This window comes from Tenacibaculum sp., assembly GCF_048269885.1.
Taxonomy (GTDB): domain Bacteria; phylum Bacteroidota; class Bacteroidia; order Flavobacteriales; family Flavobacteriaceae; genus Polaribacter.
The window spans coordinates 1-57,671 of sequence record NZ_JBLWTZ010000005.1; the positions used below are offsets into that span (position 1 = coordinate 1).

Consider the following 57,671-nt stretch of genomic DNA (forward strand, 5'->3'; position numbering starts at 1 on the left):
GCGCAATTCTTTGCCAATGGTGTTGACACCAAAACTCAAGGATTAGATATTGTTCTAAACTATAAAAAATCTTTTGAAGATCATAGAATAGATGTAGGATTGGTAGGAAACTTTAACGATACTAAAATTGAAAAAATAAAAAATGGAAGCCTAAACAGGTTTACTTTTTTCAGTCCTTTTTCTGAAGCTTATTTAAAAGCTGCTGCTCCAGATCATAAATTCGGTTTAAACCTTGGATATGGATACAAAAAACTAGATGTTGCTTTAAACTTTACAAAGTTTAGTGAAGTCCAATTACAAGATTTTCAGTGGGTAGATTCACCTGCTACCACACAAGCAGAAGCAGATGCATTATACGCTGTTGCAACCGACACTTATGAAAGTAAAATTACCACAGACCTAAGCTTGAGCTATGCTTTTACCGATAAAATAACCTTTACCATTGGAGGAAATAATATTTTTAATGTATACCCTACTCCGCAATTTGATGGATGGACAGACCAAGGTGGGTTAGCAGATTCTGTGCAAATGGGATCAGACGGTGCTTATTTCTTTACTAGATTAGGATTTAAACTTTAATACTGGTTATTTGTAAAACAAAAAATCCTGAGAATACAATACTCTCAGGATTTTTTTATTTCTTTACTCTAACTCTAGCTAGAGAAGCTAAGATTTTATTAATCATTATGCATAAAACGTTGTTTTGCCAATAACTCCTCTTCTGTTTCTACATTATCTTCATCAGGAACACAACAATCAACAGGACAAACAGCAGCACATTGTGGCTCTTCATGAAAACCTTTACATTCTGTACACTTGTCTACAACAATGTAATAAATTTCATCTGAAATTGGCTCTTGATCTTCGTCTGCATTGGCAGATTTACCATTTGGTAAAACGATATTACCTGTTAAATCAGTTCCATCAGCATATTTCCAGTCATCTGCACCTTCATAAATAGCTGTATTAGGACATTCAGGTTCACAAGCCCCACAGTTTATACATTCATCAGTTATTATAATTGCCATAATTAATCTCTTTCAGTTTTGTAACTTTGCATTCGCAAAAATAGTTCCAATTTAATTTAGAACCAAATAAATGGATGGTATAAAAAGTAGAATTAACGCTTTTCATAAACTAGGGGAATTTTTAAGCCAATTTTCTCAAGAAAAAATAGAAAAAAAAGAACCTGTAGAATATAATGAGTTATTTTTTGATGGATTTAAACACCAATTAAAAATAGCGGGAGAAAACAACACCTGGTTTACCAGAGAAAACATATTATTCTCTATAGAAAATTGGGCAAAAGCACTCACCTCAGAAAACTTAACTCAATGGGTAGCTACCGAAAAACTAGGCAACAACAACCCTAAATTAGTAGCCGTTATTATGGCTGGAAATATCCCTTTAGTAGGCTTTCACGACTTTTTATCGGTACTAATTTCTGGACACTCCGTATTGGTTAAGCAATCGTCTAACGATAAACATTTATTGCCTTTTTTAACAAAATACTTAGAATATGTTTCCCCTGAATTAAAAGGAAAAATCACGTTTACTGAAGAAAAATTAACAGGTTTCGATGCCGTAATTGCCACGGGCAGTAACAATACAGCCCGTTATTTTGAATATTATTTTAAAGATAAACCTAGTATCATCAGAAAAAACAGAAATTCTGTTGCTGTATTAACAGGTAACGAATCTGAAGCACAATTGCAAAACTTAAGCGAAGATGTTTTTCGTTATTTCGGGTTAGGTTGTCGTTCTGTTTCTAAAGTGTTCATTCCGAAAGGCTATAATTTTGATGCTTTTTTCAACGGTATGTACAAGCAACACGAAATTATCAATAATATCAAGTACGCTAATAACTACGATTATAACAAAGCGGTGTACTTAATGAGTGAGTTTGACATCTTAGAAAACGGCTTTTTAATGATTAAAGAAGATCAGAGCTATGCTTCTCCTATTGCTTCTGTTTTTTACGAGTATTACGACAATACAGACGATTTAAAAATTAAATTATGGGAAGACCGAGCGCAAATTCAGTGTATCGTAGCCAGTAATTTTGTTGAAAATGAAATAGCATTCGGGCAAACACAACACCCAAAGTTATGGGACTATGCCGATGGTGTAAATACTCTAGATTTTTTAGCTAAAATTTAAAAGAGTCTCTATATAAATTTGCACCTTTGTGTAGCAAAACACAACAACACAAATGAAAAAACATAACTTTAGTGCAGGACCTTGTATTTTACCTGAAGAGGTACTTAAAAAAGCCTCAGAAGCAATCATTAACTTTAATAATGACAACTTATCATTAATCGAAATATCACACAGAAGCCAGCCTTTTGTAGAGGTAATTGAAAAAGCGAGAAGTTTAGCCTTAGAATTATTAGGGTTGGAAAACAAAGGTTATAAAGCATTGTTTTTACAAGGTGGAGCTAGCATGCAGTTTTTAATGGTTGCGTACAATTTGCTAAATAAAAAAGCTGCTTATTTAAATACAGGAACTTGGAGTGATAAAGCCATAAAAGAAGCTAAATTATTTGGTGATTTGGTAGAAGTTGCTTCTTCAAAAGATCAAAATTTCAACTACATCCCCAAATCTTATACTATTCCAACAGATGTAGATTATTTTCACTGTACTAGTAACAATACTATTTACGGAACACAAATGAAAAGTTTTCCTGAAACTTCAGTTCCTATGGTATGCGATATGAGTTCTGATATTTTTTCTCGTCAATTGGATTTTTCAAAATTTGATTTGATTTATGCAGGAGCTCAAAAAAACATGGGACCAGCCGGTACTACACTTGTGGTGATTAAAGAAGCTATTTTAGGTAAAGTAGAGCGTCAAATTCCTTCAATGTTAAATTATCAAGTATGTATCAACAAGGATAGTATGTTTAATACACCACCTGTATTTGCAGTATATACTTCCATGTTAACCTTAGAGTGGTTGAAAGATTTAGGAGGAATCGAATTTATCGAAAAAGTGAATGAGAAAAAATCGAATTTACTATACAGTGAAATAGACAGAAACCCTTTGTTTAATGGTGTCGCTGCTATAGAAGATCGCAGCCATATGAATGCAACTTTTAACCTCGTTGATCAAAACTTGCAAACTAAGTTTGATCAAATGTGGCAAGAAGCCAATATTAATGGATTGAGTGGCCATAGAAGTGTGGGTGGTTATCGTGCAAGCATGTATAACGCTTTGCCTCTATATAGCGTACAGGCTTTAGTAGATGTAATGCAAGAATTAGAAAGAATAAGTTAGATACAACGTCATTTTTTACAATGACATTTTAATATAAAAATAAGGATGAAGATATTAGTGAATGATGGAATTTCCACTAGCGGAAAACAAGCTTTAGAAAACAAAGGCTTTGAAGTTTTAATTACAAAAGTGGCGCAAGAGCAACTAGAAAATTATATAAACGATCATGCTATTGATGCTATTGTAGTGGGAAATACTACTCAAGTACAACAAGAATTAATAGATGCTTGTCCAAGTATTAAACTTATTGCTTACTTAGGAACCGAAATGGATAACATTGATGTTGATTATGCAATTAACAACGGAGTTCATGTTGTGAATAGTGAAGAGGCTTCGGCAACTTCAATTGCAGAATTGGTCTTTGCACATTTATTCGGAATGGTTCGTTTTTTACATCAATCAAATCGTGAAATGCCTTTAGAAGGAGATATGCGCTTTAATGCCTTAAAAAAGCAGTACTCGCAAGGAACGGAGCTAAGAGGTAAAACATTAGGTATTATTGGGTTTGATAGCGTAGGTCAAGAAGTTGCAAAAACTGCACTGGCTTTAGGTATGGAAGTAATAACAACTGATGCAGAAATAGATAATGCAACCATCACAATTCCTTTTTTTGATGGTCAATCGGTAGATTTCTTTATTGAAACTGAAACAATCGATAATGTACTGTCTAAATCAGATTTTATAACCCTACACCTTCCTGCACAAGAAGAATATATAATAGACGCCTCTTTGTTTGATAAAATGAAAACTGGGGTAGGAATTATAAACACTTCTCATGGAAGTGTTTTAAATGAGGTAGCTTTAATTAAGGCTATTGAAAGTGGAAAGGTTAAATATGCAGGATTAGATGTTTTTGAAAATCAACCAAGACCTGAAATTCAACTATTAATGAACCCAGAGATATCAATGACTCCTCATATTGGTGCTTCTACCATTGAAACACAAGAAAGAGCTGGTATTGAGCTTGCCAATAAAATTATTGAATTATTAAGCTAATTACCTATGGCAATTGTAAAACCGTTTAAAGCTGTTAGAGCTACCCGCGATAAAGTTGCTTTAGTATCTTCTAAATCGTACGAAATTTATACCCCTGCGGAAATCGGAGCCAAACTCGATTTTAATCCGTACACTTTTTTACATGTAATTAATCCTGGGTATAAATATCACAAACAAGATGTAACAGGAGAACAACGTTTTAAATTGGTACACAATCGCTACTTGGAATTTAAAGAGAATGAAGTCTTTAAACAAGATGAAATCCCTGCCTATTACATATATCAAAAAATAACTCCAAACGATCATTTCTGCGGAATTATTGCAGCCACTTCTGTAGAAGATTATCATAATGAAGTAATTAAAAAACACGAAGACACGTTAAAGGAACGTGAATTGCTATTTGAAAACTACTTAAAAAATACAGGTTTTAATGCAGAACCAGTACTACTCACCTACCCTGACAATGATGTAATTAATGCTATTGTAAAAAAATATCAGAAAGAAAGAGCCGAATACGAGTTTTCTACATCTGATAGAGATTTACATTTTTTATGGGTTATAAAAGAGACGAAAGATGTAGAGCAAATAGCAGAAGCTTTCAAAAAAGTTCACACGCTATATATTGCTGATGGACATCATCGTTCAACATCTTCATGCTTATTAGCACAAAACTTAGCAGAAAATAACCCTAAGCATACAGGAAAAGAAGAGTATAATTTTTTTATGAGTTACTTATTACCTGAAAGTCAGGTAAAAATTTATGAATTCAATAGATTTATCAGAGACTTAAACGGATTGACTCCTGAAGAACTTTTAATAGAATTGGATACTCATTTCAGAATTGAGAATCGAGGTCAGGAGTTGTACAGACCTAAAGAGAAACACCATTTTAGCATGTATTTGAATGGTGAATTTTATGCCTTGTATTTACGTAAGTCAGCTTATGCGTTTTCCGACTGTTTAAGTGAATTAGATGCTTATATTTTATACACAACCGTTTTAGAACCTATATTAGGAATTGAAGATATTAGAAATGCTTCTAAGATTGTATATTCTCAAGATAAATCTGACGGATTAGAATTAAAAACAAAGGTTGATAGTGGTGAGTTTAAGGTTTCTTTTGGAATGTTACCTACCAATATTCAAGAACTAAAAACTATTGTTGATGCTGGTTTAATGATGCCTCCAAAAACAACCTATATAGAACCTAAATTAAGAAGTGCTTTAACTATTTACGAGTTTTAGTGTAAGGTCCGATAAACAATTATTATGATTACAGGAATTAAAGAAAATCTTCAAAAAATAAAATCAACACTACCAGAAAATGTAACCTTAGTTGCAGTCTCTAAAACCAAACCTATTGCCGACCTACAAGAAGCTTACGATGCTGGTCAGCGAGTATTTGGTGAGAATAAGATACAAGAAATGGTAGCTAAGTATGATGAATTACCCAAAGACATAAAATGGCATATGATTGGTCATTTACAACGTAATAAGGTAAAATACATGGCTCACTTTGTTGATTTAATTCATGGTGTAGATAGTTTTAAAACATTAAAAGAAATAAACAAACAGGCTAAAAAGCATAATAGAGTTATCAATTGTTTGTTACAAGCTAGGATAGCCAAAGAAGATACCAAGTTTGGACTACCTTTTGAAGATATTGAAAATATTTTAGCTTCAGAAGAATTAAAAGAACTTGAAAATATAAAAATTGTAGGTTTAATGGGGATGGCAACTTTTACAGATAACCAAGAGCAATTACAAGAGGAATTTTCATCACTAGCTAATTTCTTTAATAAGAATAAAGCAAGCTATCCTAATTTAGAAACACTATCTATGGGAATGAGTGGTGATTATGAAGTAGCCATAAAAAATGGCAGTACCATGGTACGAATAGGAAGCTCTATTTTTGGAGTTAGAAATTATATTGCTTAGATTTACATAGACCAGCTTAAAAAAGGGAGAGATTTGTACGCTATTTTAGACATTGAAACTACTGGAGGAAAATATAACGAAGAAGGAATTACAGAAATTGCCATCTATAAATATGACGGACATCAAATTATAGATCAATTCATTAGCCTAATAAACCCAGAAAGAGAAATTCAGGAGTTTGTTGTAAAACTTACTGGAATTAATAATAAAATGCTGCGAAATGCACCAAAGTTTTATGAAGTAGCAAAAAGAATTGTTGAAATAACTCAAGATTGCTTTATCGTAGCACACAATGCTAATTTTGACTATCGCATTCTTCGTACCGAATTTGATCGATTAGGATATCAGTACAAACGTAACACACTCTGTACAGTTACTTTAAGTAAAAAACTCATCCCCGAATCTCCTTCTCATAGCCTTGGGAAACTCTGTAAATTTTTAGGAATTCCTATGTCTGATCGTCATAGAGCAACAGGTGACGCATTGGCCACGGTACAATTATTCAAGCTATTGATAGATAAGGATGTTGAAAAAGGTATTATCCAACAATCTATAAAGTATTTTGATAACAGACATGAAAAATTTCGCATCCAACGAATATTAGATAGTTTGCCTGAAAAAGAAGGTCTTTTTTATGTCCATAATCACGAAGGAACAATCATTTTTGTAGGCAGAGGTAAAAACATAAAACAAGAAACCAACAAGCTCTTTTTAAAAGAAACTAGAAAAGCGCTAAAAGTAATTAAAAGAGTTAGTAAGGTTTCTTATGAAGAAACCGGAAATATGCTTTTTACCCGTTTAAAATACCATTTAGAACTTGAAAAACTAAAACCTAAGTACAATATTATAAGAAAAAGAAAACTCACAGACAAAAACTTTAATCACGACAATATGCTTGTTATTGATAAAGGTAGAATTCCAGAAGAGCACGCCGTAATTTTAATTGAAAAAAATGAAGTTATAGGTTATACTTACACCAATCTTGCTTTTCAAGAACATCAGTTGTCTATTCTAAAATCAATGCTCACTCCTATCGAACATAAAGAGCTTGCGAAAACCATCATTAAAAACTATTTACTAAAAAACAAGGTGTTTAAAATAGTGCGATTACAAGTTGAAAATAATTTGTAATATTGCTATAAAGCATTCAAAAAACTAATCTTTTGGGTAATCAAGCACTTAATTGGAGAGAAAAATTACACGAAGTAATCTATGAAGCAGATACCCCTGCGGGTCGATTATTTGACATCATCTTGTTATTTGCAATCTTAGCAAGTATTATACTGGTTATGCTTGAAAGTATTGAAAGTTTTGATAACAAACATCATAACTTCTTATACGTTTCTGAATGGATAATTACCATTTTTTTTTCTATTGAATATATTCTGAGAATTATTTCAATAAAAAAACCTACAAAGTATATTTTCAGCTTTTATGGTATGATAGATTTGCTGTCTACCATTCCTATGTACCTAACCTTCTTTTTTGTGGGCACACATAGTAGTTTAATTGCTTTAAGAGCATTGCGTTTGTTACGAGTTTTTAGAATTTTAAAAGTCTCAAGATATATTGGAGAGTCTAATCAGTTAATAAAAGCTTTAAATGCTAGTAAAGCTAAAATTGGAGTCTTTCTTTATTTTGTGTTGATTATCTGTATTATTTTAGGATCCGTAATGTATTTCATTGAAGGAGCTGAAAACGGTTTTACAAGTATTCCGAGAAGCATTTATTGGTCAATAGTAACACTTACAACTGTTGGTTATGGAGATATTGCTCCCCAAACCGCTTTAGGACAGTTTATTGCAAGTATTACGGTAATTATTGGGTACGCTATTATTGCAATACCTACGGGAATTGTAAGTTCTGAAATGACTAAAAAGAACGTACACCTTAACACTCAATCTTGCCCTAATTGTTCTTATGATGGCCATAAAGATGACGCAGATTTTTGTTATCATTGCGGAACAAAATTGAACTAAATGTCACAAAAAAACACCTTAATTACCATTGTTGGGGCTACGGCTATTGGTAAAACAGCGCTAAGTATTCAACTAGCTCAACATTTTAATTGTGATATTATTTCGTGTGATTCACGTCAATTTTATAAAGAAATGACCATAGGAACAGCCGTTCCAGATCTTGAAGAACTAGCTGCTGCTCCACACCACTTCATCCAAAACAGAAGTATTTTTGAAGATTATTCTGTAGGGCAGTTTGAAAAAGAGGCATTAAAAACCTTGGACCAATTGTTTGCCAAAAGTTCAATTCAAATTATGGTGGGCGGAAGTGGCTTGTATGTAGATGCTGTTTTAAAAGGCTTGGATTATTTTCCTGATGTAGACACACAAATAAGAATAGATTTAACGACTGAGTTAGAAAACAAAGGAATAATACACCTTCAAAACAAATTAAAAGAGCTTGATATTGAAGCTTATAATACCATTGCTATTGATAATCCACATCGATTAATCCGCGCCTTGGAGATTTGTATTGGCACAGGAAAAACATATAGTTCTTTTAAAAACAAACCAAAAACTCCTCGTAATTTTCAATCTATAAAAATTGGATTGGCTGCCGATAGAGAAATTATGTACGACCGTATTAATCGTCGTGTAGATATTATGATGGAAAAAGGGTTGATAGAAGAAGCTAAAAAACTACACTCTCATAAAAACCTAAACGCACTACAAACAGTAGGTTATAGAGAACTGTTTGAGTATTTCGAAGGCAATTTCACTAAAGAATTTGCCATTGAAGAAATAAAGAAAAATTCAAGAAGGTTTGCCAAACGACAAGGAACATGGTTTCGTAAAGATGCTAACATTTTATGGTTTGATTTTCAAGAAGAGGTTCAAAATATTATAAGAACTATAGAAAATAAACTTTAACGCTTTTTAAGAACACCACAAACATCACTTTTTTATATTTGTCAAAAAACAGAAATACATGAAACTAAACATCACTTTTATATTAGCCATATTTTTTATTGGATTTTCAAATGCTCAAACCAAAGTTGGAACGGTAGATAGTGAATTAATCATTAGCAAAATGCCGCAAATGAAAGGAGTTTTACAGCGAGTAGAAAATTATGGAAAAAAACTAGATTCTAGTTTTCAAATAAAAGCTACAGAATATAAAACCAAGGTAGATTCTTTTAAGGCTGAAGAAAAGCTAATGACAGAAGAGGATAAAAAAGCCAGAATCCAAGAATTAAGAACACTTGAGTTAGAAATGAGTAAATTCCGTCAGAATGGAACAACTATGATGCAAGTGCAAAGAGAGCAGAGTTTACGCCCTTTATATAAAAAATTAAAAGAGGTAATAGCAGAAGTAGCAAAAGCAAATGGTTATACGCAAATTTTAACCACTACAGGAAACGAGTTTGGGTATATAGATGAGCGTTTTGACATTACCAAACTAGTATTGGATACACTAGGAATTAAAGAGTAAATCTTTTATGCACCAAAAACAAAAAGACTTACAATTACAATACGAAGGATTTTTTAAAACACCTTTTCTATGGTATGGAAAAGGTGTTTTTAATTTAGAACAATTCCCTATTTCAATAACTCAAACCACTTCGTTTAACCAAGAAATCACACAAAAACTACGCCTAGGTAAGTTGGTTGAACGCTTTGTTTCATTTGAGTTAAACCAACTTGCTAGTATTTCAATTCTTGCAGAAAACATTCAAATTCAACAAAAAAAAATTACCGTGGGTGAATTAGATTGTTTACTCTTAAAAGAAAACAAACCAATTCATTTAGAAATTATATATAAGTTTTATTTGTATGATGCAACTATTGGAAATTCTGAAATTGAACATTGGATTGGTCCTAACCGACGTGATTCTCTTATTCAAAAGCTAACAAAACTTCAAGAAAAACAATTACCACTACTCTACTCCAATCATACTAAAACTTATTTAGATGAATTAAAGTTGGGGGTAGATGAAATAATACAACAAGTATATTTTAAAGCACAATTATTTGTTCCTTTAAAAGACTTTGGAAAAAACTTTAAACAACTAAATAATGAGTGTATTTATGGGTTTTATATCTACCCGAACGAGTTACCGCAATTTTCCGATTGTAAATTCTATATTCCAACTAAACATAACTGGTTAGTAAATCCACACTCAAATATTAATTGGTTGACTTTTGAAGTCTTTCAAAATAAACTTCAACAATTTTTAAATGAAGAAAATGCTCCTCTTTGTTGGCTAAAGAAACCAAATGGCGAACTTTTTAAGTTTTTTATGGTTTGGTGGAATCATTAGTGTATTTCGAATAACTTTTTAAATTTGCTGACTAAAAAAACTATGAAATATTTTCAATTCTCTTTTTTACTTCTATTTACTTTAATCTCATTCACATCTTGTTTAGAAGCAGAAAATGACACTCCTTCTTGTATTGATACTGATATAACTTTTCAAGATGATTATTACAAATTAGAAGCTGAAGTTTATTCGAGTAAGTATATAGAAGTTAATCTAATAAATGGGTGTAACTTAGATATAAGGATTACTGGAATAAAAGTTGAAGGTCAACACCGTGAAGACTTTAAGGTTGAAGGTCTATCAATAGGTACAAGTATAACAAAAGCTACTTATTTTAACGTTATTTTTACTCCTACTCAATTAGGTACAAGAAAAGGAATCATTATAATAAGGCACGAGATGGGGGAATTGGTAATTAACTTATCAGGGAATGGAATATAGTTCTTGTTAAGAATAAAAAACACTTAGAAAATAGTTTCCTAAGTGTTTTACTTTGCTGTAAAAGTTGAGGATATTAAATCTCTTCTTTCTCCTCTCTTTTTTCTATACACTCTATATCTCTGGTGTTTTTTTGCACAGAAATTGCTGCGTAAATGCTTAACACAAAAGACATCGCATAAAACCCTTTTTCACTTAATAATAAGTTGGCATTCCACAACCCTACTATTAATAAAATGATAGAAGCAATGGTTGTAAACCAACTAATACTGTAGTAAATTTCCGTTACTTTAATTCCTTCTAATCTGTCTCTTACTGATTTTTGTACAGATATTACCGAAAATAAAGCAAAAAGTAACACTGTAAAATAATACCCTTTCTCATTAAGCTCCATTTCTACATTCCATAAACCAATACAATAAGAAGAAATTCCTATGAATAAAGCTACCCACGAAGCTCCAATGTACGCCGAAGTAGGTTTCTGATTGTATGCTTTTAAGAGCTTCTTATTTTCTTTTTTTGTTTTCTTATTTTGATCTGATGACCAAGCTGATTGATTGTTCATAACTTTTGGTTTTTAATTATACCTCAAAAATGCATCATCCTGCATCATTACTAAAAACATTTTTAATTAAAACCTAACGATATAATCTAAACATAAAAACAATAAAATACTATATTTACTAATAAAATAAGCAAGATAGATAACGATTAAATGAAAGAATTATACCATGTTATTTCTTCTTTTTCTTTAGAAGAACAACAACGTTTTATTGTCTTTTTAGAAAAGAGAAACAAAAGGACAGACACGAAAAATATTCAATTGTTTAAACTAGCTCAAAAGGGAAAAACTTCCACACAGCACATTTGTAAAGAATTGTATGGGGCACAAAAAAGAGAAGCCTTTTATACCCTTAAACAACGCTTGTATGAATCATTAATTGATTTTGTGGCCAATAATAGAATTCAAGGTGAAAATTCAATAGACATGCTTTTGATTAAATATATTTTAGCTGCTAGAGATTTTTTATTTCATAAAAACTACAAGGCTGCTTATAAAATTTTAGACAAAGCAGAAGTTATTGCAAAAGAGCAGCAACTATTCCCTATTTTAAATGAAATATACCACACTAAAATTCAGTATGCACATACCAATTCTCGTATTAATTTAAATGAAACGATTCTCTCTTTTAAAGAAAACCAAAGAAATCTTTTCTTAGAAGAAGAATTAAATATTGTATATGCAAAAGTTAGAGACACACTAAAAGTAAATTCATATAAACAGGGTTTGAATTTTCAATCGTTGATTGATGCTCTTTTTAAAGAGCATCAAATTAATATACAACAAGACGTATCTTTTAAATCTCTATATCAATTAATTAGTATAATCAATATTTCTGCCTTTATTCATAATGATTACTTAAAAACGGAAATCTTTTTAACTGAAACTTATCACATTTTAAATAAAAAAAAAGGCAAAGAAAAACAGGTTTTTTATCATATTAGAGTTTTGTATTTAATAGCCAATACATTTTTTAGAAACAAAAAATTCAAAGAATCTGTGGAGTACTTAAATAGCATGCATACTTATATGCTACAGAATAAAAAAAAGTATTTTACTAGTTTTTATTTGAATTACACGCTTTTATTGGCGTTAAATTATAATTACACGAACCATCAAGACACGGCAACGAGGCTATTAGAAACTGTTTTGAAAAAAAAGCATTCTGATATAAAAACGGTGCTAGAAATAAAATTAAGTCTCATTACTTTTTATTTTCAAAGTAATGAGTTTAGGAAAGCGTTGCAATTGCACCATACCTTTTATCATTCAGATCAGTGGTATATAGATAAAGTTGGAATTGAATGGACTGTAAAAAAGAATTTAATTGAAATTCTATTGCATTTAGAATTACAAAACATAGATTTATTTGAATCTAGGTTACTAAGTTTTAAACGAAAGTATATTCCCTTTTTATTAGAGATCAATCAAAAAAGAGTCATCACATTTTTAAAATTAGTAGAGCACTATTATAAAAATCCAGACACCGTAACCACTCCTGACTTTTTCTACTTGGTTGAAAACTCATTTGTTTTTGTTGGAGCGAAACAAGAAGATATTTTTGTGATGAGTTTCTATGCTTGGTTAAAAAGTAAGATGATACAACAGCCTATTTATGAAGTTACCTTAGCATTAATAAAAGAAGTAAAATTACAAAGCCAACACTAAAATCTTCCATTTTTAAAGTATTTAAAAACAAGCTCTTCGCTAAGTGTACAAAGTTAAACTGTTTATACTTTTTGGGGTTTAGAAGTTACTTTCAATTTTGATATTCGCTTTCTTGATGTAATAAAATAAACTCCTGACAACAATACAATTGAAGCAATAACAGATTGTATTGTTAAGGTTTCATCTAAAAAATACCATCCTAAAAATAAAGCTACTACAGGATTTACATATGCTGATGTTGACACCTTCTCTGTTGGAACAATTTTTAATAAATAATTAAAAGAAGTAAACGCCACAATACTTCCGAAAACAATTAACAAAAACATAGCTCCTTGTGCTTTAAAAGACCAATTTAAAGGAGAGATCCACGTTTCTTTTACTACCAGCGAAGCAATAAAAAGTAATCCACCTGCAAAAAGCATTTGATAGCCTGTGCTAACAAAGAAATTTTTAGGAAGTGTTGCTTTTGCCACAAATACACTACCGTAACTCCAACTTAAGACACAAGAAAAGATCATAAAAACTCCTATCAGCATATCTTTTGAAGTTGCTATTTCATTTTGACTTACTAATAAATACATCCCTATAATTCCTAAAACTACCCCTATAATAGATTGACGTTGCATCTTTTTCCCATCTATTAAGCGTAGTAATAACAAAACAAACAAGGGTTGTGTTGCTGCCAATAAAGCCCCGAAACCGCTATCGACAAACTTTAAAGCCCAAACAAACATTCCATTACCATACACTAAAAAGAGAAAACCTGCTATTCCTGAGTTTAAAAGTTGCTTTTTGGTTACTTTAGTTGGCACTTTTAAAAACTTAGCAATTAACATAATTAATACTCCTGATATAGAAAAACGGATAGCAGCTAATAATAATGGAGAAACTTCAGTTACAACAATTTTATTTAGTAAATAGGTAGATCCCCAAATAACATAAATAGCAATAAAAGCAGCTATTATTAGTGGTTTAGATTCTTTCATTTTATTTGTTTTGAAAGGAGTTAAAAATACAATAAAACCTTTTTATTTATTCTTGAAAAAGAAAAAATCGCTTATCAATATTTGTAAGCGATTTTTTCCTTGAGCGCCTATTGTTAGGCAACTATAATTTAGCAAATAATTTTTCTGCAACTAATGCTGATGACGCTGGGTTTTGTCCCGTAATTAAATTTCCATCTTCAATTACATATTCTTGCCAATCTGCTGCTTTGCTATAAATTCCTCCGTTATTTTTCAGTTCATCTTCCACTAAAAATGGTACAATTGAAGTTAACTGCACTGCCTCTTCTTCTGTATTAGAAAAACCTGTTACCTTCTTATTTTTTACTAAAGGTTCTCCGTTTACTTTTGCCTCTTTTAATACAATAGGTGCATGGCAAACAGCTCCTACTGGCTTACTATTAGCATAAAAAGCTTCTATTAAAGTCACAGAATCTTTATTCTCAGCTAAATCCCATAAAGGACCGTGTCCTCCAGGATAAAAAATTGCATCGTAATCAACCTCCTTAACTTCGTTTAACTTCATTGTATTTGCCAATACAGCTTGAAGTTCTTCATCTTTATTAAAACGAAGTGTAGCAGGTGTTTGAAAATCTGGCTCATTACTTTTTGGATCAATTGGTGGCTGACCTCCTTTTGGAGAGGCTAAAGTTACTTCTACTCCTTTATCTTTTAGTAAATAATAAGGTGCCGCAAATTCTTCAATCCAAAACCCTGTTTTTTCTCCTGTACTTCCTAGTTCATCGTGACTGGTAAGAACAAATACTACTTTTTTCATATATCTCTATTTTTTAAGTTAGCTCAAAATTAGCATATGAAAATTGAAAAAAAATTGATCTATGGTAATAAAGAAACTAAGGAATTTCTTTTCGTATTCTGCTTAAACTTTCGGTGGTTATACCTAAGTAGGATGCTAAATGATAATTTTTAATTTGCTGCTCTATATTTGGATAAGTTTGTAAAAACAAGTGGTACCGTTCTTTGGCTGATAACACCAAGTTATTCAAAATCCTCTTTTGAAATCGTACCGTTGAACGTTCTAACTTTCTTCTAAAAAAATGCGCTATTTTAGGTACTTTTTCATAAATATCATCTAAATCACTCTTAGCTACTTTTAATACAGTAGCCTCTGTAATGCACTCAATGGTAAGTACAGAGGTTGATTCTGAAAAATATCCTATATAATCACTTATCCACCAATCGTGAATAGCAAACTGTATGGTGTGCTCTTTTCCTTTAGCATCCATAAAAAATGTTCGTACACAACCTTTTACTACATAGTATTGGTAATATACTTTTTCATTGGTGTGCAAAATGACTTCTCCTTTTGTATAGGATACTTCTGAAAAAATACGCTCAACTACTTTTAACTCATCCTTTTCTAGCTGAAAATCTTTAAATACATTACTAACAGAGGTGCTCATTACAAAATATTATAGCAAGCTCTCTAAATAGTGTTGCTCTATTTGGTAAGCTTCTTTTAAGTCTAAAATTTTAGTTTCAATACGTTTCTTATCTACTTTTTTAGACGACTTGGCACCAATTAACATTACATTTTTACGTGTATGTTCGTTACTAATAAACTCAAAAACCTTCGTACTGTAATTATTTTTTTCTAAAATTAAAGCACGTATGGTATCGGTCACCATTTCAAACTGTCGTTCTTTAAAAATACCGTATTTTAACAACGGACTCTCCTGCTCTTTTCCTTTAACTTGTTGGCGAATTTGCTTATGGCAACACGGAGCACAAATAATTAACTCTGCTTTTGACACCAAGCCTTTATATATAGCATCATCAGTAGCAGTATCACAAGCATGTAAAGCAATTAAAATATCTATTTTATGACGATCATAATCCTGAATTGGTTGGGCTACAAAAAGCAGTCCTTTAAATCCACATTTCTTTGCTATATCATTACAATAATCAACTAAATTTTCTCGTAATTCAATCCCTGTTATGCTTACTTCATACCCCTTTTGATTAACCAAATAGTCATACAACGCAAAAGTTAAATATCCTTTTCCCGATCCCATATCAACAATATGGATATGCTTAGGTAGTTTTACCGATTGTATTTGAGTTTCTATTATTTCAAGATACTTGTTAATTTGACGGTATTTATCGGCCATTTTAGGAATTACTTTTCCTTCTTTAGATGTTATTCCTAAAAAACATAAGTAATCACTATTTTTAGCTCTTTTCTCCTTAGGCTTATCATGAGTTTCAGGTAATTTGTTCTTAAAACTAGGCTGTGTAGTTTTATAACTTACTTTTTTCTTTTTAGAAACAAACACCAATAAATCATTTGTCAACGTAAACAAGCTTGCTGCCCTAAATTTCACTGAAAGTAAATGAGTTAATTCTTCTATACACTCTTCAAACGAATAGTTTTTTGTTTGATCGTTTGTTGTATATCGGTATAAAAACTGAAAATGTGTTTCTCCTCTTAGGGTAATTTGACGAACATATACATTCGATAAGTCATCACTTTTTCGAATAGGTTTACTGAGCGTTAGCTTTACAAAATCGTTTTTTTGTATGCTGTTTTGAAACTCGATAAATAATTGATGTAAGGCTTCTTTCATAGTGCAAAAATACTACCTTTATTTTACTCTACTTTGTAAAGTATCTTCAATATCCGTTAAATTAATCCCTTTGGCTTTTAGTAAAATTAAATAGTGATATAACAAATCGGCTGCTTCATTTTTGAATAATTCATCGTTGTTATCTTTCGCTTCAATAACTACTTCAACAGCTTCCTCTCCAACTTTTTGAGCTACTTTATTAATCCCTCTCTTGTAAAGCTTATTTGTATACGATGTTTCAACATCATTATCTATTCTATCAGAAATAATACTTTCTAAGGAATATAAAAAACCTTTCGAAGTCTCTTCAGCAAAACAAGAAGTGGTTCCTTTGTGGCAGGTTGGTCCAGCAGGGCTAACTTTTATCAATAACGTATCATTATCACAATCTACCTGAATACCTTCTACCCACAAAAAATTTCCTGATTCTTCACCTTTTGTCCACAGCCTTTTTTTGGTTCGGCTATAAAAAGTAACCTTGCCTTCCTCTTGTGTTTTTTGAAAGGCTTCTTCATTCATATAACCTAACATCAACACTTGCATAGTAGTGTTGTTTTGAATTACGACTGGAACTAGTCCGTTTCCTTTTGTAAAATCTATATTCATCGTATGGGAATGTTTTGTTTTTTTAATTCGCTTTTTAGTATGGGTACTGGTATCTCTCCAAAGTGAAAAATACTCGCTGCTAACCCAGCACTAGCTTGAGTTTTTGTAAAAACTTCTGTAAAGTGTTCTACTGTTCCTGCTCCACCTGACGCAATTACAGGAATATTTACAGAAGAACTCACTACTTTGGTTACATCAATATCAAATCCGCTTTTGGTTCCATCACTATTCATAGAGGTTAATAAAATTTCGCCTGCTCCTAATTTTTCTACTTCTCTAGCCCAACTTACCGTTTCGAACTCAGTTTCAAAAGTGCCTCCTTTTGTAAACACTTTCCACTCTCCGTTTACATTTTTAGTATCAATGGCAACCACAACAAACTGACTTCCAAATCGATTTTTTAAATCGGTAATCAATTGTGGATTTTTTACTGCGGAAGAATTGATACTTACTTTATCGGCTCCTGCTTGTATTAAGGCTACTGCATCTTCAACAGTACTAATACCACCACCAACGGTAAAAGGAATATTAATTTCTTGAGCGATTGTTTTTACCAATGTAATTAAGGTTTTTCTATTTTCTAGTGTTGCTGTAATATCTAGAAAAACTAATTCATCTGCTCCTTGTTGTACATATTGTTTTGCCAGCTCAACGGGATCTCCAGCATCTTTAATAGCTATAAAATTGACCCCTTTTACAGTTCGTCCGTTTTTAATATCCAAACAAGGAATAATTCGTTTCTTTAGCATGTTCTAGTTTATAAATTTTTGCAATTCTTTTAGACTAATGTTTCCTTCGTAAATAGCTTTACCTACAATAGCTCCTTCACAGCCAATTTCTTTCAATCGGTATAAGTCATTTATATTGGCTACACCGCCACTCGCTATTAAATTGACAGAAGTTTTGCTTAAAATTTCTAAATATAAATCTAAAGAAGCTCCTTGTAACATCCCGTCTTTAGCCACATCGGTACAGATGGTATTAGTGATGCCAATTTCTTGATATGTACTAATAAAATCAACAACATCAATTTCAACTGTTTGTAACCACCCATTGGTAGCTATTTTTCTGTTTTTACAATCGGCTCCCAAGATAATTTTATCTTTTCCATAGGTAGTGAACCATTTAATAAAAGTTTCTGGGTCTTTAACTGCTATGCTCCCTCCTGTTATCTGGTTTGCTCCGCTTTCAAATGCGATACGGGCGTCTTCATTAGACTTTAATCCGCCGCCAAAATCAACTTTTAAGTTTGTTTTTGTTGCGATTTGTGTTAAAACCTTGTGATTTATAATCCGATTAGATTTGGCTCCATCTAAATCAACAACGTGTAAATATTCTATTCCGTTAGTTTCAAATTCTTTAGCAACTTCTAATGGGTTCTCATTGTATATTTTTTTGGTGTTGTAATCGCCTTTAGTTAGCCGAACACATTTTCCTTCTATTATATCTATCGCAGGGATAATTCTCATTTTAATCTCTTTTATAATGTTAAAAAATTTTTCAATAATTCCTCTCCAACATTTGCTGATTTCTCTGGATGAAACTGCATTGCGTAAAAATTATCCCGCTGCATAATGGAACTAAACGGAAGAATATAATTACAGGTAGCTAAGGTGTTTTTACACACTTCTGCATAATACCCATGAACGTAGTATACATCGTTATTTAGAGTTATGTTTTTTAGTATTTCAGCCGATTTTAATTCTGAAAAATTATTCCATCCCATATGAGGAACTTTTTCTTTGGGTGGAAATTGCTTTGCTTGTGCTTCAAAAATCCCCAAGCATTTCGTATTTCCTTCTTCAGAAGAGGTGCACATTAATTGCAAGCCTAAACAAATTCCCAGTACAGGTTGTTGTAAAGAAACAAGTAGCTCGTCTAGTTTTCGTTCTTTTAAATATCGCATGGCTGAGCTTGCTTCTCCAACTCCAGGAAATATTACTTTATCTGCTGCTTTTATTTCTGCTGGGTTATCGGTAATAACACTTTTGTATCCTAAACGTGTTAACGCATTTTGTACCGACCGGATATTTCCTGCATTGTATTTTACAATCGCTATCATATTTTAATTATAAATGATGAATTTTTAATTACAAATTATTTTCTCATACTATTGAGTAATTCATAATTTTTAATTCGTAATTGATTACAGAACTCCTTTGGTTGATGGTAAAATCATTTTATCAGCCTCTCTTTTTACTGCTACTTTTATAGCTTTGGCAAAAGCTTTGAAAATGGCTTCTATTTTATGGTGCTCGTTCGTTCCTTCTGCTTTGATATTCAAATTACATTTTGCGCCATCTGTAAACGACTTAAAGAAGTGATAAAACATTTCTGTAGGCATTTTACCTATCATTTCTCGTTTAAAATCTGCTTCCCACACCAACCAATTTCTTCCACCAAAATCAATGGCTACTTGTGCTAAGCAATCATCCATAGGTAAGCAGAAACCGTAACGTTCAACCCCTAGTTTATTTCCTAATGCTTTGTAAAACACTTCTCCTAAAGCAATCGCAGTATCTTCAATGGTGTGATGCTCGTCTACTTCTAAGTCTCCTGTTACTTGAATAGTCAAATCCATTCGACCGTGACGTGCTATTTGGTCTAACATATGATCAAAAAAGGCTATGCCAGTATCAATGTCACTTTTTCCTGTTCCATCTAAATTTACTCCTATTTTTATTTGAGTTTCATTGGTATTTCTCTCTATAAAAGCAGATCGGTCTTCTAACTTTAAAAATTCATAAATCGTGTTCCAATCGTTACTTTCTAAAGCTATAAAATCATCTAGTTCCTCTCTTTTTACAGTAATTTCATCAGTTCCTAAATTCGTTTCATCATTGATGTAAATTGCTTTGCTTCCTAAATTTTTAGCCAATTCTACGTCCGTTAAACGGTCTCCTATAACAAAAGAATTTTTCAAATCATATTCTTCAGAAAAGAATTTGGAGAGTAAACCTGTATTGGGTTTTCTGGTAGGTTGATTGTCTTTCGCAAAGGTTCTATCAATAATTTCTTCTGAAAACACAATACCTTCTTCTTTCAAGGTATTCATCACAAAGTTGTGTACAGGCCAAAAGGTATTTTCTGGATATACCTCTGTTCCTAATCCGTCTTGATTTGTTACCAACACTAGTTCAAAATCGAGTTTAGCAATCTTACTCAACCCTTGAAAAACTTTTGGATAGAATTGTAGTTTTTCAAATGAATCTGTTTGTTTATCTGCTGGTTCTTTGATTAAGGTACCATCTCTATCTATAAATAGTATTTTTTTCATTGTTTTTTAAAGTTTAAAGTTCCTTTGTTAACTTTATTTGGTGTAACACTCAATTTTTCTAATGCCTTTATGAATTGTTTATTTTCTTTTTCGCTTCCTATAGTAACTCGTATGCAATTATGTACTAAACCATTCCTGTTTCTCGTAATAATTTTTTGAGCGACTAATTGGTTATACAATTCAGTAGCATTGGTTACCTCTATTAAAATAAAATTAGCTTCTGAAGGATATACTTTTTTAATGAATTCAATTTCTTGTAACTCCTTTTCTAATTTTTCTTTTTCATTGAGAATGATGTTTTTCTCTATTTCAAACTGCGCTATATTATCCAGCTTCTCTAAAACTGCTTTTTGGTTTAAGGCACTTACATTATAGGGGGGCTTTACTTTGTTGTATAAATTTATAATGGTAGAATTTGCATAGGCGACTCCTACTCTTACACTAGCCAAAGCCCAAGCCTTACTAAACGTTTGGCTTACAATTAAATTGGGATAGTTATTTAATTGATTTATAAAAGATGTTTTAGTGCTAAAATCAATATAAGCTTCATCAATAATTACAATTCCCTTGAAGTTACGTAGAATAAACTCAATTGTTTCTTTGGTAAAACAATTTCCAGTAGGATTGTTAGGTGAACAAATGAAGATTAACTTTAAGCTTTCATCAGCTAAATATGTTTCTAGGCTGTTTATATCGATCTGAAAATCTTCTGTTAACGGTAACTCTATTAACGATACATCGTTAATGGTCGCAGAAACATTGTACATTCCATAAGATGGTGTAAAAGTTAATGCTTTGTCTTTCCCTGGCTTACAAAATATTCGAAAAGCCAAATCGATTACTTCATCACTTCCATTTCCTATAAAGATTTGATTCTCATTTACACCTTTAATTTCAGACAATCGTTTTTTAATAGCTGTTTGTTGTGGGTCTGGATAGCGATTTAAGCTTCCAAATGGATTTTCATTCGCGTCTAAATACACTTCTGCCTCTCCTTTGAATTCATCTCTAGCAGAAGAATAGGCTTTTAGCTGTTGAATATTAGGTCGTACTATTTTTTCTAAATTAAACATTGTTAAGCTCTTTTAATCTAACTGTTATTGCATTTTTGTGTGCTTGTAAGCCTTCTGCTTCCGCCATCAACTCTATAGCTTTCCCTAAATTTTCAATTCCTTCTTTCGTGACTTCTTGAAAGGTTATTTTCTTTACAAAACTATCTAACGAAACACCACTGTAGTTTTTTGCATACCCATTGGTAGGTAATGTGTGATTGGTTCCACTAGCATAATCACCAGCACTTTCACAACTGTAATTCCCTAAAAATACTGACCCTGCATTTACGATTCCGTCAATATATGCCTCAATCTCTTTTGAAGCTATAATTAAGTGTTCTGGTGCATACTCGTTACTAAAGTCTATACATTCTTCTTTAGAATTAAAAACCACTGTAAAACTATTTTCTATTGCTTTTTTAGCAACTTCTTTCCTTGGTAAATCTTCTAACTGTTTTTTTAACTCTACTTCCACATTTTTAGCGACTTCTTCGTTAGTAGTTACCAATACTGATTGACTGTCTGCTCCGTGCTCAGCTTGTGATAACAAGTCAGCTGCCACAAATACAGGATTACTAGTTTCATCAGCGATGACCAACACTTCACTTGGACCCGCTGGCATGTCGATAGCTACTCCTTGTTGTTGCACTAATTCTTTGGCCTTCGTAACAAATTGATTTCCCGGCCCTAAAATTTTATACACATTCGGAATAGTTTCTGTTCCATACGCCATGGCTCCTATAGCCTGAGCACCTCCTACTTTAAAAATTTTAGTTACTCCTACCAAAGAAGCAGTGTATAAAATAGCTGCATTAATCTTACCTTCTTTATTCGTTGGAGTACACAGTACTATTTCTTTACAGCCCGCTATTTTTGCAGGGACTCCCAACATTAAAATAGTTGAAAACAGGGGAGCCGTACCTCCTGGAATATACAAACCTACCTTTTCTATGGCTACGTTTTTTCTCCAACAAGTAACCCCGTTTGTTGTCGTTATCTTTTTAGGTACTTCTTTTTGAGAGTTGTGAAATGTTTCAATATTTTTTTTTGCTAATTGTATCGCTAATTTTAATTCTTCTGATACTAAGTTTTGTGCTTCTTCTAACTCTTCTCTAGAAACTTGTAACTCGGTTAACAACACTCCATCAAATAATTGTGTGTATTTTTTTAACGCTTTGTCTTTATTAAGCTTTACATCATTTAATATTGTTTGTACTGTTTCCTGCAAACTGTTTTCGCTTAAAGTAGCTCTTTTGCAAAGTGAATTCCAAGTTTGTCTTGCTGGATTTTTTATAATTTTCATCTGTTTTTTTCTTTTGTTTTTAACTGTCGTGCCTTTACTTTGTTTAGCACAGATACAAGAAATTAAATCCTTGGCCATCGACCTACGATTAAACAACCATTTTTTCTATTGGGCAAACTAAAATCCCTTCTGCTCCATTACTTTTTAACTCATCTATAATTTCCCAAAACTGATTTTTATTCAATACAGAGTGTACAGAACTCCATCCTTCCTCAGCTAATGGTAATACAGTTGGACTACGCATTCCTGGTAAAATATCGATGATTTTTTCAAGCTTCTCATTCGGTGCGTTTAACAACACATATCTTGATTGTCTGGCTTTTAGTACTGATTGAATTCTAAATTGTAATTTATTGAGTATTGCTTGTTGTTGCTCTTTTATTTGAGGTGAAACCGCTAACACAGCTTCCGACTTTAATAAAACTTCTACTTCCTTCAAATTATTTTTGAATAATGTTGAACCACTAGAAACAATATCACAAATACCATCGGCTAATCCAATATTAGGAGCTATTTCAACAGAACCATTAATAATATGCAATTGTGCTGGAATATTATTTTCTTGTAAATACTTTAAAACGGTATTAGGATATGAAGTGGCTATTTTTTTATTCTGAAAGTAGTTTATTCCCGTGTATTCTTCATTCTTAGGAATTGCCAAGGATACTTTACATTTCGAAAAACCTAGTTTTTCTATAAATTGAATTCCTTCTCCTTTTTCTATTAGTAAATTCTCTCCAATAATGGCTATATCTACTACTCCATCTTTTAAATATTGTGGAATGTCTCCATTTCTTAAGTAGAAAACCTCTATGGGAAAATTACTGGCTGAGGCTTTTAGTTGATCTTTACCATTATCGATAGCGATTCCACAGTCTTTAAGAATTTGTAGCGACTCTTGGTTGAGTCTTCCTGATTTTTGTATGGCTATTTTTAATTTACTCATTTCTAGTTTTGAATGGGTTTGAGTAAATCGTTTTGAGCAACTTATTTCTGGCGCCTTAGAAATAAAAAACCCGTTTGATTTACTCAAACGGGTTTAAAATATATCTTGACTTTATTCAATACATTTTCAGCTCGCCTGAGTGCAAGTATGAAAATGATGATGATGTAATTGAATAAAACTCATGTCTGTTATTTTGTTCCTACAAAGATTTGCATTTTATTTTTAATTATGCAAGTTATTTTTAATAAAAAATAAAACCACCTGAAATTCAGGCGGTTTAGTCTTTATGCTAAAAGTAGCTTTGTATTATTTTACGAAGTTAATTTTACGCATACGTAAACTTTCTGGAGTAACTTCTAAATACTCATCTGGTCTAATATATTCCATACATTCTTCTAAAGAGAAGTCAATCTTTGGAGCAATTTTTACACCATCATCAGAACCTGAAGCACGTACGTTTGTTAACTTCTTTCCTTTAATTAAGTTTACTGCCATATCATCTGCCTTGGCATTTTCACCTACAACCTGACCTTTGTAAATTTCTTGGTTAGGATCGATAAAGAAACGTCCTCTATCTTGTAAACGGTCAATTGCATAAGCAGTTGCTTTTCCTGTTTCAGAAGAAACAATAGCTCCTTTTAACTCTTCTGCAAATTCTCCTTTATAAGGTCCATATTCACTAAATCGATGGTTTATAATGGCTTGACCCGCTGTTGCTGTTAATATTTTATTACGTAACCCAATTAATCCTCTTGATGGGATGGTAAATTCTAAGTGCTGTAAATCACCTTTTGGTTCCATTACTAATAAATCTCCTTTACGCAAAGAAACTAAGTTAATTGCTTTAGAAGCTACATCTTCTGGAACATCTATTGACAATGTTTCGTATGGCTCGCTTTTAACTCCATCAATGTCTTTTAAAATTACTTGAGGACGACCTACTTGTAATTCATAGCCTTCACGACGCATCGTTTCAATTAACACCGATAAGTGTAATACTCCACGTCCGAATACATTAAATTTGTCTTCTGTATCAGTTTCATCAACACGCAAAGCTAAGTTTTTCTCCATCTCTTTAAATAAGCGATCACGTAAGTGACGAGAAGTTACAAACTTACCTTCTTTACCAAAGAATGGAGAGTTATTAATAGTAAATAACATACTCATAGTAGGTTGATCTACTTCAATTCTTGGCAATGCTTCTGGGGTATCTACATCGGCAATAGTATCACCAATTTCAAAATCATCTAAGCCAGTTACAGCACAAATATCTCCGCTACGCACTTTATCTGCCTCAGCTTTCCCCATTCCTTCAAAAACGTGTAACTCTTTAATACGAACTTTTTTAGTGCTTCCGTCAGCTTTACAAAGCATATAGTCTTTGTTTTTCTCTAAATCTCCACGGTATACACGACCAATAGCTATTCTTCCTTTAAATGAGGAATAATCTAACGACGTAATTTGCATTTGAGGAGACCCTTCACGATATGGTGCTTCAGGAATAGTTTCGATAACAGCATCTAATAAATCGATGATGTCTTCTTTTGGTTCTTGCCAATCGGTACTCATCCATCCATTTTTAGCCGAACCGTAAATCGTAGTAAAGTCTAATTGATTTTCATTTGCTTCTAGGGCAAACATTAAATCAAATACTTTTTCGTGTACTAAATCTGGCGTACAATTTTCTTTGTCTACTTTATTTACCACTACGATAGGAGTTAATCCTAATTCAATTGCTTTTCCTAGTACAAAACGTGTTTGGGGCATTGGCCCTTCAAAAGCATCAACCAATAATAAAACACCATCAGCCATTTTTAATACACGCTCTACTTCTCCACCAAAGTCGGCGTGACCAGGAGTATCAATTACGTTAATTTTAACGCCTTTATAGTTTACTGATACGTTTTTAGATAAAATGGTAATACCACGTTCACGCTCTAAGTCGTTGTTATCTAATAATAAATCAGTACGTTCTTTACGCTCATCTAAAATTTTAGCTTGATCTATAATTTTGTCTACCAAGGTTGTCTTTCCGTGGTCAACGTGTGCTATAATAGCAATATTTCTTATTGATTGCATTCGTGCTTATTTTGAAGCTGCAAAAGTAGTGTTTTATTGTATACGAATTACGAAATTTTATTTATGAAATCGTAATGTTTTATTTAAAGCATTATAAAAACTTCATTTTATCTAGTTTTCTCTTGCTTTAAAAACTTTTGAAGTCTTGGTTTTCTATCTTAATTTGGATAAAAAAACGTAATTTATTAAACCTATTCAGGTTTAGTTTCTTCCAGTTCCTCATCATCAGCTCTAAAAGCACTTGGTAAAATATCAGGTATTAATTTTATAAGTAAAGGCAAAAGCAAAGCGCCTCCAGGAAGCATAAACACAGTAAAAGCAGGAATTGCTTTACAAATATCAATAGTTTGTTCTTTTACTTTTGCCTTTTCTTCGTCTGTCAATGAAGTGGTTAGTGATTTTTTCACAAGAAAGACGAGCTCCCTACTTTCTTGAAGCTCTTTAGCTAATCTTTTTTTATTTTTATAGATAGCTTCTTTTATTTCATCAACTGTATTCATTAAAGCTTTCTACGTGCTTTTTCTGTTTTAAGTAAGTTCAACTCTCTCGATGTTTGTCCGGCTACTGAAGTATTTTCTTCTGCTCTGCGAATTAAATATGGCATCACATCACGAACAGGACCAAATGGAACATATTTTGCTACATTATATCCTTCTTTTGCTAAATTAAAACTGATATGGTCGCTCATTCCATATAATTGACCAAACCACATACGTTTATCATTAGCCGCAATATTATGTTCTTTTGCTAAATCCATCAACAAATATGAACTATCTTCATTATGGGTTCCTGCAAAAATTGCCATATTCTTATGATCCATCATATAACGAACTGCTTCGTTATAATTATCATCAGTTGCTTGTTTATCAACACAAATAGGAGATTCATAACCATTTTCTTTGGCTCTTTCACGTTCTTTCTCCATATAAGCTCCACGAACCACTTTCATTCCGATATGATATCCTTTTTGGTGGGCTCTTTGATGTAAATTTCGCAAATATTCCATACGATCATGACGATACATTTGTAGCGTATTGAATACAATGGCTTTTTCTTGGTTATAAATTTCCATTAGCTCTTCAATTAAATCATCAGCAGCATCCTGCATCCAGCTTTCTTCTGCATCAATTAGCAACGGAACATCTTTTGTTTTTGCTGCTTTACACACCGTATGAAAACGCTCTACAACTCTATTCCATTCTACTTTTTCTTCTGAAGTTAACTCTTTTCCTTCAGTTAATTTTTGATATAGCGCAAAACGTCCAAAACCAGTGGGTTTAAAAACTGCGTACGGGATAGATTCTTTTTCTTCAGCAAAATCAATTGTTTTTAATGTCATTTTTAAAGCATCATCAAACTGTGCTTCATCTTCTTTCCCTTCTACTGAATAATCTAAAATACTATGTACTTTACCTTGCTCGTACATTTTTTCGATATTAGGTAAGCAATCGTCTTCACTTACTCCTCCACAAAAATGATCAAAAACTGTTGAGCGAATTAACCCTTCCACTGGTAAATGTGCTTTTAAAGCAAAGTTTGTTACCGCAGTTCCTATGCGAACCATAGGTTGGCTCTGAATCATTTTAAACAAAAAATATGCACGTTCTAACTCTGAGTCAGATTTTAATTTAAAAGCAGTTTCTGTATTGTCAAAAAGTCTCATTATCGAGGTTATATTATATCTTTATTTATTGAGACAAATATAATTGAGTAGACTGATATATTTTAATTTTTTCTATTTAATTTCGCCTTATATTTTTTTGTTATTATGACCACAATTAACGCAGCTACATACCCTATTCATTTTGAAGAAAAAGGCTATAATGAATTAACTTCTTTAATTTCTAAAAAAAACTATTCTTCAGTTTTTATTTTAGTAGATGACAATACTTTAGATTGTTGTTACCCTAGATTTGTACAATTATTTGCTACAGATAAACCTATTGAAATTATTCAAATTGATGCTGGTGAGGTTTATAAGAATATGGAAACCTGTATGGGGGTTTGGAATGCAATGACAGAATTAGGGGCTGATAGAAAGAGCTTACTAATTACTTTAGGAGGTGGAGTTATTACCGATTTAGGTGGCTTTGTTGCTTCTACATTTAAACGTGGAATTGATTTTGTAAATATACCCACTACCCTATTAAGTATGGTAGATGCTTCTGTAGGAGGTAAAACTGGGGTTGATTTAGGCGTTTTAAAAAACCAGATTGGTGTATTTGCTAATCCAGAGTTAATTATTATTGATCCTGAATACCTACACACCGTAACTCCTAGAGAAATTCGTTCTGGTACAGCAGAAATTATTAAGTATGGAATGACTCATGATATTCGATTGTTTACTAAAATTAAAGATAATGACAACCTTAATATTGTTGACTTGATTCACCGTTCAATAGAAATTAAGAATGAAGTTGTTTTAGAGGATCCTAAAGAACAAGGTGTTCGTAAGGTTTTAAACTGGGGACATACTATTGGACATGGTGTAGAGTCTTATTTTTTAGAACAGCCCAAAAAAGAAGCCTTAACGCATGGTGAAGCTATTGCTATTGGAATGGTTTGTGAAGCCTATTTATCATCAAAAGTATTAGATTTTCCAAAAGATAACGTTGCTGAAATAAAAGATGCTATTATTAAAATATACGGTAAAGTAACTTTGTTAAAAGAAGATTTTCAGCCTATTCTTGAGTTAATGAAACATGATAAAAAGAACATTGGTGGTGAAATTAACTTTGTTCTTCTCAACGATTATGAAGATTTTAAAATAAACAGCAAAGCTTCTGATGATTTAATTAAAGAGAGCCTTAGTTATTATAATTCATAAAAAAGCAACCCAATGGGTTGCTTTTTTTTATTTTGTTACTGTAATTGGAATGCTGTCTTGTGAACCATATAGTTTTATCTCTGTAATGTCTGCAGGCATGTTTAACCCATTTTTTATTATCACATTTTTTACGTTTTTAATTACATCACTTTTAACTTCCAATGCACCTCGTTTGTATTCTTTAGTTTTGGTCCAAAAAATAACTTTTAAATTTACGGTACTTACTCCTAATCCATCTACCGTAACAAAACATTGGTGTTCATCTGTATCAATAACTCCCGATGTATTAATTACGGCGTTTATGATTACTTCTTTTGCTGTATCTATATCATCATCATAATCAATCCCCACCACAAAGTCTAAACGGTAAAAACCGTCTTCAGTATAATTGTATACCGCTTTCTTTACAATATCACTATTGGGAATGTAAACATCTCTTCCATCGAATGTTTTTAATTTGGTAAACCTGAACTCCATCATCTTTACTTTTCCAAAAATATCTCCAATCATTACTGTATCATTAACATCGAAAGGACGGTTAAACGATAAGATTACTCCTGAGATAAAGTTTTCTCCCACATCTTTAAAAGCGAATCCAAAAATTATAGCTGAGGCTCCTGCAGCAGTTAACAATCCAGCTGCAATACCTCCTAAACCTGCTATTTTTAAAGCAACCATAATTACTAAAACACTAAAACTAATTTTAATTGTTTTGGCTAAAAAATTAGTCATCAAAGGATCATTTGTTTTTTTAGAAATTGTTTTTCTAAAAAAATTCGATATAAAATTAGCAGTAATAACCCCTATAGCCACTATGAGGATAGCTATAATTATTTGTGGAATTTGGTTTATAAACTCATTCCAGTATAATTGAACAGATTCTTTTAATTTGGCTATAGTATCACTAAAATTCATGAAGGTTAATCGTTTTTGTTATTTTTATTGTTAATTACAGTTTTTTTTTATTTTGTTTACGATAGTACAATATCTTCTTTCAATTGTTCTACTGTACTTTTACTCCATGCATTCAACATCCAGCTGGTTTTTTCTAAAGAGGCTATATATCCTCCTATCAAATCTACTGTACCTTCATCACCAACCTCTGTTGCCTTTTCAATAATTGTAGACATTTGAGCTAATAGTGTTTTATGATCTTCTAATAAAATAAATACCATATCTGAATCTGTTTGAAAAGGACTTTCTTCTGATATTTTTGCTATTTTTAAGTACCTACTATACCTACTTACAGGATGGTATTGCAATGTTAAAATGCGTTCTGCAATCTCATCAATTTTTATTCTTGCATCTCCATACATTTCTTCAAATTTCTCATGCAATTCAAAGAAGTTCTTTCCTACAATATTCCAGTGAAAGTTTCTAAGTTTTTGATAATAAATATGGTATTCAGCAAGCAATTGGTTTAACTCTTTTGCTACTGGTAATACTTTTTCTGTTTGTATGTTTAAATAGTTCATTCTATATATGTTAGATTAAAAATTAATTACAATACAAAAGTAATTAGAACTCATAGAGCTGTTTTGCTCATTTAATATCGATTCTTGCTCATTTCGTAGAGACTATATTTTTAGCAAAAAAAAAGCGGTGAATCAACTCACCGCTCATTAAATTTATATTAAAGAGTACTACATTTTGAAGGTCTCAAAAACTGCATATTCAACTTTTTTAGATTCATTATTTCTATATTCTATAATAAAATCTCCGTACTTATTAAAATAACCTACTCCATTAAATTCTTTCCCTTCTACAATGTAAAAGTTATTATTCATTGATTTTATTGCTCTGGCTGAAGTAATGTCTTTATCGTCGAGTTTGTATGTAATTAATAAGTCATTTTTATCAATTAAAAAATCGTACTTATTTCCTTTATACTTAAAGTATTTTACCTTTGTTTTTGTATCGTAAAAGGCATCTGAATCGTTGTCTACCATAATTGTTTTATCAACAGTAATTGGTGATTCTACAACGTCTTGGTTAAGTTTGTGTTTCTGTTTTGGGTCAAACTTCGTTTCTTTTTCTTTCTTAGTAACTACCTTTACTTTAGTATTATAAACTTCTCCCTTTTCGTTTACTTTTTTTGCTTTCTTAACTTCAGTAGTTTTTATCACTTCAGTCTGTGCATTCATTGTTATTATTGTACCTATGGACATTAATCCTAATATTAAATTCTTCATTTTAAAATATCATTTAAAATTACAAGTAACCTTCTTTAAAGATGTGTACTTTTTTAACATCTTAATATTATTAGTAATTAGATTACCACAATATTTGTATACTGCAAAGGTATGGGGATAATCATGTTTGGCTTAACTCATTTGATATGTTTTTTTGCTCATTCCGTAAAAAACCAACTCACAAAATCAATTCCATTAAATTTACTATAATACTTTAACAGTTTTATTAATAAATAAAAAAAAGAGCGTCATAAAAACGCCCTTGTGTATTTTTATGCAGTAATTTTAAGTTCCTATACTTTTCTTTTACCTGTAATTAACGATACAACAAATAAAATTAAGAAAATAAAGAAAGCTATTTTAGCAAAACTTGTTGCAGCACCTGCGATTCCAGTAAATCCTAAAACACCAGCAATAATTGCAATTATAATAAATGTGATTGTCCAACGTAACATATTCTTAAGTTTTAAGTTAATATTTATAACGTACATCTTTTGTACATCACAAAATTAGCTACAAGATTTGTAGTGTCTTTCCTCATTTAATTTTGATTTTGACTCATTTACAAAATGATGGTGATTATGAAATGAGCAAAAAAGTATTTCTTTTGAATTAATCTAAAACATATTCTGATTTTAAATTTGCGGTGTAACAACTATAAATATACCCCTATTATGGAAAAACAAAATGATGATTTTAAAGTAATTAAAGAAAATTTAAAGTCGAAAAACAGAAGCTATATGTTTCAAAATAACAGGGTAACAAGAATTGCGTTCTTGGTAACCTTCTTTTGTTTATTTATAGGAAGTACTATGATTTTCATTTTTAACCAGTAATAAATTAAAATTAAATGAGCTACAAGCTATCAAACATAGCAAGCAAAGAACGGATTAAAGAGTTTACTAAATTGAATTTTAAGTATCCTCATTTACATAAACCTAGACGTAAAATTAATGGGTTAAAAGAACAAACAGTTAACGTTATTACTATGGAAAACCCAAATGAAATTACGCAAGGTATTTGGGGAATTTTGCCTCAAGACTATACCGATAACTGGAGTAAATTTCAACAAATTAAGCATACTTTACATGTAAGAAAGGATGATCTTAAGAAAAACATTCTATTCAAAGAAGCTTTACTTTACAGGAGGTGCTTATTCATTGTTACAGGTTTTTACATTCATAAAATAGTAGGGAATACAATTGAAAATTATTTAGTAGAAAAAAGCAATCAAGAGCCTTTTTATCTGGCTGGTATATACAATACTACCCATGATGGTTTTTTAACCTGTACTGTGATTAACATTAAGGCTACAGAAGAATTTAACACGATTAATAACTTGTATGAGATAATGCCCTTGCAAATACCAAAAATGTTTAAAAGCATGTGGTTAGATTTTAAAACAAGCCAAAACGATATCGATTATTTAATTAACAATCCGTATGATTCTGGGTTGCAAGCACAAAAGATAGCTACTTGAAACAAACAAACTGTGTATTTGCGTTAACTTATTTTTTCTTCTATATATTTTTTTGCTGTTTTATAAATGGCATCTACTTCTTTCGTAGTAAATCCACTAAACTCACCTAATGGAAAGCAAACAGTAGCATAGGTGTTGAAAAACTTATGTTCTTCTGAAGACAACATTAGAAGCTTTGAGCTATGTGCTAAAACCTTTAAAGTCGTATTCAACTCTCCACTTGTTTTTTCAGAAGGATACACAACATAGCTTCCCACCACAGGGTATTCAGAATCTTTAAACGGCGCTGTAGGAAAATTATCTATAATTCCTCCATCAGAATACAGCATATCCTCTATTTTCACTGGGTTGAACAAGCCTGGCAATGCACATGAAGCTAAGACTGGCTTTAACAAATCACCTTCGTAAAAGTACTGAGTGGTTCCTTTGTTTAAATTAGTGGTAGAAACTGTTAGGGGTATCGTTAATTCTTCAAATGTTGGTTTAATTTTATCGTTTATTAGCCTTGCATAATTTGACGAATTAAAAATTCCTGGTTTAGCAATCGTTATCCAAGAAAACTGGAATATTTCAGTAGTTTTAAAAAAGTTTAATATTTCTTGCGGTCTCATTCCTGAAGCATACATTGATCCAACTAAAGAACCTGAGCTACAAGCCGAAATAGCATTTATTTTAACATTTAATTCCTCTAGCTTTTCTAATAAAGCAATATGAGCAACTCCTTTTTCTGCCCCTCCACTTAACACTAAATTTATTGGAACTTTAGTATCTAAATTTTTTATTTTTTGAAGAGAACATTGGTACTTTTCTTTAATCATATTTTCGCACGTAATTTCTATGCTATTTTAATTTCACTGACTTCTTGTTTGTTTTTTAAAAACTCACTAGGGCTGATTCCGTATTTACGTTTAAATATTTTAGAAAAATAGCTCCTACTTGAAAAACCTATTGAGTATACAATTTGAGAAATATTATAATCGGTCGTATTCATTAGGTCTCTTGCTTCTTCCAAACGAATATGCCTAATATATTCTATAACTGTTCTTGAAAACAACAGTTTAAAACCTTCTTGTAACTTAGCCTGAGTTACCCCTATTTCATTAGCTAATTCTTCTACATTGTAATCTTCCGCAACATTTTTAAGTATTTTTTGCCCCACTTTTCTAACCAAACTAATCTCTTTTTTTGTGAGTGTTGTTGAGGGAGTTTTCTTTCTCTTTACATCTTTATTGTGTTGTTGCATGTGTTCTGATAACACCTGATACACTATCCCCTCTTTTATCAAAATTCTAATCATTCCTTTTTGCTTTATGGAATTATATTGCTTGATGAGGCTCGCCAATTTTAGGTTATAGGTACCAAAATAAGCAAAAACATTTTCATGTTGTTGATCATGAAAAACTTCGTAAAGTCTTTGGTTTAACAAAGAAGCATCGTTCAGGCGTTTTTTGAGAAACTTTACTCTGTTAATTTGAATCAAATGAGTTTTTATTTTAACATTTTTTTCAAAATAAACATAGTTATACCCTCCATCTTTACTAGTTATAATAACCGATTGAAATTTTTCTAACTTTCTTTTTTCGTTTTCTAGCTCAAATCTGTGTAAAGAATGTCCTTCTAAAGTATACGTAAAATGTATTGGATTAAATTCAGAAGCATCCATTACAAGTGTGATATCGTCTAAAAAAGTAATGTCGTACTGTAGTACACTTCCTCCCCATTCAAAAGTTAAAAAAGTAATATTCCCTATAGCTAGTTTACTATTAACATTTAAAATATACTCCCCCCATCTTTCTGTTATGGTTCCCCCAATAACCTCTTGAATCTGTTTTACTGTTCCCTTAGTATCAGAGGCAGTTATATTAATAGTTGTCATATTTTTTTGGTCATAAAGTTACATTTTTTGCCTATAATATTCATTGCTTTAGTTAATATTTATTTTTTTATACTCATCATATGAGCAAAGATTGAAAAGATATGAGCAAAGCTAAACTACTAAACTATTATAATTTTGTAGCATAACATTAAAACAATGAAAATGAACATTTTAAAAACAATATTAACTCCTGCTTTGGTATTTATGACAATGAGTATTAGTGCGCAAGAGATTTCGAAAAATGCTTTAGGATTAAGAGTTGGTGACAATGATGGTTTTGGGGGTGAAATTTCATATCAACACTATCTTAAAGAGCATAATAGACTGGAGTTTGATTTAGGCTTTAGGGACTCGAAAAATGTTGACGCATTTAAACTTGTTGGTTTGTATCAATGGGTTTATAAGTTAGATGGAAATTTTAATTGGTTTGTTGGTGCTGGTGCTGGAATTGGCTCTTATAACTCATCAGATAACGATGGTGTCTTTGCTTTGGTGGCTGGTGATTTAGGTATTGAATACAATTTTAACATTCCTTTAGTTATGTCTTTAGATATGAGGCCAGAGTTAGGCTTAGTCAATGATTACAGTGACGATTTAGACTTAGATATTGCATTGGGAATTAGATATCAATTTTAATTTAACTACACATTTATTTCACGCATCTAAACAAAACATATTATGAACAAAATAATAAAAATATTCCTAATCATAGCTGGTATTATATTAATTGGTTATGGGATTTATAAAATCATATCACCTGAAGCTACTGTTGATATTGGTATTGCGGAGTTTAACTCTCAAAACAACAATAATGCATATATAACTTTAGGTATAGGTATCGCAACTTTAATGGTTTCTTTTTTCATAAAGAAACAATAATTGCTACCAAACAGATGGTATCTGAGTAAACATCCAAAAAATAATTACTCAGTAATTTAAAACACAACTTTATGTATAGTTACACACAAGAAGTATCGAATAAATTAAACGGATTATTAGAAAAAAACTACGACGCTGCAAAAGGTTATAAAACGGCAGCTGAAAATGTCAAGAGTGAAACATTGACTAGTTTTTTCATGCGAAAAGCAAGCGAACGTGAGCAGTTTGGAAAACAATTAAAATCTGAAATTATGTCTTTTGGCGAAAGTCCTGAAAAAGGTGGAAGCTTAACAGGAAAAGTTCATAGAGCGTGGATGAATACAAAAGCTTTTTTTTCTAATGAAAATGAAGAAGCTATTTTAGAAGAAGCGCTAAGGGGAGAAAAAGCTTCTATAGAAGAATATAATGAGGTTATTAATTCGAAAGAACACTTACCTAATTCAACTGCAACGCTTTTAAAAACGCAAAGAGATACTATTTTGAGCGATGCTATTTTAGTTAAGAAGCTTGAAGAAATTCAATAAAATAATCATAAAAAAAGGAGCGTTTCAAAACGCTCTTTTTTTATTTATGCTTCTACAGAACATTTTTTATACAAATCTTCATAAGCTGGAAGAATATTCTCTAATGAAAACAGCTTGATATGTTCTTTAGCGTTCTCTTTAAATTCGTTTAAAACAGCCTCATCTTCTAAAATACTTATTGCATTTTTGGCCATTTGATCCACATCTCCTAAATTACTTAAAAAACCTGTTTTACCATGAATGTTTACTTCTGGTAGCCCTCCTGTATTAGTAGAGATAACAGGTGTACTTGCTGCCATAGCCTCTAAAGCAGCCAAACCAAAACTTTCCGTTTCAGAGGGCAATAAAAACACATCTGTATAGCATAGTATTTTTGCTACTTCTGTGCTGTTTCCCATAAAAAGCACTTTATCTTCTATTTGTAATTCTTTCGTTAAATTTTCTGCTTTTAAGCGTTCTGGTCCATCACCAACCATGAGTAATTTTGAAGGAATTTCTTTCTGTACCGTATTAAAAATTCGAATTACATCCTCGGTACGTTTAACTGGTCTAAAATTACTTATATGAGTAAGAATTCTTTCTTCTGGTTGTGCTAAAGCTACTCTTTTACATTCTCCTTCATGTGCTTTATCGTATTTTTCACCATCAATAAAATTATAAACAACTTTAATGTCTTTTTCAATCGTGAATAGCCTCAAAGTATCTTCTTTTAAACTGTTAGATACCGCTGTAACTTCATCTGATTTATTTATACTGAATTCTACTGCGGTTTTGTAGGTTGGATGACTTCCTACCAAAGTAATATCTGTACCGTGCAATGTGGTTACTACTTTTACGTCAATTCCTTTATCTTGAAGCATTTTTTTTGCCATATAAGCAGCATAGGCATGTGGAATGGCGTAGTGAACGTGCAATACTTCTAAATCGTATTTTTGTACTACTTCTACCATTTTACTTGACAATGCTAACTCGTAAGGCTGATATTGAAATAATGGATATTCTTCTAAAACGACTTCATGAAAATGTAAACGGTGAGAAAAGAAATCTAATCGAACAGGTTGATTGTACGTTATAAAATGTACTTCATGTCCTTTATCTGCTAATGCCATTCCTAATTCGGTTGCTACTACTCCACTTCCTCCGAAGGTAGGATAACATACAATTCCTATTTTCATCTGTATCTGTTGATTATTTTTTGAATATGATTACTGACGTAAATTTACGGTATTACTTACTTTTTTTTGTAAAGATTTTCATAAAATAAAAACGCCATTACGTAGTTTGTAATAGCGTTTTTAATATTGATTATAAAGTTTTCTTAGTAATCTCCTAAAGTTTCTGGATTTTGAGCTAAAGCAACCTCTAACTGTTCATCATTAGGTGCTTTACCATGCCATGCATGTGTATGCATCATAAAATCAACTCCATTCCCCATTTCTGTGCGTAATAATACACAAACTGGTTTTCCGTTACCTGTACGTGATTTTGCTTCTGCCATTCCTGTTAAAACAGCTTCTATATTATTTCCTTCTGTAATTTCTACTACATCCCAACCGAAAGCTTCAAATTTTGCTCTCAAGCTTCCCATAGCTAACACTTCATCTGTAGAACCATCAATTTGCTTTTCATTTACATCTACGGTAGAAATTAAATTATCAACCTTTTTAGCAGCTGCATACATTACCGCTTCCCAAATTTGACCTTCTTGTAACTCTCCATCACCATGTAATGAATATACCGTTTTGTTATCTCCGTTTAATTTTTTTGCTTGAGCTGCACCAATAGCAACACTCATACCTTGCCCTAACGATCCTGAAGCAATACGTACTCCTGGTAAATCCTCGTGTGTAGTTGGATGCCCTTGTAAACGAGAATCTAATTTTCTAAAAGTAGCTAACTCAGCTACGGGAAAAAACTCACTACGAGCTAAAACACTGTAATAAACTGGTGAAATATGACCATTAGATAAAAAGAACAAATCTTCATTTGTACCATCCATGGTAAAATCAGTAGAATACTCCATAATTTCTTGATACAAACAGGTAAGAAACTCTGCACATCCTAAAGAACCTCCAGGGTGTCCCGAATTTACAGCATGTACCATACGAACGATATCTCTACGAACTTGTTGTGTAAACTCTTGTAATTGTTGTGTTGTTGGCATTATTGTTTTGTTTTATGCCCACAAATGTAATTGATTATAAAAAAATGAGCAATTACTTTTTTATTTAAGTAAAAGAAAAAGGGTTCATATGAGTTAAGTTTTCTTTTTCGTTTAATTTTCCCTTTCTAATTGAATAATTACTGAACCCTTTATTTACGTGGTTCAAAGAACTTGTTTGTTTATTTGAAATACAAACAATGGTACACGGATTTTATAAAAAACGACTTTTAAAAACATATAAAAAACTCAATTACAGACACTTAATAAAAACATGTTTTTTTGGTATTTTTGCTTTCCAATTCGCTAATTTTTATGAAAAAGATACTTGTTTTACTTCATGTTATTGTACTAAGCTTAAAAGTGTATTCTCAAAACCATACAAAAAAAGACACTTTACTAGAGAAAAGTTTTGAAGAATTATCTGAGCTTTTTTATGCTAGTAAGCCTGATACATTAAAAGCAACCACTTATGCAAAAAAGTTTTTCTCTAAAGCGTTGAAAGAAAAAGATACTATACGAATGATGTCAGGAAAGTATTATTTGGCTGATATCCTAAATAATGAAAAAGTTTATTTAAATTTTTGTGACTCTCTAATAGACATAACAAAGAAAATACCAAACAAAAATTTCCCTGCTAATATATATATTAAAAAAGCAACTTTTTTATTCCATAAAAGACAAAATAGTAAAGCTTTGAAGGAGCTTATAAATGCGAATCAAATAATAGATAAACATAAAAATTTATATCTAAAAAATAAGGTATTATATTTAATGGGGACTATTTATAATTCCATAGGTCAAAAGAAAAAGGCTTTAAACTTATATAAACAAGTATATTATTTTGCTTTAAAAGAAAACCTGTTAGCAAAAGATGACTTCTTTTCTAGCCTCCTTATAAACTTGACAATAGAATACAGGAATCTTAATGAAATAGATTCTTCTTTACTATATAACAACCGGGCTGTTAGCCTATATAAAAAAATAAATGATAGTGTTAGTTTGGGGTATTCTTATTTCTCTCTAGGTCTTATATATCAAAAGAAAAAAGAACATGAAAAAGCTTTAAAATCTTATTTAAAATCTATACCTGCCATAAAAAATGATGAAAATTATAGAATACTGGCAAGTACATACACAAAAGTAGCTAAACTATATGATTCAATTGGTCTTTACAGCAAATCGCTAAAATACCATTTGAAAGCTGACTCTTTGTTTAGTGTTAGAAAAATTCCAAGTAGATTTTTGGAAGATTCCTACAAGTATTTAATTAACCAATACAAAAATAAAAATCTAAAAAAGCAACTACTTTATATAAATAAGCTACTAGAAGTAAAAGAGTTTAAATTAAATGAAAAAAATAAAGTGAATAAAACACTTATTGATGAATACGACATCCCAAACCTACTATCAGAAAAAAAACAGATCATAGAAAAACTAGAAAAAGAAATCAAGGAATCTAAAAAAAATAGAATAATTTATATTTCTTTATTGTTCCTTTCATTATTATTAATAGGATATCAAATTAAAAGGAAAAGAACTTTCAAAAAGCGTTTTATAGCATTAATTAATCAAAAAGAAACTATAAATAAAAAAGAAATACCACTTGTTTCTCCAATAACAAATAAACATGAAATTTCTAGTGAAACCATTAACATTATTATGAAAGGGCTTGAAGCTTTTGAAAAAAACACAGATTTTTTAAGCTCAAAGATAAACTTACAATTATTAGCTGATAGGTTAGATACTAATACTAGCTATTTATCAAAAATAATCAATCAACACAAAAAGAATTCTTTTTCTAATTATATAAATCAACTTAGAGTTGAATATGCTGTTGAAAAACTTAAAAATGATGTTTTGTGGAGAAAGTATACTATTAAAGCTATTGCACAAGAAGTCGGGTTTAAAAATGCAGAATCTTTTTCAAAAGCGTTCTATAAATTCACTGGTATAAAACCCTCGTATTTTATCAAGGAGTTAGAAAAATCTGAAAAAGATTAAGTCTTTTGTTTTTTCTTTTTAGCGGCAGGGAACAATACATTGTTTAATATTAAACGATATCCTGGCGAGGTTGGATGCAAATCTAATTCTGTTTTAGGATCTCCTACTCTATGCTGATAATCTTCGGGGTCGTGGCCTCCGTAAAAAGTAAACATTCCTTTTCCTTTGGTTCCGTGAATGTAACGTCCTTCTCTATTGGTTTTATTTTCTCCTAAAACAATAATAGTAGATTTTATAGTATTGGGGTCAAAAGATGTTGTTTGTCCCATAAACCCTTTCACTAACATGGTGTGATTTTGAGTAAGCATAGTCGGTACCTGATCCCATTTTGCAGAAAACTCTTTTAACACAAAATAATCTACTTCTTTTCTTATTCTTCGTTTACGAGTCATATCTATTGAAGAAAACTCATACGTAGTAGGATTTCGAATCAATTCAAAATCTTTAAAAGCAAAGGTTTTATTAAAATCTATTTTCGATTGATAATTAGGTTCTGAAGCATCACCATCAAACATTCCTTCACAAATGTCTACACCATCAGCTGCTAAAGCAATATCAAAACTATCGGTTGCAGAGCACATCGCAAACATAAACCCACCTCCTACTACATAATCACGAATTTTCTTCGCTACGGCTCCTTTTTCTTCTGATACTTTATTATACCCTAATTTCTTAGCTAAGGCTTCTGCATCTTTTTTTTGTTGAATGTACCAAGGTGCGGTTCTAAAAGCTCCATAAAAGCGTCCATATTGTCCTGTAAAGTCTTCATGATGTAAGTGTAACCACTCATAAAGTAACAATTTATCATTCAATACTTCTTCATCATAGATTACATCAAACGGAATTTCAGCATAGGTCAGTACCATCGTTACTGCATCATCCCACGGCATTTTATCTTTTGGTGAATACACCGCTATTTTGGGGGCTTTTTCTAACGTTACTGCTTCTTGGTTTTTAGATGGCGATGAAATTTCTTCTAAAATTAAGGCTGATTTAGCATCTGAAATAATTTGATAGGATACACCTCGTATTTTACATTCCTTTTCTACTGCTTCATTATTTTCAATTAAAAAAGCACCTCCATCATAATTTAACAACCATTTTGCCTTCAACCCATTTTCTATAGCATAGTATACAATACCATAGGCTTTTAAATGGTTTTTTTGATTTTCGTTACTCATCGGTACATAAATAAAAGATGCCCAAATGGTGTTTGAAAAAAGGAAAAATGTTAGTATGTAGAGAAATTGTTTCATATAAAAAACTAAAATACACAATTACTTTTTAGCAATTGTGTATTCAGTTATATTTTAAGTTTTATTTAAAGATTAAAACGGAACATCGTCATCACTTGGACCAAAAGCATCTTCTGGTGAAGCAAAGTTACTAGATGCTACTTCATCGTTAAATCCTGAGTTCATACTCGATTGGAATTCACTGCTAAACCCTTCTTCTAAATCTGAGAATTTTGCTAAGTGTCCTGTAAACTTCAAGCGAATATTATCCAATCCACCGTTACGGTGTTTTGCTACGATAAACTCTCCTTGTCCTTCACATGGCGAATGATCGTCGTCATCCCATTCGGTCATTCCATAGTATTCAGGACGATAAATAAATGATACAATATCAGCATCCTGCTCAATCGCTCCAGATTCACGAAGATCGGATAGTAACGGACGTTTACTTCCTCCACGGGTTTCAACCGCACGCGATAACTGAGAAAGTGCAATTACAGGTACATTCAATTCTTTACCTAGTGCTTTTAAGTTACGCGAAATCATCGAAATTTCTTGTTCACGGTTACCTCCTGCTCCACCTGCTGTCATTAACTGTAAGTAATCAATAATTAAGATTTTAACTCCGTGTTGCGATACCAAACGACGTGCTTTTGCACGTAAATCGAAAATAGATAGTGCTGGTGTATCATCAATAAATATAGGGGCGTCTGAAAGTCTCTTCACTTTTACGTTCAACTGCTCCCATTCGTGTGGTTCTAAGTTTCCTTTACGTAATTTTTCAGAAGTTAACCCTGTTTCCGAAGAAATCATACGGGTAATTAACTGTACCGATGACATCTCTAGTGAGAATAATGCTACTGGATGTCCGAAATCAATCGCCATATTTTTCGCCATCGATATTACGAAAGCGGTTTTACCCATACCGGGACGTGCTGCAATAATGATTAAATCGGTAGGTTGCCAACCTGAGGTTAATGCATCTAGTTTGGTAAATCCGGTTGCCAAACCACTCATTCCTTCTTTGGTTGAAATTTCTTGAATCTTATTAATTGATTGTTGTACTAACGAATCGGCTCTTTCGGCTCCTTTTTTAAGGTTTCCTTGTGTTACTTCAAATAATTTTCCCTCGGCATCATCTAACAAATCAAAAACATCAACAGTTTCGTCGTATGCATTTTCTATAATTTCTGATGAAATGGTAATTAGTTTGCGTTGGATAAACTTTTCTAGAATAATTCTAGAGTGAAATTCAATATGGGCAGATGAGGCTACTTTTTGAGTTAATCCAATTAAGTAAAAATCTCCTCCTGCTAAATCTAGCTTTCCATTTTTCTTTAACTGATTGGATACAGAAAGTAAATCAATAGGTTCAGAGTTTTGGAAAAGCGCATAAATGGCCGCATAAATTTCTTGATGCCTCTTATCATAAAAAGCTTCAGGATGTAAAATATCAATTACTTCATCAATCCCTTTTTTATCAATCATCATAGCCCCCAAAACAGCCTCTTCTAACTCTAGAGCCTGAGGTGGTAACTTCCCTTTTTCTAAGCTTATAATTCTAGCTTTATCTATTTTTGTTCCTTTGAGAGATTGGGTTCTTTCCATGACAGCAAATGTAATTTTTTAAGATGATATTTGTAGGCACTACACTCAAATTTCTTTATGCACATTTTTTGTAAATAAACTGTTATTAACTTGTTGATAACCTTATAACTTTCTTATTTTTGGAAGCATGCGCAGCGACAAAAAAAATATTTTAATTGCTTTATTATTGCCTATTCAAATAATTTTAGTGCAATTTTTAAGCCAAAAGCCTCTGTGGATAGAATCTTATTATAGCAATGGAGTATACCTGTATATTTCTCAATTCTTCAGAGCTATTCTTGGTTGGATTCCCTTTTCTGTTGGAGATATCATTGGTTTAATCGTATTGTTTCTTTTATTAAAATCTATCTATTTTTTAATAAAAAAACGATTTCAAAACTTCTTTTCTAAGGTCATAAATCTTACAGCAATACTGTCAATTATTTACGGTTGTTTTTATGTGTTTTGGGGATTAAATTACTTTAGAGAGCCTCTGGCTAAAAACCTCAAACTAAAGCAATCTAATTACACTACAGAAGCGCTTATTTCAACTACAAAACAAATTGTAACAGAACTCAACAAAATTCATTTACAGATAACAAAAAATGATTCTGTGGCAGTAATAGTTCCTTATACTCACAAGCAAATTTACAACTTAGCCCCCAACGGGTTTCAAGAGCTTTCTAAAACATACCCACAGTTAACCTATCAAACTGCCTCGGTAAAAAGTTCATTGGTTAGCTTATTTCAATCGTATAATGGTACATCTGGATATTTAAATCCAATAACCGGAGAAGCACAAGTAAATACTATGATTCCGAAAACGGGATATCCGGCAACTACCTGTCATGAAATGGCACATCAAATTGGATGGGCCGCAGAAAACGATGCTAATTTTGTAAGTTTTTTAGCCTCCACAGCCAACAAAGATTTATATTTTAAATATTCTGGGTATCGTATGGTCTATAATTACTGCATTGGTCAAGTTTACAAAAGAGATAAAGCAGCAGGTAAAGAAATTGCTGCAACAGTAAATAAAGGTATTTATAAAGATTACAAGGCTACCTATGTACACTGGAAGCAGTTTAAAAACCCAATTGAACCGTATTTGAAGAAAGGATATAATTCTTACCTTAAAGCCAATAATCAAGCTAAAGGAATTCAATCGTATAGTTATGTTGTCGATTTATTGATAGCCTATTTTAAAAAGATGGATTCTTAAAAATTTCATTGTATTTCAATTGACAAAATACATTAGAAATGGCTATTTTTGAGGCTTTAAAAATACTACAATGAACAAACAACATATAATCGACCGATTTGTAAAGTATGTAACTATTGATACTGAAAGTGATCCGAACAACCCTGCTTTTCCTAGTACTGAAAAACAATGGAATTTAGCAAAGGTTCTAGAAGAAGAACTAAAGGAAATAGGAATGGAAGATGTTGAATTAGATGAGAACTGTTATTTGATGGCAACGTTACCAAGTAATTTAGATTATGAAGTGCCAACTATTGGTTTTGTTGCTCATATTGATACGAGTCCTGATTTTACTGGCGCTAATGTTAGCCCTCAAATTCATGAAAATTACGACGGAAAAGATATCTTGTTAAACAAAGAAGAAAACATCGTTTTATCTCCTGATTATTTTGAAGACTTGTTACAATACAAAGGTCAGACTATTATTACTACTGACGGTACTACGTTATTAGGAGCTGATGACAAAGCTGGGGTTACTGAAATTGTTTCTGCAATGGAATACTTAATCCAACATCCAGAAATTAAACATGGAAACATCCGTATTTGCTTTACTCCTGATGAAGAAGTTGGTAAAGGAGCTCACATGTTTGATGTAGAAAAGTTTGGAGCTGAGTGGGCTTATACTATGGATGGAAGCCAAATAGGTGAGTTAGAGTACGAAAACTTTAACGCTGCCGGTGCTACAGTTACTATTCAAGGTAAAATTGTACATCCGGGGTATGCAAAAGGTAAAATGATTAATTCAATGCTTATTGCTAGTGAGTTTATCAATGCTTTACCTGAAGATGAAGTTCCTGAAAGAACAACGGGTTATGAAGGTTTCTTCCACTTACACCATATGGAAGGTAAAGTTGAACAAACAACATTGAGTTATATTATTAGAGATCATGATATGGATCAGTTCAACAACCGTAAAAAAGCAATGCTTGATTTAGCTGAAGTTTTAAATGCTAAACGTGGGCAAAAATTAGTTTCTGTTGAAATTAAAGATCAATATTTCAATATGAAAGAAAAAGTAACTCCTGTTATGCATATTGTTGATATTGCTGAAGAAGTAATGAAAGATATGGGAATTACTCCCTTAATTAAGCCTATTCGAGGTGGTACAGATGGTTCGCAATTATCTTATAAAGGCTTACCATGCCCTAACATTTTTGCTGGCGGACATAACTTCCATGGGCGTTACGAATACGTTCCTGCTGAAAGTATTGTAAAAGCCAGTGAAGTAATTGTTGGTATTGCTCAAAAAGTGGCGGTAAAATTTAAGTAATTTTCTTTCCTTTAATAAGCTCAAAAACTCTAGCTTTCGCTAGAGTTTTTTTATGATATTTTTACCCCTTTAAAAAAATATCATTCTGTTTGAAATAAATCCCCTTAATTTTATTTCGTAGCAAATATGATCTTTTTTACAAGATAATATTATAGGAAAATTCCCTTTTGCCTAGACGTAAAACCCCTAATTTCACAAAAAAACACAAATTTGTGAATTTCTTTCATTTTATTTTTTGTAATCGTCCACCTCTATACTTTTGCCGATAAATACTAAAGTAAATGAATAGACAAGACCTTTTAAAGCTAGCTGATAAGTATCAGTCTCCTTTGTATGTTTACGATACTGAAAAAATTATTTCTCAGTATAAAAAGATAACATCTGCTTTTTCTAAAGTAGAAAATGTAAAAATTAATTACGCAGTAAAAGCATTATCTAACATCAATATTCTAAAGGTTTTCAATACGCTTAACAGCGGTTTAGATACCGTTTCTATTCAAGAAGTTAACCTTGGTTTGTTGGCGGGGTTTGAACCTCACGAAATTATATACACTCCTAATGGAGTTTCTTTACAAGAAATAGAAGAAGTTGCTAAATTAGGCGTGCAAATTAATATCGACAATTTATCTATTTTAGAATTGTTTGGACAAAAACATCCTAAAATCCCTGTTTGCATTCGTATCAATCCACACGTAATGGCAGGTGGAAATAGCAAGATTTCTGTAGGGCATATTGATTCTAAGTTTGGAATATCTATCCACCAAGTCCCACACATAAAAAGAGTTGTTGAAAATACAGGGATGCATATCAATGGAATTCACATGCATACAGGCTCTGATATTTTAGATATTGATACTTTTATAAGAGCTACAGAAATTTTATTTGATGTTGCAAGACAATTTAAGGATATCGATTTTATTGATTTCGGTAGTGGATTTAAGGTTCCGTATAAAAAAGACGATATTTCAACTGACATAAATGAGTTGGGTAAAAAGCTATCTACACGATTTAATGAGTTTTGTAAGAACTACGGAAAAGAAGTTACCTTAATGTTTGAACCTGGTAAATTTTTAGTAAGTGAAGCAGGGTATTTTTTAGCAAAAGTGAATGTTATTAAGCAAACAACGTCAACTGTTTTCGCGGGTATAGATAGTGGTTTAAATCACCTAATACGTCCTATGTTTTACAACTCTTATCACTATATAGAAAATTTATCGAACCCAAAAGGAAGGGCACGATTTTACAGCATCGTAGGGTACATTTGTGAAACTGACACTTTTGGCTCTAATAGAAGGATTAATGAAATATCTGAAGATGACATATTATGTTTCCACAATGCAGGTGCCTATTGTTTCTCTATGGCTTCAAACTATAACTCAAGATATAGACCAGCCGAAGTTATGATTTACAAAGGAAAAGATTACTTAATTAGGAAGAGGGAAACGATGGAAGATCTTCTACGAAACCAAGAGAGTATTACACTATAGCTTAACATTTAAAAACTCTGACCTAGTAAGGTCAGAGTTTTTTTAAAATATAATCAACCCCTCAAAGACTATATTTTAAAACGTTGTAATTAAAGTCCCCTATCTTTATTTACATGTACAAATATCACTTATTTATTTTATAGTTTTCACAGGAAAACCCCCCTTTATTACAAAAAAGATAATTAAAAAACAAAAAAACCACTCAAAAAATGAGTGGTTTTTTACGTTTTTTTTATTCTTTACGATTAAAATATATAACGCAGTCCTATTTGCATTTGCCAACGAGAAAGTAAACTAGAATCGAAACCAAATGTTTTTGTTGAATTTGGTGTAAACGAATATATTGGTGCCTGTGAATAATCGGGAACATAATTTGCCGGATTGGTATTCGCAGGATTTACATCAGGAAATCTAACCCCTAAAGGTTGTAGGTTATTAGGTTGTTGTACAACTCCCCAATCAGAACTTAGTAAATTTCCTACATTTAAAATATCAAGACTTAATTGGATGGTATTTTGTTTTTCATTTGATACGTTAAAATTAAAATCTTGTAATATCTTTAAGTCCCACTTACCTCTCCAAGGTGCTAAAGCTCCATAACGCGCTACATATTCTCCTCTTCTTTCACTTAGGTAGTCGTCCTGTTGGATATAGCTTTCAAAGGCAGCTGCTTGAGCAGGATCATTAAATTGCATTTGATTGAGTTCAGAGCTTGTAGGTACATATAATAAATCATTTACAGTAGAACCATCATTATTAATATCTCCTCCGTAAGTGTAATTAAAACGTCCACCTTGAGCATATTCAAAAAATGTAGAAATAGTTGTAGCAAACTTATCTCCTCCGTAAGTGAACTTCTTAGACGCTACTCCTATAATTCTATGAGTGTCTCCATATTTAGAATATGATAAAACATCATTATTAGCATTTCCTACTACTGGATTAAAAGCAAAAGCATCTCCTGTAATTTCTGCTTCAATAGAGTTGACATCTTTAGCATTTAAGTAGTTATAGGCAACACTTGTATACAAGCCATTATCAAAAGTTTTTTGGAGCTTTACAGAAGCATTCCATACACGACCTTTGTCAGAATTGGTAAACACATAAGCATTATTTCCTTTATCACTTCCGTCATAAATTTCTCTATTATCAAATGGTGCATTTAAAGTAGCACTAGGTGCTCTTAGCCCCCAGTTTTGTACATGAGCTCCATTAATATCTTTTGTATATGAAACATCAGTAGTTGCTATAATTCCATTTTCAAACTTCCAGTCTAAGCCTAAGTTTGTTCTCCAAACTTGCGGAAATTTAAACTCAGGATCTACTAATTGGAAGAAACCATCATCAGCTCCACTTACTTGATTTCCAATCCATACAAAAGGTAAACGTCCTGTAAACACTCCAGAACCTCCACGAAGTTGCATCGTATTATCACCTTTTACATCCCAATTAAACCCTACTCTTGGTGAAATTAACCATTGGTTAGTAGGCATTTTAGTTGACAGTAATTGTTGTTCTTCTCCTGTATTAGGGTTGTAATATAAAACTGAATTATCTCTTGTTGCTCCATTATCAGTATCTATAAATTTTTGAATTAAACTAGAAGTATTAAAGTATAATGGTTTATCAAAACGAACCCCGTACGTTAACTTAAACCTATCTGTCATTTCCCATTCATCTTGTACGTAAAAGGCCAATTGACCTACATTTAATTCAGATAATTTCCAACCACCATCATTTCCATCTCCATTTGCGTTAAATGAATCGTAAGCATTTTGAGTAGCTGCTAAATACTGCTCTACTACTCCACCTGGTTGAGCTGCAGATAAAAAGGTTGCTACATCCGGATAGGGACTAAACAAGCCATAGTATGGAAAAATTCCGAAATTAAAAGACTCGTAATTTGTTAAGTTAAACGAATTTTCAAATTCAAATTGTTCAAATGAGAAGCCCACAGTATAGGTATGATCTCCTTTAAAAAAATTCATATTATTGGTCAACTGAAAAACTCGTTGATCTAACTTGTTATTAATAGAAAAAGGTTCGTGACCTGCTATGATATAATTACTACCATTACCGTCTTGTATGGTAATTACTGGTGCTGGTGCAGATAAGGGGTTTCTAAAATCATCAAAATGCGTATAGCCTATTTGTAATTTATTGGTTGTTGTTTCTGATAAGTTAGAGTTTAATTCTAACTGGAAAGAATTTAAGTTGTTATTAATTTCGTATCCTGAATTTTCAAATTGCAATGTAGAAAAACTCGGTCCTCTATTTCCTAAAGCTGTTGGATGTGCAGGAGTTTCTTTTGAAGCTCTTAAGAAATTATAAATTAATGCCAATCTATTTTTATCATTGATATTCCAATCTAATTTAAAAATTCCTTTGGTAGACTCAGAACCGTAGGTAAACGCTTCATAAGCTCCCGTATTATATCCTAAGGCTGCTAAAGCATCGCGAACTGCGATCATATCTGCTTCTAACACTCTTGATTCATTAATGGCACCACTTCCTGAGTTTGGTACCCAACCTGCTGTACCTAAATCTTCTCTGTCATCTTTTTCAAAGTTTGCAAAAAAGAATAATTTGTCCTTAATAATTGGACCTCCTAAGCTTGCTCCATATTGGCTTTGGCTTAACTTTGGTTTTACAACTTCTTCTCCTTTAATCTCCCCTCCGGTCATGTCTTGGTTTCTATAAAAACCATAAACTGTACCGGTAAACTCATTGGTACCACTTTTAGTTACCGCATCTACTGAAGCTCCTGTAAAACCAGATAAAGTAACATCGTATGGTGCAGTAGATACCGAAATTTGTTCAATTGCATCTAACGAAATTGGTTGTGAACCTGTTTGACCTCCTGGTGTTGGTGAATCTAAACCAAAAGGGTTGTTAAAAATAGATCCGTCTAAAGAAAAGTTGTTGAACTGGTCGTTTCTTCCTCCAAAAGAGTTTCCACTTGCAGTAGGTTCTAAACGCGTAAAATCTGCAGCGGAACGAGAAATAGTTGGTAAGGTTTTTAACTGAACAGCACTCACACTAGTTTGCGCTCCTGTTCTATCATTATTAAAAACTTTGCTTCCTGAAGAAGAAATAACAACTTCTTCCAATTGCTCACCATCTTCAGATAAAACACCATCAATATTAGTTGTTTTCCCTAAAGTTAAATAAACATTGGTTACTTCTTGCGATTCAAACCCTATATAGCTAAACGTTACTTTATATGGCCCTCCTACTCTCAGGTTTGGTATGGTGTATCGACCATTATCTTGAGCTACAGCTCCAGATATGGTACCTGTAGGCTCATGTAAAACAACAATGTTAGCACCAAACAATGGTACTCCCTGATTGTCTGTTACGGTTCCTTTTATTTTTGATGTAGTTACCTGGGAATAGATGGATAAACTCAAAAAAACAAAAGAAAAAATTAGTAATTTCTTCATAATAGTTCTGATTTTGTTTATATTACAACTCAAATTTAAGCATAAAAAAAATCCGCTCGACCGAGCGGATTTCTACTTTATTAACATGTATTTAACAATTTAGTTACTATTCAGCAACTACTTCAAATACGATGTCAGCTACAACAGTTCTGTGTAAACGTACAGCAGCGTTATATTTTCCTAATCTTTTTACGTTACCTCCAGTAACTTTGATAAATTTCTTTTCTACTTCAGTACCAGCCTTAGCTAATGCTTCAGCAACATCTATGTTGTTTACTGATCCGAATAATTTATCACCTGAACCTACTTTAGAAGCTATTTTAATTTCATATCCTTTAATAGTTTCCGCTACTTTGTTAGCATCTTCTATTAATTTAGCTTCTTTAAAAGCACGTTGCTTTAAGTTTTCTGCTAATACTTTTTTAGCTGAAGAAGTAGCTAAAATTGCATATCCTTGAGGTATTAGGTAGTTACGTCCATAACCATTTTTAACAGTTACGATATCGTCTTTAAAACCTAAGTTTTCTACGTCTTGTTTTAATATCAATTCCATGTTTCTACTTCTTTATTATTTTAACATATCTCCAACGTATGGCATTAAAGCTAAGTGACGTGCTCTTTTAATAGCTTGAGCCACTTTACGTTGATATTTTAATGATGTTCCTGTTAAACGTCTTGGTAAAATTTTACCTTGCTCGTTTACTAAATACATTAAGAAGTCTGCATCTTTGTAATCGATGTACTTAATACCGTTTTTCTTGAAACGACAGTATTTAGCTTCTTTTTTAGTTTCGATATCAAGCGGAGTTAAGTAACGTACTTCTCCTTGCTTATTTCCTTTTGCTTGTTGTTCTATAGATGCCATTTCTTACTTTTTTGCAGATTTAACACGTTCTCTTCTCTTTTCAGCCCAAGCTGCAGCATGCTTGTCTAACTTTACAGTTAAATAACGCATAACGCTATCGTCACGTCTAAACTCTAATTCAAACGGAGCGATTGCTTCACCTGCTACCTTGTACTCAAATAAGTGGTAAAATCCACTTTTCTTCTTTTCGATTGGATACGCTAATTTTTTTAAGCCCCAATCTTCTTTAGAAATCATTTCTGCACCTTTAGAAAGTAAGTAGTCCTCAAACTTCTTTACTGTTTCCTTTATCTGAGTTTCAGATAAAACGGGATTCAAAATGAAAACAGTTTCGTAATGATTCATAATTAAATTATTTAAAATTTATTTTTAAGCCTGCAAATATACTGCTTTTTACTCCATAAACAAACTCTTCGCTTTAAATAATTTCATGATTTTGTGTATGTTTGTAATTAAACGCCTTTATTTATGCATATTCCCGAAATTCCTAACTTAATTCACTACGCTATTCCATTCTTTGTAATAACAGTTATTATTGAAGCTATTGTAACTGTTACAATAAAAATGGACGATTATGAATTTAAAGATGCTCTTACATCCATAACAATGGGATTGGGGAATGTTTTTATAGGATTACTTAGCAAAGGGATCATTTTTGGTGTTTTTTTATTTCTATATCAATATCATCTGTTTACCATTCCGTTTACTTGGTGGTCGTGGATTATCTTATTATTTGCGGAAGATTTTGTCTATTATTGGAACCATAGAATAGCACATGAAAGCAGGCTGTTTTGGGCTAGCCATGTGGTGCATCACTCTTCTACCAAATACAATTTGAGTACTGCTCTACGACAAACTTGGTCTGGAAGCTTTTATACATTTATATTTTGGGCTCCCTTGGCTATTATTGGTTTTCACCCTTTAATGATACTCACACAAATGAGTATTAGCTTACTATACCAATACTGGATTCATACTGAATTGATTGATAAAATGCCTAAATGGTTTGAGGCAGTTTTTAACACCCCTAGCCATCATAGAGTTCATCATGCTACCAATCCACAATATTTAGATAGAAATCATGCAGGGATTTTTATTATTTGGGACAAACTCTTCGGGACTTTTGAACCAGAAGTTGAAAAGCCTGTGTATGGTTTGGTAACAAATATCAATACTTATAATCCTATAAAGATTGCTTTTATTGAATGGTATACTATGTTTACCGATGTGTTGAAAAGTAAGACTTCTGTTAGTAAAAAGCTTTTGTATTTTATCAAACCTCCGGGATGGAAACACGATGGAACGGGAAAACTTTCTACCGATTTACGGAAACAATGGGAAGAAAATAGAAAAGGAGAAGTTTAAACTTCTCCTTTTATTAATTAATATCAAATCGAAGACCTAATGAAATATTTCTCGTATCAGTATTTTTGAACAAAGGATTTAAATCGTATTTAGCATACAATCCAATACCTTGATAAGCTACATAAGCACTTAGTCCGTAGTTAAATTTGTTCATATTAAAATTATTCTTCTGAACTTCCTCAACAGTAACTCCTTCTGCATTTTTATACTCTAAGTATTGGCGGGTTCCTAATTTGAAACCCAAAAAACCACCTATTCCAATTTGAAAGCTTTGATGTGTTCTGTCTACAATTTCTCCATCGGAATATTTTTTATTTTTAGAAAAATCAAACTCTAAATGCATTGGAAAGGTCATTTGCACATGTCGCAACCTGCTTTCAGAAAGTTGTTCTGGATGCATACTTAAGGTTGTTTCATTTCCATTTACAGTGTGATAGTGATTGTTTTTGGCTCTTAAATTATTCCACAGAAAAGAAAAACCATATTTAAAATATGTTTTTGATGGTTCTTTTGATAAGCGTGTTTTCCAAGTAAAACCTAATTCATAAAAATGCGATTGCCAAAATTTGTAGTCTGAATCGTCTAAAGAACTTAATTTACTATCTGTCAATGTATTATTTACTCCTAAAGCAAAAACAAATTGTGTTGTGGTTCTTTTTCTTCTTCTTTTCTTTTCTCTTTCAACTTCATCTTCTTCATTGTCAGAAAAATTTAGTCTGAACTTAAATTTTGCTATTTCAAAAGTTTGCTCTCGTGATTCTTGTTCATTGCTAAATATTTTACCGTCAATTTTGTCTTGTACCAATTGTTGTAGTTTTTGTTCCTGAAAACTAACTTTTTTCTCTATTTGAGCTGCATGGTAGGCTGCTGCTTCTTTTTTTAATGTTGTTGCTTCATCAAATGTTATTTTATTCTTTTCTAATTTTGTATTAATCTCTTTTACTCTCATCTTTAAAGAGTCTTTTTGCTGCTTAGTAATACTATCAATACTCATTGATATTTTCTTTACTTCTTTCTCAAATATTTTTTCTTGAGATTGGGCAATAGTTGTTACAAACAACACTAATAATAGTATTCTTTTCATTTTAATAATTTTAAATTAAATTGATAATAATTTGGAATGGTTAATTATCGATAATTAATAAGCGCTTTATTTGTTTCTATCAACAATTGCTACAGCAATATCTGATATTTTTGATTTTAGTTTTTGCATAAAGTCTCCTTTAAACTCTTCATCATCAATCGTTCTTTCAACTTCTGCTAAAATAATATTTGGGTCTATTTTTAAGTTTGACTTTTTCAACTCATCTTCAATAGTTTTTAACACATCTTCTCGCTTTACTTTATTTTTCGCATAGTATTCTTTAACCTCTTCAGAACTATGTGTTACTGCAAATAGTAAGTCATCACTATTTACCCTAACTCTTGAATTAAACTCTTTCTTCTTTGTTACTAGTGGCTTATCTAACTTTGCTACTACCTCCTCTTCTTTTGGCAGTTCTTTATTTTGTATCTTTTTAAAGATTATATCTTTTTCTTTTAAGGTAGAATTCTTAGTTGTGGTAATCTTTTTCTTCTTTTTAAGCAATTGCTTTTCTTGTTGGTTTTCTTCTATTTCCACTACAGCTTCGTCAGTATTTCTAAGAAACTTTTCTATGCCTTTAGTATTAATTTTTAAGGTATCAATTGGAGTAGTAACGATAACTTCTTCTATCGTTTCTTTTGACTCTGAACCTGTAAAATATAGAGCTACAAAGCTTATTAACAAAGCCAAACTAGCTGCATAACCTACATATAAAAACCAGTTCCTTTTCTTTGCTGCTTTCTCATTATCTAAACGAGCCTCTAACCTTTCCCAAGCTGAATGGGATGGGGTAAGTTCTCTGTTTTTTAGCTTTCCTGCTATTTGTTTATCTATATTATTGCTTGACATTTCTTACTAAATTAATTTTCTCGTAACTAGCTTGTAAGCATTTACGAGCTTTAAATAATTGTGACTTTGAGGTACTTTCAGAAATTTGTAATTTTTCTGCAATCTCTGAATGTTTATATCCTTCAATAGCATATAAATTAAAAACTAACTTATACCCTTCAGGTAACTCATCTATTAACTTTTGTATATCTGCTACCGATGTGTTTTCAAGGCTTTCTGTTGCAGCATCATTAAAAACAAAGTCTTCATCCGATACTTGAACAGGATTCTTTTTTCGTAAATAACTTATACAAGTATTTACCATAATTCTACGAATCCAACCTTCAAAACTTCCTGTTCCTTTAAATTTTTCAATATTGGTAAAAACTTTAAAAAAACCTTGCAACATTAAATCTTCTGCATGATGTAAATCGTTAACATACTGCCTACAAACTCCTAACATTTTTGGAGAATACTGCTCAAATATTTGTTGCTGAGCTTCTCTACTCTGTTCTTTTGCTTGTTTGATAAGTGAAGCTTCTTTGTTATGTAATGAAATAATTTTCAAATCAATAGTTACGGTTTTATCGCCTTACAAATATAAAGACTACTGGATTTGAAAAAAGGTTGCCTGAAGAATAAAAAAACCTCCGAACTTGTTACAAGACCGGAGGTTCAAATACCATAATTAAATGATATTTCAGGGGGACTAGTTCTTTTGAGTCTCCTCTGAATTATGCTGCAAAGTTATGCTATATCTACAAATATTTTCACAGGAAAAAGCCTAGATGTTTTTAACCTTTTGAACTTATTTATATCCTAAACACGAGTAAATATCTTTACCAACTTACTCCTGCTCCACCTCCACCAGAACTACCTCCTCCAAAACTTGAAGAAGATGAGGAAGAAGAAGACCAAGAAGATCCTCCTGAACTACCAGAAGAAGAAGTACTACTTCTTTCTAATCTTGGAATTATTATTATTTTACTTTCTTTATAATTACAATTTTTACACAAATAATCTTCTTGTTTTTCACCACTAGAATCGTACGTTGCTCTACGTATAATTTTCGTACCAATTCTTCCATAGGTTTTATAACCACATTCTTTACAGTTTGTATACTTCCTACTAGAACCTTCATATGCTAAAATTAAAATGTCACTTTCATCTTCTGTTACCCATACATCATATTCTTTTGATTGAATTTTTTCTTCAAGAATTTGAGCTTTTTCTAAAAAACTGTTTTCACTCCACTCCTCTTTTAAATAAAGTTGTTTTCCGTTCTTTTTACTAAAACGAGGATAAAACCTATATCGTTTAAGCTTAGATTTCACGTATCTATTAATAAAATAAAGTGGCAATGGAAATAAGAAAAGCAAACAACCTAAACCTAGCTTATTCATGTCTTGGTATTTATCGTAGAGGTCTTCTTTAGATCTATCTATTGATGTTGCTTTTATACTAAACCAACCTCCTATAAACAAACTAAAAACAGCATAAAAAGTTAAGTAAATAAGAAAAGGACCTTTACTTGTTTTTGTCTCTTCATAATAATTAATGTCTTGTCCAAAAATTTCATCAATGATTTCAGGTTTATTAATGATTTCTTGAACTCTAGAAACAGCAGATAATAATCCTTTACCAAACTCTCCTTCTTTAAAGTATGGTACAATTTCATCTGTTCCTATCCTGTGACAAACAATATCAGTTAAAACAGGTTCTAAGCCATACCCAACTTCAAACGCTGTTCTTCGTTGGTCTATTACCGTTAAAATAAGTAATCCATTATCGGTTTCTTTATCACCAATACCCCATTCTTCAAACAATTTAACCGCAAAATTTTTAGGTACTTCTTTTCCTATACTTTTAAGAATAACAATAGCTACTTGTGCTGTTGTATTTTGTTCAATCTCCCAAAGCTTTAAGTTTAATTGTTGTTCTTCAATTTCATTTATGTAATTATTAGGATCTGATATAAACCCATTAGCTCCATTCTTTTTAGGGTTTGGTACTTCTTTAACCAAATAAACCTCTTTTTGAATATATTTTGGAGGAATAAAACTATCAGGATAGTTTAATTGAGCTTTTTCTTCTTTTTTTACTTCTCCTTGTTGCGATGCTGTTACAACAAGCTCTTCTTCAACAATCTCCTGAAAGCTATACATTTGAAAAACAACAAATAACAACAGGCAATTCAATACATACTTTTTCATCATTTATATTTTCAATTTTTTTTCTAGTTCACTGTTTTTTTTTATTGCAGGTAAAAGTAATAAGTTTACGTTAAACATTTCTTTACAAAACTTGCCCAATATAATTCTTTGTACTACTTTTATTTTAAACCTAAATAAGCAAAAGAGTTTTTATTATATGAATTATAATGTAACGATAGAAGAGGAAAACAAAGAGATAGCCAACAGGTATAAAAACTTATTAAAAGGAACATATCAAACATTATCGGAAGAGGATAAAAAATTGATACGTAAAGCTTTTGACATTGCTGTAGAAGCACATTCTGAACAACGCAGAAAATCAGGAGAACCTTATATTTATCACCCTATAGCTGTTGCTAAAATAGTTGCAGATGAAATTGGTTTAGGAGCAACCTCTATTGCTGCTGCTCTATTACACGATGTTGTTGAAGATACGCACTATACGTTGGATGATATGGAGCGCTTATTTGGGGAAAATATCGCTCGTATTGTAAGTGGATTGACTAAAATATCAAACCTAAAACAAGAGCAAGACTATTCAATTCAAGCAGAGAATTTTAGAAAGATGTTACTTACGTTACATGATGACGTTAGAGTAATACTTATTAAAATTGCCGATAGACTGCACAATATGCAAACTATGGATTCTATGCCGCCTCACAAGCAGGTAAAAATAGCCTCTGAAACCTTGTATATTTATGCTCCTCTTGCCCATCGTTTAGGACTGTATAATATTAAAACTGAGCTTGAAGATCTTGGGTTAAAATACACAGAACCTGATGTATATAGAGATATTGCCAATAAGATAAAAGAAAGTAAAGAAGACCAACAAAAATATATTGATAGCTTTACTAGTGTTTTAAAAGAAGCTTTAAACAAAGAAGGATTTGCTTATGAAATAAAAGGACGTTTTAAATCTATTTTTTCTATCCGTAGAAAAATGCGTAAACAAAACGTAACTTTTGATGAAGTGTACGACAAATTTGCCATTCGTATTATATACAAACCCACTTCTGACGATGAAAAGTTTGATGCTTGGAAAATATATTCTATCGTTACCGATTTCTTTAAACCCAA

59 protein-coding genes (1 of these 59 running past the window's edge) are annotated in these 57,671 nt (G+C 31.8%); 24 read left to right on the forward strand and 35 right to left on the reverse strand.

All coding sequences use genetic code 11. The features are described from left to right. Window positions 1-579 (forward strand): TonB-dependent receptor domain-containing protein (locus ACN0WY_RS05115; protein WP_417799711.1); only part of this gene is annotated, 579 nt, incomplete at its 5' end. A 98-nt stretch (window positions 580-677) separates the two neighbouring features. Here ACN0WY_RS05115 and ACN0WY_RS05120 read toward each other — a convergent pair. After that, window positions 678-1,028: a 4Fe-4S dicluster domain-containing protein gene (locus ACN0WY_RS05120; protein WP_047788857.1), complete on the reverse strand. Its 351-nt coding sequence runs from the start codon at window positions 1,026-1,028 to the stop codon at window positions 678-680. A gap of 70 nt (window positions 1,029-1,098) precedes the next feature. Between ACN0WY_RS05120 and ACN0WY_RS05125 the strand changes: the two genes are divergently transcribed. Genes ACN0WY_RS05125 through ACN0WY_RS05175 form a run of 11 tightly spaced genes read left to right on the forward strand, consistent with a single transcriptional unit; the run spans window position 1,099 to window position 10,931 of the window. Next, a complete protein-coding gene (locus ACN0WY_RS05125; protein WP_417799712.1) occupies window positions 1,099-2,160 on the forward strand; it encodes an acyl-CoA reductase in 1,062 nt (353 codons plus the stop codon). 52 nt (window positions 2,161-2,212) lie between these two features. After that, the gene (gene serC, locus ACN0WY_RS05130; protein WP_330486788.1) at window positions 2,213-3,277 is read left to right on the forward strand and encodes a 3-phosphoserine/phosphohydroxythreonine transaminase; all 1,065 of its coding nucleotides are present in this window, start codon (window positions 2,213-2,215) and stop codon (window positions 3,275-3,277) included. Window positions 3,278-3,322: 45 nt separating this feature from the next. Further along, the gene (locus ACN0WY_RS05135) at window positions 3,323-4,273 is read left to right on the forward strand and encodes a D-2-hydroxyacid dehydrogenase (RefSeq protein WP_417799713.1); all 951 of its coding nucleotides are present in this window, start codon (window positions 3,323-3,325) and stop codon (window positions 4,271-4,273) included. Between the two features lie 6 nt (window positions 4,274-4,279). Continuing rightward, the gene (locus tag ACN0WY_RS05140) at window positions 4,280-5,518 is read left to right on the forward strand and encodes a DUF1015 domain-containing protein (protein ID WP_417799714.1); all 1,239 of its coding nucleotides are present in this window, start codon (window positions 4,280-4,282) and stop codon (window positions 5,516-5,518) included. Window positions 5,519-5,542: 24 nt separating this feature from the next. After that, on the forward strand, window positions 5,543-6,211 hold the full coding sequence (locus ACN0WY_RS05145) for a YggS family pyridoxal phosphate-dependent enzyme (protein WP_417799715.1): 669 nt from the start codon (window positions 5,543-5,545) through the stop codon (window positions 6,209-6,211). A 33-nt stretch (window positions 6,212-6,244) separates the two neighbouring features. Then, entirely contained in the window at window positions 6,245-7,342 is a 1,098-nt protein-coding gene (locus ACN0WY_RS05150) for an exonuclease domain-containing protein (protein WP_417799716.1), read from the forward strand. A 32-nt stretch (window positions 7,343-7,374) separates the two neighbouring features. Then, entirely contained in the window at window positions 7,375-8,190 is an 816-nt protein-coding gene (locus ACN0WY_RS05155; protein WP_417799717.1) for an ion transporter, read from the forward strand. After that, window positions 8,191-9,099, forward strand: coding sequence for a tRNA (adenosine(37)-N6)-dimethylallyltransferase MiaA (miaA, locus tag ACN0WY_RS05160; protein WP_417799718.1), 909 nt, complete (start codon window positions 8,191-8,193; stop codon window positions 9,097-9,099). It begins immediately after the preceding gene. Between the two features lie 58 nt (window positions 9,100-9,157). Next, window positions 9,158-9,661: an OmpH family outer membrane protein gene (locus ACN0WY_RS05165; protein WP_330486795.1), complete on the forward strand. Its 504-nt coding sequence runs from the start codon at window positions 9,158-9,160 to the stop codon at window positions 9,659-9,661. Between the two features lie 7 nt (window positions 9,662-9,668). After that, window positions 9,669-10,490 carry a DUF1853 family protein gene (locus tag ACN0WY_RS05170; RefSeq protein ID WP_417799719.1) on the forward strand — a complete coding sequence of 274 codons (822 nt, stop codon included), beginning with the start codon at window positions 9,669-9,671 and terminating at the stop codon, window positions 10,488-10,490. A gap of 42 nt (window positions 10,491-10,532) precedes the next feature. Further along, complete coding sequence (locus ACN0WY_RS05175; RefSeq protein ID WP_417799720.1) at window positions 10,533-10,931, forward strand: hypothetical protein; 399 nt, start codon at window positions 10,533-10,535, stop codon at window positions 10,929-10,931. Window positions 10,932-11,004: 73 nt separating this feature from the next. Here the strand turns inward: ACN0WY_RS05175 and yiaA are convergent, their stop codons facing one another. Further along, window positions 11,005-11,493, reverse strand: a complete 489-nt coding sequence (gene yiaA, locus ACN0WY_RS05180) for an inner membrane protein YiaA (protein WP_330486798.1) — start codon at window positions 11,491-11,493, stop codon at window positions 11,005-11,007. Between the two features lie 150 nt (window positions 11,494-11,643). On the opposite strand from yiaA, the gene ACN0WY_RS05185 reads away from it, so the two are divergent. Beyond that, complete coding sequence (locus ACN0WY_RS05185; protein WP_417799721.1) at window positions 11,644-13,158, forward strand: hypothetical protein; 1,515 nt, start codon at window positions 11,644-11,646, stop codon at window positions 13,156-13,158. 62 nt (window positions 13,159-13,220) lie between these two features. On the opposite strand, the gene ACN0WY_RS05190 is transcribed toward ACN0WY_RS05185, so the two are convergent. The 15 genes from ACN0WY_RS05190 to ACN0WY_RS05260 all read right to left on the reverse strand — a co-directional run bounded on the left by ACN0WY_RS05190 (window position 13,221) and on the right by ACN0WY_RS05260 (window position 27,676). Beyond that, on the reverse strand, window positions 13,221-14,144 hold the full coding sequence (locus tag ACN0WY_RS05190; RefSeq protein WP_330486800.1) for an EamA family transporter: 924 nt from the start codon (window positions 14,142-14,144) through the stop codon (window positions 13,221-13,223). A gap of 121 nt (window positions 14,145-14,265) precedes the next feature. Then, on the reverse strand, window positions 14,266-14,940 hold the full coding sequence (locus ACN0WY_RS05195; RefSeq protein ID WP_417799722.1) for a type 1 glutamine amidotransferase domain-containing protein: 675 nt from the start codon (window positions 14,938-14,940) through the stop codon (window positions 14,266-14,268). 76 nt (window positions 14,941-15,016) lie between these two features. Then, window positions 15,017-15,586 carry a Crp/Fnr family transcriptional regulator gene (locus ACN0WY_RS05200; protein WP_330486802.1) on the reverse strand — a complete coding sequence of 190 codons (570 nt, stop codon included), beginning with the start codon at window positions 15,584-15,586 and terminating at the stop codon, window positions 15,017-15,019. A gap of 9 nt (window positions 15,587-15,595) precedes the next feature. Next, window positions 15,596-16,750, reverse strand: a complete 1,155-nt coding sequence (locus ACN0WY_RS05205) for an SAM-dependent methyltransferase (protein WP_330486803.1) — start codon at window positions 16,748-16,750, stop codon at window positions 15,596-15,598. Window positions 16,751-16,768: 18 nt separating this feature from the next. Beyond that, window positions 16,769-17,356, reverse strand: a complete 588-nt coding sequence (gene hisIE, locus ACN0WY_RS05210) for a bifunctional phosphoribosyl-AMP cyclohydrolase/phosphoribosyl-ATP diphosphatase HisIE (protein ID WP_417799723.1) — start codon at window positions 17,354-17,356, stop codon at window positions 16,769-16,771. After that, a complete protein-coding gene (hisF, locus tag ACN0WY_RS05215) occupies window positions 17,353-18,105 on the reverse strand; it encodes an imidazole glycerol phosphate synthase subunit HisF (RefSeq protein WP_417799724.1) in 753 nt (250 codons plus the stop codon). The genes hisIE and hisF overlap by 4 nt, the downstream gene beginning before the upstream one ends. A gap of 3 nt (window positions 18,106-18,108) precedes the next feature. Next, window positions 18,109-18,825: a 1-(5-phosphoribosyl)-5-[(5-phosphoribosylamino)methylideneamino]imidazole-4-carboxamide isomerase gene (gene hisA / locus ACN0WY_RS05220; protein WP_330486806.1), complete on the reverse strand. Its 717-nt coding sequence runs from the start codon at window positions 18,823-18,825 to the stop codon at window positions 18,109-18,111. A gap of 11 nt (window positions 18,826-18,836) precedes the next feature. Next, the gene (gene hisH, locus ACN0WY_RS05225; protein ID WP_417799725.1) at window positions 18,837-19,418 is read right to left on the reverse strand and encodes an imidazole glycerol phosphate synthase subunit HisH; all 582 of its coding nucleotides are present in this window, start codon (window positions 19,416-19,418) and stop codon (window positions 18,837-18,839) included. An 84-nt stretch (window positions 19,419-19,502) separates the two neighbouring features. Next, the gene (gene hisB, locus ACN0WY_RS05230; RefSeq protein ID WP_417799726.1) at window positions 19,503-20,633 is read right to left on the reverse strand and encodes a bifunctional histidinol-phosphatase/imidazoleglycerol-phosphate dehydratase HisB; all 1,131 of its coding nucleotides are present in this window, start codon (window positions 20,631-20,633) and stop codon (window positions 19,503-19,505) included. Beyond that, window positions 20,630-21,706, reverse strand: coding sequence for a histidinol-phosphate transaminase (hisC, locus tag ACN0WY_RS05235; protein ID WP_417799727.1), 1,077 nt, complete (start codon window positions 21,704-21,706; stop codon window positions 20,630-20,632). Before hisC ends, hisB begins: the two co-directional genes overlap by 4 nt. After that, on the reverse strand, window positions 21,699-22,988 hold the full coding sequence (hisD, locus tag ACN0WY_RS05240) for a histidinol dehydrogenase (RefSeq protein ID WP_417799728.1): 1,290 nt from the start codon (window positions 22,986-22,988) through the stop codon (window positions 21,699-21,701). The genes hisC and hisD overlap by 8 nt, the downstream gene beginning before the upstream one ends. Before the next feature lie 88 nt (window positions 22,989-23,076). Beyond that, window positions 23,077-23,934, reverse strand: a complete 858-nt coding sequence (gene hisG, locus ACN0WY_RS05245; protein ID WP_330486811.1) for an ATP phosphoribosyltransferase — start codon at window positions 23,932-23,934, stop codon at window positions 23,077-23,079. 306 nt (window positions 23,935-24,240) lie between these two features. Then, on the reverse strand, window positions 24,241-26,013 hold the full coding sequence (gene typA / locus ACN0WY_RS05250; protein ID WP_330486812.1) for a translational GTPase TypA: 1,773 nt from the start codon (window positions 26,011-26,013) through the stop codon (window positions 24,241-24,243). A gap of 191 nt (window positions 26,014-26,204) precedes the next feature. Continuing rightward, a complete protein-coding gene (locus ACN0WY_RS05255) occupies window positions 26,205-26,513 on the reverse strand; it encodes an LETM1 domain-containing protein (RefSeq protein WP_330486813.1) in 309 nt (102 codons plus the stop codon). Beyond that, the gene (locus ACN0WY_RS05260; RefSeq protein WP_417799729.1) at window positions 26,513-27,676 is read right to left on the reverse strand and encodes a proline dehydrogenase family protein; all 1,164 of its coding nucleotides are present in this window, start codon (window positions 27,674-27,676) and stop codon (window positions 26,513-26,515) included. Before ACN0WY_RS05260 ends, ACN0WY_RS05255 begins: the two co-directional genes overlap by 1 nt. 105 nt (window positions 27,677-27,781) lie before the next feature. Here ACN0WY_RS05260 and aroB point away from each other — a divergent pair, with 105 nt between their 5' ends. Next, window positions 27,782-28,840, forward strand: coding sequence for a 3-dehydroquinate synthase (gene aroB / locus ACN0WY_RS05265; protein WP_330486814.1), 1,059 nt, complete (start codon window positions 27,782-27,784; stop codon window positions 28,838-28,840). A gap of 27 nt (window positions 28,841-28,867) precedes the next feature. Here the strand turns inward: aroB and ACN0WY_RS05270 are convergent, their stop codons facing one another. The 4 genes from ACN0WY_RS05270 to ACN0WY_RS05285 all read right to left on the reverse strand — a co-directional run bounded on the left by ACN0WY_RS05270 (window position 28,868) and on the right by ACN0WY_RS05285 (window position 31,487). Then, the gene (locus tag ACN0WY_RS05270; protein WP_330486815.1) at window positions 28,868-29,755 is read right to left on the reverse strand and encodes a mechanosensitive ion channel family protein; all 888 of its coding nucleotides are present in this window, start codon (window positions 29,753-29,755) and stop codon (window positions 28,868-28,870) included. 56 nt (window positions 29,756-29,811) lie between these two features. Then, window positions 29,812-30,315 (reverse strand): DNA starvation/stationary phase protection protein, encoded by a 504-nt coding sequence (locus ACN0WY_RS05275; RefSeq protein ID WP_330486816.1) that lies wholly within the window; start codon window positions 30,313-30,315, stop codon window positions 29,812-29,814. Window positions 30,316-30,483: 168 nt separating this feature from the next. Then, entirely contained in the window at window positions 30,484-31,032 is a 549-nt protein-coding gene (locus ACN0WY_RS05280; RefSeq protein ID WP_330486817.1) for a hypothetical protein, read from the reverse strand. Between the two features lie 293 nt (window positions 31,033-31,325). Further along, a complete protein-coding gene (locus tag ACN0WY_RS05285) occupies window positions 31,326-31,487 on the reverse strand; it encodes a DUF1328 domain-containing protein (RefSeq protein ID WP_330486818.1) in 162 nt (53 codons plus the stop codon). Between the two features lie 395 nt (window positions 31,488-31,882). On the opposite strand from ACN0WY_RS05285, the gene ACN0WY_RS05290 reads away from it, so the two are divergent. Continuing rightward, on the forward strand, window positions 31,883-32,512 hold the full coding sequence (locus tag ACN0WY_RS05290) for an SOS response-associated peptidase family protein (protein WP_417799730.1): 630 nt from the start codon (window positions 31,883-31,885) through the stop codon (window positions 32,510-32,512). Window positions 32,513-32,535: 23 nt separating this feature from the next. On the opposite strand, the gene ACN0WY_RS05295 is transcribed toward ACN0WY_RS05290, so the two are convergent. Together ACN0WY_RS05295 and ACN0WY_RS05300 are read right to left on the reverse strand one after the other, a co-directional pair. Further along, window positions 32,536-33,330: a patatin-like phospholipase family protein gene (locus tag ACN0WY_RS05295; protein ID WP_330486820.1), complete on the reverse strand. Its 795-nt coding sequence runs from the start codon at window positions 33,328-33,330 to the stop codon at window positions 32,536-32,538. A 17-nt stretch (window positions 33,331-33,347) separates the two neighbouring features. Then, the gene (locus ACN0WY_RS05300; protein ID WP_417799731.1) at window positions 33,348-34,388 is read right to left on the reverse strand and encodes a helix-turn-helix domain-containing protein; all 1,041 of its coding nucleotides are present in this window, start codon (window positions 34,386-34,388) and stop codon (window positions 33,348-33,350) included. Window positions 34,389-34,550: 162 nt separating this feature from the next. Between ACN0WY_RS05300 and ACN0WY_RS05305 the strand changes: the two genes are divergently transcribed. The 3 genes from ACN0WY_RS05305 to ACN0WY_RS05315 all read left to right on the forward strand — a co-directional run bounded on the left by ACN0WY_RS05305 (window position 34,551) and on the right by ACN0WY_RS05315 (window position 35,791). Next, on the forward strand, window positions 34,551-35,024 hold the full coding sequence (locus tag ACN0WY_RS05305; protein WP_330486822.1) for a hypothetical protein: 474 nt from the start codon (window positions 34,551-34,553) through the stop codon (window positions 35,022-35,024). A gap of 42 nt (window positions 35,025-35,066) precedes the next feature. Then, entirely contained in the window at window positions 35,067-35,267 is a 201-nt protein-coding gene (locus ACN0WY_RS05310) for a hypothetical protein (protein ID WP_124588554.1), read from the forward strand. A 71-nt stretch (window positions 35,268-35,338) separates the two neighbouring features. Continuing rightward, window positions 35,339-35,791: a PA2169 family four-helix-bundle protein gene (locus ACN0WY_RS05315; RefSeq protein ID WP_330486823.1), complete on the forward strand. Its 453-nt coding sequence runs from the start codon at window positions 35,339-35,341 to the stop codon at window positions 35,789-35,791. A 44-nt stretch (window positions 35,792-35,835) separates the two neighbouring features. Here ACN0WY_RS05315 and bshA read toward each other — a convergent pair whose 3' ends face one another. After that, complete coding sequence (gene bshA, locus ACN0WY_RS05320; protein ID WP_330486824.1) at window positions 35,836-36,966, reverse strand: N-acetyl-alpha-D-glucosaminyl L-malate synthase BshA; 1,131 nt, start codon at window positions 36,964-36,966, stop codon at window positions 35,836-35,838. Window positions 36,967-37,109: 143 nt separating this feature from the next. Further along, window positions 37,110-37,955 carry a transketolase gene (locus tag ACN0WY_RS05325; RefSeq protein ID WP_417799732.1) on the reverse strand — a complete coding sequence of 282 codons (846 nt, stop codon included), beginning with the start codon at window positions 37,953-37,955 and terminating at the stop codon, window positions 37,110-37,112. A gap of 312 nt (window positions 37,956-38,267) precedes the next feature. On the opposite strand from ACN0WY_RS05325, the gene ACN0WY_RS05330 reads away from it, so the two are divergent. After that, complete coding sequence (locus ACN0WY_RS05330) at window positions 38,268-39,956, forward strand: helix-turn-helix domain-containing protein (RefSeq protein WP_417799733.1); 1,689 nt, start codon at window positions 38,268-38,270, stop codon at window positions 39,954-39,956. Here ACN0WY_RS05330 and ACN0WY_RS05335 read toward each other — a convergent pair. Together ACN0WY_RS05335 and dnaB are read right to left on the reverse strand one after the other, a co-directional pair. Continuing rightward, complete coding sequence (locus ACN0WY_RS05335; protein ID WP_330486827.1) at window positions 39,953-41,137, reverse strand: asparagine synthetase B; 1,185 nt, start codon at window positions 41,135-41,137, stop codon at window positions 39,953-39,955. The two genes, ACN0WY_RS05330 and ACN0WY_RS05335, sit on opposite strands and share 4 nt — an antisense overlap. A gap of 147 nt (window positions 41,138-41,284) precedes the next feature. Next, a complete protein-coding gene (gene dnaB, locus ACN0WY_RS05340; RefSeq protein ID WP_330486828.1) occupies window positions 41,285-42,799 on the reverse strand; it encodes a replicative DNA helicase in 1,515 nt (504 codons plus the stop codon). 127 nt (window positions 42,800-42,926) lie between these two features. On the opposite strand from dnaB, the gene ACN0WY_RS05345 reads away from it, so the two are divergent. The 3 genes from ACN0WY_RS05345 (at window position 42,927) to lysA (ending at window position 46,796) form a co-directional block, all read left to right on the forward strand. Further along, window positions 42,927-44,000, forward strand: a complete 1,074-nt coding sequence (locus ACN0WY_RS05345) for a DUF3810 domain-containing protein (RefSeq protein ID WP_417799734.1) — start codon at window positions 42,927-42,929, stop codon at window positions 43,998-44,000. A gap of 70 nt (window positions 44,001-44,070) precedes the next feature. Then, a complete protein-coding gene (gene pepT, locus ACN0WY_RS05350) occupies window positions 44,071-45,309 on the forward strand; it encodes a peptidase T (RefSeq protein WP_330486830.1) in 1,239 nt (412 codons plus the stop codon). Between the two features lie 281 nt (window positions 45,310-45,590). After that, window positions 45,591-46,796, forward strand: coding sequence for a diaminopimelate decarboxylase (gene lysA / locus ACN0WY_RS05355; RefSeq protein WP_417799735.1), 1,206 nt, complete (start codon window positions 45,591-45,593; stop codon window positions 46,794-46,796). Window positions 46,797-47,041: 245 nt separating this feature from the next. Here the strand turns inward: lysA and ACN0WY_RS05360 are convergent, their stop codons facing one another. The 4 genes from ACN0WY_RS05360 to rpsF all read right to left on the reverse strand — a co-directional run bounded on the left by ACN0WY_RS05360 (window position 47,042) and on the right by rpsF (window position 51,449). Continuing rightward, complete coding sequence (locus ACN0WY_RS05360) at window positions 47,042-50,239, reverse strand: TonB-dependent receptor (protein WP_417799736.1); 3,198 nt, start codon at window positions 50,237-50,239, stop codon at window positions 47,042-47,044. Between the two features lie 106 nt (window positions 50,240-50,345). Continuing rightward, a complete protein-coding gene (rplI, locus tag ACN0WY_RS05365; RefSeq protein WP_330486833.1) occupies window positions 50,346-50,792 on the reverse strand; it encodes a 50S ribosomal protein L9 in 447 nt (148 codons plus the stop codon). A gap of 15 nt (window positions 50,793-50,807) precedes the next feature. After that, complete coding sequence (rpsR, locus tag ACN0WY_RS05370; protein ID WP_028892048.1) at window positions 50,808-51,104, reverse strand: 30S ribosomal protein S18; 297 nt, start codon at window positions 51,102-51,104, stop codon at window positions 50,808-50,810. 3 nt (window positions 51,105-51,107) lie between these two features. Then, window positions 51,108-51,449 carry a 30S ribosomal protein S6 gene (rpsF, locus tag ACN0WY_RS05375; RefSeq protein ID WP_330486834.1) on the reverse strand — a complete coding sequence of 114 codons (342 nt, stop codon included), beginning with the start codon at window positions 51,447-51,449 and terminating at the stop codon, window positions 51,108-51,110. A gap of 123 nt (window positions 51,450-51,572) precedes the next feature. On the opposite strand from rpsF, the gene ACN0WY_RS05380 reads away from it, so the two are divergent. Continuing rightward, on the forward strand, window positions 51,573-52,469 hold the full coding sequence (locus tag ACN0WY_RS05380) for a sterol desaturase family protein (RefSeq protein WP_330486835.1): 897 nt from the start codon (window positions 51,573-51,575) through the stop codon (window positions 52,467-52,469). 13 nt (window positions 52,470-52,482) lie between these two features. On the opposite strand, the gene ACN0WY_RS05385 is transcribed toward ACN0WY_RS05380, so the two are convergent. The 4 genes from ACN0WY_RS05385 to ACN0WY_RS05400 all read right to left on the reverse strand — a co-directional run bounded on the left by ACN0WY_RS05385 (window position 52,483) and on the right by ACN0WY_RS05400 (window position 56,597). After that, on the reverse strand, window positions 52,483-53,553 hold the full coding sequence (locus ACN0WY_RS05385) for a hypothetical protein (protein WP_417799737.1): 1,071 nt from the start codon (window positions 53,551-53,553) through the stop codon (window positions 52,483-52,485). 66 nt (window positions 53,554-53,619) lie between these two features. After that, complete coding sequence (locus ACN0WY_RS05390; protein ID WP_417799738.1) at window positions 53,620-54,402, reverse strand: hypothetical protein; 783 nt, start codon at window positions 54,400-54,402, stop codon at window positions 53,620-53,622. Further along, window positions 54,389-54,949, reverse strand: coding sequence for an RNA polymerase sigma factor (locus tag ACN0WY_RS05395; protein WP_417799739.1), 561 nt, complete (start codon window positions 54,947-54,949; stop codon window positions 54,389-54,391). Before ACN0WY_RS05395 ends, ACN0WY_RS05390 begins: the two co-directional genes overlap by 14 nt. A 271-nt stretch (window positions 54,950-55,220) precedes the next feature. Continuing rightward, window positions 55,221-56,597 (reverse strand): TPM domain-containing protein, encoded by a 1,377-nt coding sequence (locus ACN0WY_RS05400; RefSeq protein ID WP_417799740.1) that lies wholly within the window; start codon window positions 56,595-56,597, stop codon window positions 55,221-55,223. Window positions 56,598-56,751: 154 nt separating this feature from the next. Between ACN0WY_RS05400 and ACN0WY_RS05405 the strand changes: the two genes are divergently transcribed. Further along, window positions 56,752-57,671, forward strand: the 5' portion of a protein-coding gene (locus ACN0WY_RS05405) for a bifunctional (p)ppGpp synthetase/guanosine-3',5'-bis(diphosphate) 3'-pyrophosphohydrolase (protein WP_330486840.1). The gene runs 1,297 nt beyond the window's last position; the window shows 920 of its 2,217 coding nt (coding positions 1-920); its start codon is at window positions 56,752-56,754; its stop codon lies off the right edge, out of view.

Coding starts and splice junctions, on each gene's coding strand:
- ACN0WY_RS05120 (WP_047788857.1), bottom strand. CDS start 1,028: ATGGCAATTATAATAACTGATGAATGTATAAACTGTGGGGCTTGTGAA.
- ACN0WY_RS05125 (WP_417799712.1), top strand. CDS start 1,099: ATGGATGGTATAAAAAGTAGAATTAACGCTTTTCATAAACTAGGGGAA.
- serC (WP_330486788.1), top strand. CDS start 2,213: ATGAAAAAACATAACTTTAGTGCAGGACCTTGTATTTTACCTGAAGAG.
- ACN0WY_RS05135 (WP_417799713.1), top strand. CDS start 3,323: ATGAAGATATTAGTGAATGATGGAATTTCCACTAGCGGAAAACAAGCT.
- ACN0WY_RS05140 (WP_417799714.1), top strand. CDS start 4,280: ATGGCAATTGTAAAACCGTTTAAAGCTGTTAGAGCTACCCGCGATAAA.
- ACN0WY_RS05145 (WP_417799715.1), top strand. CDS start 5,543: ATGATTACAGGAATTAAAGAAAATCTTCAAAAAATAAAATCAACACTA.
- miaA (WP_417799718.1), top strand. CDS start 8,191: ATGTCACAAAAAAACACCTTAATTACCATTGTTGGGGCTACGGCTATT.
- ACN0WY_RS05165 (WP_330486795.1), top strand. CDS start 9,158: ATGAAACTAAACATCACTTTTATATTAGCCATATTTTTTATTGGATTT.
- ACN0WY_RS05170 (WP_417799719.1), top strand. CDS start 9,669: ATGCACCAAAAACAAAAAGACTTACAATTACAATACGAAGGATTTTTT.
- ACN0WY_RS05175 (WP_417799720.1), top strand. CDS start 10,533: ATGAAATATTTTCAATTCTCTTTTTTACTTCTATTTACTTTAATCTCA.
- yiaA (WP_330486798.1), bottom strand. CDS start 11,493: ATGAACAATCAATCAGCTTGGTCATCAGATCAAAATAAGAAAACAAAA.
- ACN0WY_RS05185 (WP_417799721.1), top strand. CDS start 11,644: ATGAAAGAATTATACCATGTTATTTCTTCTTTTTCTTTAGAAGAACAA.
- ACN0WY_RS05190 (WP_330486800.1), bottom strand. CDS start 14,144: ATGAAAGAATCTAAACCACTAATAATAGCTGCTTTTATTGCTATTTAT.
- ACN0WY_RS05195 (WP_417799722.1), bottom strand. CDS start 14,940: ATGAAAAAAGTAGTATTTGTTCTTACCAGTCACGATGAACTAGGAAGT.
- ACN0WY_RS05200 (WP_330486802.1), bottom strand. CDS start 15,586: ATGAGCACCTCTGTTAGTAATGTATTTAAAGATTTTCAGCTAGAAAAG.
- ACN0WY_RS05205 (WP_330486803.1), bottom strand. CDS start 16,750: ATGAAAGAAGCCTTACATCAATTATTTATCGAGTTTCAAAACAGCATA.
- hisIE (WP_417799723.1), bottom strand. CDS start 17,356: ATGAATATAGATTTTACAAAAGGAAACGGACTAGTTCCAGTCGTAATT.
- hisF (WP_417799724.1), bottom strand. CDS start 18,105: ATGCTAAAGAAACGAATTATTCCTTGTTTGGATATTAAAAACGGACGA.
- hisA (WP_330486806.1), bottom strand. CDS start 18,825: ATGAGAATTATCCCTGCGATAGATATAATAGAAGGAAAATGTGTTCGG.
- hisH (WP_417799725.1), bottom strand. CDS start 19,418: ATGATAGCGATTGTAAAATACAATGCAGGAAATATCCGGTCGGTACAA.
- hisB (WP_417799726.1), bottom strand. CDS start 20,633: ATGAAAAAAATACTATTTATAGATAGAGATGGTACCTTAATCAAAGAA.
- hisC (WP_417799727.1), bottom strand. CDS start 21,706: ATGTTTAATTTAGAAAAAATAGTACGACCTAATATTCAACAGCTAAAA.
- hisD (WP_417799728.1), bottom strand. CDS start 22,988: ATGAAAATTATAAAAAATCCAGCAAGACAAACTTGGAATTCACTTTGC.
- hisG (WP_330486811.1), bottom strand. CDS start 23,934: ATGAGTAAATTAAAAATAGCCATACAAAAATCAGGAAGACTCAACCAA.
- typA (WP_330486812.1), bottom strand. CDS start 26,013: ATGCAATCAATAAGAAATATTGCTATTATAGCACACGTTGACCACGGA.
- ACN0WY_RS05255 (WP_330486813.1), bottom strand. CDS start 26,513: ATGAATACAGTTGATGAAATAAAAGAAGCTATCTATAAAAATAAAAAA.
- ACN0WY_RS05260 (WP_417799729.1), bottom strand. CDS start 27,676: ATGAGACTTTTTGACAATACAGAAACTGCTTTTAAATTAAAATCTGAC.
- aroB (WP_330486814.1), top strand. CDS start 27,782: ATGACCACAATTAACGCAGCTACATACCCTATTCATTTTGAAGAAAAA.
- ACN0WY_RS05270 (WP_330486815.1), bottom strand. CDS start 29,755: ATGAATTTTAGTGATACTATAGCCAAATTAAAAGAATCTGTTCAATTA.
- ACN0WY_RS05275 (WP_330486816.1), bottom strand. CDS start 30,315: ATGAACTATTTAAACATACAAACAGAAAAAGTATTACCAGTAGCAAAA.
- ACN0WY_RS05280 (WP_330486817.1), bottom strand. CDS start 31,032: ATGAAGAATTTAATATTAGGATTAATGTCCATAGGTACAATAATAACA.
- ACN0WY_RS05285 (WP_330486818.1), bottom strand. CDS start 31,487: ATGTTACGTTGGACAATCACATTTATTATAATTGCAATTATTGCTGGT.
- ACN0WY_RS05290 (WP_417799730.1), top strand. CDS start 31,883: ATGAGCTACAAGCTATCAAACATAGCAAGCAAAGAACGGATTAAAGAG.
- ACN0WY_RS05295 (WP_330486820.1), bottom strand. CDS start 33,330: ATGATTAAAGAAAAGTACCAATGTTCTCTTCAAAAAATAAAAAATTTA.
- ACN0WY_RS05300 (WP_417799731.1), bottom strand. CDS start 34,388: ATGACAACTATTAATATAACTGCCTCTGATACTAAGGGAACAGTAAAA.
- ACN0WY_RS05305 (WP_330486822.1), top strand. CDS start 34,551: ATGAACATTTTAAAAACAATATTAACTCCTGCTTTGGTATTTATGACA.
- ACN0WY_RS05310 (WP_124588554.1), top strand. CDS start 35,067: ATGAACAAAATAATAAAAATATTCCTAATCATAGCTGGTATTATATTA.
- ACN0WY_RS05315 (WP_330486823.1), top strand. CDS start 35,339: ATGTATAGTTACACACAAGAAGTATCGAATAAATTAAACGGATTATTA.
- bshA (WP_330486824.1), bottom strand. CDS start 36,966: ATGAAAATAGGAATTGTATGTTATCCTACCTTCGGAGGAAGTGGAGTA.
- ACN0WY_RS05325 (WP_417799732.1), bottom strand. CDS start 37,955: ATGCCAACAACACAACAATTACAAGAGTTTACACAACAAGTTCGTAGA.
- ACN0WY_RS05330 (WP_417799733.1), top strand. CDS start 38,268: ATGAAAAAGATACTTGTTTTACTTCATGTTATTGTACTAAGCTTAAAA.
- ACN0WY_RS05335 (WP_330486827.1), bottom strand. CDS start 41,137: ATGAGTAACGAAAATCAAAAAAACCATTTAAAAGCCTATGGTATTGTA.
- dnaB (WP_330486828.1), bottom strand. CDS start 42,799: ATGGAAAGAACCCAATCTCTCAAAGGAACAAAAATAGATAAAGCTAGA.
- ACN0WY_RS05345 (WP_417799734.1), top strand. CDS start 42,927: ATGCGCAGCGACAAAAAAAATATTTTAATTGCTTTATTATTGCCTATT.
- pepT (WP_330486830.1), top strand. CDS start 44,071: ATGAACAAACAACATATAATCGACCGATTTGTAAAGTATGTAACTATT.
- lysA (WP_417799735.1), top strand. CDS start 45,591: ATGAATAGACAAGACCTTTTAAAGCTAGCTGATAAGTATCAGTCTCCT.
- ACN0WY_RS05360 (WP_417799736.1), bottom strand. CDS start 50,239: ATGAAGAAATTACTAATTTTTTCTTTTGTTTTTTTGAGTTTATCCATC.
- rplI (WP_330486833.1), bottom strand. CDS start 50,792: ATGGAATTGATATTAAAACAAGACGTAGAAAACTTAGGTTTTAAAGAC.
- rpsR (WP_028892048.1), bottom strand. CDS start 51,104: ATGGCATCTATAGAACAACAAGCAAAAGGAAATAAGCAAGGAGAAGTA.
- rpsF (WP_330486834.1), bottom strand. CDS start 51,449: ATGAATCATTACGAAACTGTTTTCATTTTGAATCCCGTTTTATCTGAA.
- ACN0WY_RS05380 (WP_330486835.1), top strand. CDS start 51,573: ATGCATATTCCCGAAATTCCTAACTTAATTCACTACGCTATTCCATTC.
- ACN0WY_RS05385 (WP_417799737.1), bottom strand. CDS start 53,553: ATGAAAAGAATACTATTATTAGTGTTGTTTGTAACAACTATTGCCCAA.
- ACN0WY_RS05390 (WP_417799738.1), bottom strand. CDS start 54,402: ATGTCAAGCAATAATATAGATAAACAAATAGCAGGAAAGCTAAAAAAC.
- ACN0WY_RS05400 (WP_417799740.1), bottom strand. CDS start 56,597: ATGATGAAAAAGTATGTATTGAATTGCCTGTTGTTATTTGTTGTTTTT.